General features: G+C 39.2%; 52 protein-coding genes and 3 pseudogenes (1 of these 55 only partly in view). 17 read left to right on the forward strand and 38 right to left on the reverse strand.

The annotated features are described in order from the left end of the window. Together J7E67_RS06705 and J7E67_RS06710 are read right to left on the reverse strand one after the other, a co-directional pair. On the reverse strand, positions 1–563 hold the 5' portion of the coding sequence (locus J7E67_RS06705) for a CheR family methyltransferase (protein ID WP_251026608.1). It extends 283 nt beyond the left edge of the window; only the first 563 of its 846 coding nucleotides appear in the window; the start codon lies at positions 561–563; its stop codon lies beyond the left edge, outside the window. A 5-nt stretch (positions 564–568) separates the two neighbouring features. Further along, a complete protein-coding gene (locus tag J7E67_RS06710) occupies positions 569–3,304 on the reverse strand; it encodes a hybrid sensor histidine kinase/response regulator (RefSeq protein WP_214713841.1) in 2,736 nt (911 codons plus the stop codon). A gap of 583 nt (positions 3,305–3,887) precedes the next feature. Between J7E67_RS06710 and J7E67_RS06715 the strand changes: the two genes are divergently transcribed. After that, positions 3,888–4,520 carry a thiamine pyrophosphate-binding protein gene (locus tag J7E67_RS06715; protein WP_308161364.1) on the forward strand — a complete coding sequence of 211 codons (633 nt, stop codon included), beginning with the start codon at positions 3,888–3,890 and terminating at the stop codon, positions 4,518–4,520. 156 nt (positions 4,521–4,676) lie between these two features. Here the strand turns inward: J7E67_RS06715 and menC are convergent. The 11 genes and pseudogenes from menC to J7E67_RS31780 form a co-directional block, all read right to left on the reverse strand. Further along, a pseudogene (gene menC, locus J7E67_RS06720) lies at positions 4,677–5,785 on the reverse strand (o-succinylbenzoate synthase). 21 nt (positions 5,786–5,806) lie between these two features. Then, positions 5,807–6,634, reverse strand: a complete 828-nt coding sequence (locus tag J7E67_RS06725) for a GNAT family N-acetyltransferase (RefSeq protein WP_214713836.1) — start codon at positions 6,632–6,634, stop codon at positions 5,807–5,809. A gap of 26 nt (positions 6,635–6,660) precedes the next feature. Further along, a pseudogene (locus J7E67_RS06730) lies at positions 6,661–7,384 on the reverse strand (amino acid ABC transporter ATP-binding protein). A 49-nt stretch (positions 7,385–7,433) separates the two neighbouring features. After that, on the reverse strand, positions 7,434–8,090 hold the full coding sequence (locus J7E67_RS06735; RefSeq protein WP_214713834.1) for an amino acid ABC transporter permease: 657 nt from the start codon (positions 8,088–8,090) through the stop codon (positions 7,434–7,436). Between the two features lie 12 nt (positions 8,091–8,102). Then, entirely contained in the window at positions 8,103–8,891 is a 789-nt protein-coding gene (locus tag J7E67_RS06740; protein WP_214713832.1) for a transporter substrate-binding domain-containing protein, read from the reverse strand. 12 nt (positions 8,892–8,903) lie between these two features. Then, positions 8,904–10,055 (reverse strand): amidohydrolase, encoded by a 1,152-nt coding sequence (locus J7E67_RS06745; RefSeq protein ID WP_214731282.1) that lies wholly within the window; start codon positions 10,053–10,055, stop codon positions 8,904–8,906. A gap of 23 nt (positions 10,056–10,078) precedes the next feature. Then, positions 10,079–10,930, reverse strand: a complete 852-nt coding sequence (locus J7E67_RS06750; protein WP_214713828.1) for a MurR/RpiR family transcriptional regulator — start codon at positions 10,928–10,930, stop codon at positions 10,079–10,081. A 223-nt stretch (positions 10,931–11,153) separates the two neighbouring features. Beyond that, positions 11,154–11,975, reverse strand: a complete 822-nt coding sequence (fdhD, locus tag J7E67_RS06755) for a formate dehydrogenase accessory sulfurtransferase FdhD (protein ID WP_214713826.1) — start codon at positions 11,973–11,975, stop codon at positions 11,154–11,156. A gap of 33 nt (positions 11,976–12,008) precedes the next feature. Further along, positions 12,009–14,366: an FdhF/YdeP family oxidoreductase gene (locus J7E67_RS06760; protein WP_214713824.1), complete on the reverse strand. Its 2,358-nt coding sequence runs from the start codon at positions 14,364–14,366 to the stop codon at positions 12,009–12,011. A gap of 168 nt (positions 14,367–14,534) precedes the next feature. Beyond that, positions 14,535–14,900, reverse strand: coding sequence for a Na-translocating system protein MpsC family protein (locus tag J7E67_RS06765; protein ID WP_214713822.1), 366 nt, complete (start codon positions 14,898–14,900; stop codon positions 14,535–14,537). Positions 14,901–15,405: 505 nt separating this feature from the next. Beyond that, the gene (locus tag J7E67_RS31780) at positions 15,406–15,588 is read right to left on the reverse strand and encodes a Fur-regulated basic protein FbpA (RefSeq protein WP_214713820.1); all 183 of its coding nucleotides are present in this window, start codon (positions 15,586–15,588) and stop codon (positions 15,406–15,408) included. A 293-nt stretch (positions 15,589–15,881) separates the two neighbouring features. Between J7E67_RS31780 and J7E67_RS06775 the strand changes: the two genes are divergently transcribed. Both J7E67_RS06775 and J7E67_RS06780 read left to right on the forward strand, forming a co-directional pair. Beyond that, entirely contained in the window at positions 15,882–16,397 is a 516-nt protein-coding gene (locus J7E67_RS06775) for a J domain-containing protein (protein WP_214713818.1), read from the forward strand. A 213-nt stretch (positions 16,398–16,610) separates the two neighbouring features. Then, positions 16,611–16,796, forward strand: a complete 186-nt coding sequence (locus tag J7E67_RS06780) for a hypothetical protein (protein ID WP_214713817.1) — start codon at positions 16,611–16,613, stop codon at positions 16,794–16,796. A 110-nt stretch (positions 16,797–16,906) separates the two neighbouring features. On the opposite strand, the gene J7E67_RS06785 is transcribed toward J7E67_RS06780, so the two are convergent. The 5 genes from J7E67_RS06785 to J7E67_RS06805 all read right to left on the reverse strand — a co-directional run bounded on the left by J7E67_RS06785 (position 16,907) and on the right by J7E67_RS06805 (position 21,494). After that, positions 16,907–17,569 carry an amino acid ABC transporter permease gene (locus tag J7E67_RS06785; protein WP_214713815.1) on the reverse strand — a complete coding sequence of 221 codons (663 nt, stop codon included), beginning with the start codon at positions 17,567–17,569 and terminating at the stop codon, positions 16,907–16,909. Between the two features lie 12 nt (positions 17,570–17,581). After that, the gene (locus J7E67_RS06790) at positions 17,582–18,220 is read right to left on the reverse strand and encodes an amino acid ABC transporter permease (RefSeq protein WP_214713813.1); all 639 of its coding nucleotides are present in this window, start codon (positions 18,218–18,220) and stop codon (positions 17,582–17,584) included. A 90-nt stretch (positions 18,221–18,310) separates the two neighbouring features. Continuing rightward, positions 18,311–19,117, reverse strand: coding sequence for a transporter substrate-binding domain-containing protein (locus J7E67_RS06795; RefSeq protein WP_214713811.1), 807 nt, complete (start codon positions 19,115–19,117; stop codon positions 18,311–18,313). Between the two features lie 15 nt (positions 19,118–19,132). Further along, positions 19,133–19,861, reverse strand: a complete 729-nt coding sequence (locus J7E67_RS06800) for an amino acid ABC transporter ATP-binding protein (protein WP_088088296.1) — start codon at positions 19,859–19,861, stop codon at positions 19,133–19,135. A 274-nt stretch (positions 19,862–20,135) separates the two neighbouring features. After that, positions 20,136–21,494: an amino acid permease gene (locus tag J7E67_RS06805; RefSeq protein ID WP_214713965.1), complete on the reverse strand. Its 1,359-nt coding sequence runs from the start codon at positions 21,492–21,494 to the stop codon at positions 20,136–20,138. Positions 21,495–21,807: 313 nt separating this feature from the next. On the opposite strand from J7E67_RS06805, the gene J7E67_RS06810 reads away from it, so the two are divergent. Further along, positions 21,808–22,485, forward strand: coding sequence for a cell wall hydrolase (locus J7E67_RS06810; protein WP_214713809.1), 678 nt, complete (start codon positions 21,808–21,810; stop codon positions 22,483–22,485). 75 nt (positions 22,486–22,560) lie between these two features. On the opposite strand, the gene ypfJ is transcribed toward J7E67_RS06810, so the two are convergent. Next, positions 22,561–23,400 carry a KPN_02809 family neutral zinc metallopeptidase gene (gene ypfJ / locus J7E67_RS06815; protein ID WP_214713807.1) on the reverse strand — a complete coding sequence of 280 codons (840 nt, stop codon included), beginning with the start codon at positions 23,398–23,400 and terminating at the stop codon, positions 22,561–22,563. 208 nt (positions 23,401–23,608) lie between these two features. On the opposite strand from ypfJ, the gene J7E67_RS06820 reads away from it, so the two are divergent. From J7E67_RS06820 to J7E67_RS06835, 4 genes are read left to right on the forward strand one after another with little or no spacing between them, the layout of a single operon-like run. Then, complete coding sequence (locus tag J7E67_RS06820; protein ID WP_214713805.1) at positions 23,609–24,649, forward strand: LacI family DNA-binding transcriptional regulator; 1,041 nt, start codon at positions 23,609–23,611, stop codon at positions 24,647–24,649. Between the two features lie 58 nt (positions 24,650–24,707). Continuing rightward, positions 24,708–25,868 (forward strand): Gfo/Idh/MocA family protein, encoded by a 1,161-nt coding sequence (locus J7E67_RS06825; protein ID WP_214713804.1) that lies wholly within the window; start codon positions 24,708–24,710, stop codon positions 25,866–25,868. Between the two features lie 30 nt (positions 25,869–25,898). After that, complete coding sequence (locus tag J7E67_RS06830; protein ID WP_214713802.1) at positions 25,899–26,633, forward strand: ThuA domain-containing protein; 735 nt, start codon at positions 25,899–25,901, stop codon at positions 26,631–26,633. 52 nt (positions 26,634–26,685) lie between these two features. Next, positions 26,686–27,783, forward strand: coding sequence for a Gfo/Idh/MocA family protein (locus tag J7E67_RS06835; RefSeq protein ID WP_214713800.1), 1,098 nt, complete (start codon positions 26,686–26,688; stop codon positions 27,781–27,783). A 236-nt stretch (positions 27,784–28,019) separates the two neighbouring features. Here the strand turns inward: J7E67_RS06835 and J7E67_RS06840 are convergent, their stop codons facing one another. From J7E67_RS06840 to J7E67_RS06860, 5 genes are all read right to left on the reverse strand, one after another. After that, positions 28,020–29,819 (reverse strand): S9 family peptidase, encoded by a 1,800-nt coding sequence (locus J7E67_RS06840; protein ID WP_214713798.1) that lies wholly within the window; start codon positions 29,817–29,819, stop codon positions 28,020–28,022. Positions 29,820–30,150: 331 nt separating this feature from the next. Continuing rightward, complete coding sequence (locus J7E67_RS06845; protein WP_214713796.1) at positions 30,151–31,728, reverse strand: SagB family peptide dehydrogenase; 1,578 nt, start codon at positions 31,726–31,728, stop codon at positions 30,151–30,153. A 24-nt stretch (positions 31,729–31,752) separates the two neighbouring features. Then, positions 31,753–33,699 carry a TOMM precursor leader peptide-binding protein gene (locus J7E67_RS06850; RefSeq protein ID WP_214713794.1) on the reverse strand — a complete coding sequence of 649 codons (1,947 nt, stop codon included), beginning with the start codon at positions 33,697–33,699 and terminating at the stop codon, positions 31,753–31,755. After that, positions 33,696–35,660 (reverse strand): putative thiazole-containing bacteriocin maturation protein, encoded by a 1,965-nt coding sequence (locus J7E67_RS06855; RefSeq protein WP_214713792.1) that lies wholly within the window; start codon positions 35,658–35,660, stop codon positions 33,696–33,698. Before J7E67_RS06855 ends, J7E67_RS06850 begins: the two co-directional genes overlap by 4 nt. 176 nt (positions 35,661–35,836) lie before the next feature. Next, complete coding sequence (locus J7E67_RS06860) at positions 35,837–36,148, reverse strand: heterocycloanthracin/sonorensin family bacteriocin (protein WP_308161360.1); 312 nt, start codon at positions 36,146–36,148, stop codon at positions 35,837–35,839. A gap of 354 nt (positions 36,149–36,502) precedes the next feature. Between J7E67_RS06860 and J7E67_RS06865 the strand changes: the two genes are divergently transcribed. Further along, positions 36,503–36,760 carry an HPr family phosphocarrier protein gene (locus tag J7E67_RS06865; protein ID WP_214713788.1) on the forward strand — a complete coding sequence of 86 codons (258 nt, stop codon included), beginning with the start codon at positions 36,503–36,505 and terminating at the stop codon, positions 36,758–36,760. Between the two features lie 82 nt (positions 36,761–36,842). Here the strand turns inward: J7E67_RS06865 and J7E67_RS06870 are convergent, their stop codons facing one another. From J7E67_RS06870 to J7E67_RS31785, 4 genes are all read right to left on the reverse strand, one after another. Next, complete coding sequence (locus J7E67_RS06870) at positions 36,843–37,538, reverse strand: YoaK family protein (protein ID WP_214713786.1); 696 nt, start codon at positions 37,536–37,538, stop codon at positions 36,843–36,845. 311 nt (positions 37,539–37,849) lie between these two features. Beyond that, complete coding sequence (locus J7E67_RS06875) at positions 37,850–38,026, reverse strand: hypothetical protein (protein WP_214713784.1); 177 nt, start codon at positions 38,024–38,026, stop codon at positions 37,850–37,852. A 237-nt stretch (positions 38,027–38,263) separates the two neighbouring features. Further along, positions 38,264–39,253 carry a Gfo/Idh/MocA family protein gene (locus J7E67_RS06880; RefSeq protein WP_214713782.1) on the reverse strand — a complete coding sequence of 330 codons (990 nt, stop codon included), beginning with the start codon at positions 39,251–39,253 and terminating at the stop codon, positions 38,264–38,266. A gap of 14 nt (positions 39,254–39,267) precedes the next feature. After that, positions 39,268–40,431 carry an SEC-C metal-binding domain-containing protein gene (locus tag J7E67_RS31785; RefSeq protein ID WP_285290523.1) on the reverse strand — a complete coding sequence of 388 codons (1,164 nt, stop codon included), beginning with the start codon at positions 40,429–40,431 and terminating at the stop codon, positions 39,268–39,270. Positions 40,432–40,686: 255 nt separating this feature from the next. Between J7E67_RS31785 and J7E67_RS06890 the strand changes: the two genes are divergently transcribed. After that, complete coding sequence (locus tag J7E67_RS06890; RefSeq protein ID WP_214713780.1) at positions 40,687–41,211, forward strand: YsnF/AvaK domain-containing protein; 525 nt, start codon at positions 40,687–40,689, stop codon at positions 41,209–41,211. A gap of 74 nt (positions 41,212–41,285) precedes the next feature. Continuing rightward, positions 41,286–41,690, forward strand: a complete 405-nt coding sequence (locus J7E67_RS06895; RefSeq protein ID WP_214713778.1) for a YsnF/AvaK domain-containing protein — start codon at positions 41,286–41,288, stop codon at positions 41,688–41,690. Positions 41,691–41,760: 70 nt separating this feature from the next. Here J7E67_RS06895 and J7E67_RS06900 read toward each other — a convergent pair whose 3' ends face one another. Beyond that, complete coding sequence (locus J7E67_RS06900) at positions 41,761–43,884, reverse strand: glycoside hydrolase family 3 protein (RefSeq protein WP_214713776.1); 2,124 nt, start codon at positions 43,882–43,884, stop codon at positions 41,761–41,763. A gap of 221 nt (positions 43,885–44,105) precedes the next feature. Continuing rightward, a complete protein-coding gene (locus J7E67_RS06905; protein ID WP_214713774.1) occupies positions 44,106–45,329 on the reverse strand; it encodes an AraC family transcriptional regulator in 1,224 nt (407 codons plus the stop codon). Between the two features lie 461 nt (positions 45,330–45,790). Here J7E67_RS06905 and J7E67_RS06910 point away from each other — a divergent pair, with 461 nt between their 5' ends. Beyond that, a complete protein-coding gene (locus tag J7E67_RS06910) occupies positions 45,791–46,102 on the forward strand; it encodes a winged helix-turn-helix transcriptional regulator (protein ID WP_214713772.1) in 312 nt (103 codons plus the stop codon). 158 nt (positions 46,103–46,260) lie between these two features. On the opposite strand, the gene fsa is transcribed toward J7E67_RS06910, so the two are convergent. From fsa to J7E67_RS06930, 4 genes and pseudogenes are all read right to left on the reverse strand, one after another. Beyond that, positions 46,261–46,923 carry a fructose-6-phosphate aldolase gene (gene fsa, locus J7E67_RS06915; protein WP_214713770.1) on the reverse strand — a complete coding sequence of 221 codons (663 nt, stop codon included), beginning with the start codon at positions 46,921–46,923 and terminating at the stop codon, positions 46,261–46,263. Between the two features lie 39 nt (positions 46,924–46,962). Beyond that, positions 46,963–47,088, reverse strand: a pseudogene (locus J7E67_RS06920) (phosphogluconate dehydrogenase (NAD(+)-dependent, decarboxylating)); the annotation flags it as partial. A 392-nt stretch (positions 47,089–47,480) separates the two neighbouring features. Further along, the gene (locus J7E67_RS06925; RefSeq protein ID WP_214713768.1) at positions 47,481–48,644 is read right to left on the reverse strand and encodes an iron-containing alcohol dehydrogenase; all 1,164 of its coding nucleotides are present in this window, start codon (positions 48,642–48,644) and stop codon (positions 47,481–47,483) included. A gap of 87 nt (positions 48,645–48,731) precedes the next feature. Further along, on the reverse strand, positions 48,732–49,322 hold the full coding sequence (locus tag J7E67_RS06930; RefSeq protein WP_214713766.1) for a class I SAM-dependent methyltransferase: 591 nt from the start codon (positions 49,320–49,322) through the stop codon (positions 48,732–48,734). Positions 49,323–49,554: 232 nt separating this feature from the next. Between J7E67_RS06930 and J7E67_RS06935 the strand changes: the two genes are divergently transcribed. From J7E67_RS06935 to J7E67_RS06950, 4 genes are all read left to right on the forward strand, one after another. Continuing rightward, the gene (locus J7E67_RS06935) at positions 49,555–49,746 is read left to right on the forward strand and encodes a hypothetical protein (protein WP_214713764.1); all 192 of its coding nucleotides are present in this window, start codon (positions 49,555–49,557) and stop codon (positions 49,744–49,746) included. 126 nt (positions 49,747–49,872) lie between these two features. After that, positions 49,873–50,154, forward strand: a complete 282-nt coding sequence (locus tag J7E67_RS06940) for a hypothetical protein (protein WP_088088321.1) — start codon at positions 49,873–49,875, stop codon at positions 50,152–50,154. A 182-nt stretch (positions 50,155–50,336) separates the two neighbouring features. Then, positions 50,337–51,017 (forward strand): zinc metallopeptidase, encoded by a 681-nt coding sequence (locus J7E67_RS06945; RefSeq protein ID WP_088088322.1) that lies wholly within the window; start codon positions 50,337–50,339, stop codon positions 51,015–51,017. Between the two features lie 400 nt (positions 51,018–51,417). Further along, positions 51,418–52,197 (forward strand): Cof-type HAD-IIB family hydrolase, encoded by a 780-nt coding sequence (locus J7E67_RS06950; protein ID WP_214713762.1) that lies wholly within the window; start codon positions 51,418–51,420, stop codon positions 52,195–52,197. Between the two features lie 569 nt (positions 52,198–52,766). Here J7E67_RS06950 and J7E67_RS06955 read toward each other — a convergent pair. The 4 genes from J7E67_RS06955 to J7E67_RS06970 form a co-directional block, all read right to left on the reverse strand. Further along, complete coding sequence (locus tag J7E67_RS06955) at positions 52,767–53,549, reverse strand: putative protein N(5)-glutamine methyltransferase (protein ID WP_214713961.1); 783 nt, start codon at positions 53,547–53,549, stop codon at positions 52,767–52,769. Positions 53,550–53,971: 422 nt separating this feature from the next. Next, on the reverse strand, positions 53,972–54,958 hold the full coding sequence (locus J7E67_RS06960; RefSeq protein WP_214713760.1) for an aldo/keto reductase: 987 nt from the start codon (positions 54,956–54,958) through the stop codon (positions 53,972–53,974). 290 nt (positions 54,959–55,248) lie between these two features. After that, the gene (locus tag J7E67_RS06965) at positions 55,249–56,376 is read right to left on the reverse strand and encodes a cysteine desulfurase family protein (RefSeq protein WP_308161361.1); all 1,128 of its coding nucleotides are present in this window, start codon (positions 56,374–56,376) and stop codon (positions 55,249–55,251) included. 24 nt (positions 56,377–56,400) lie between these two features. Further along, a complete protein-coding gene (locus tag J7E67_RS06970; RefSeq protein ID WP_214713758.1) occupies positions 56,401–57,129 on the reverse strand; it encodes a gamma-glutamyl-gamma-aminobutyrate hydrolase family protein in 729 nt (242 codons plus the stop codon). A 161-nt stretch (positions 57,130–57,290) separates the two neighbouring features. Between J7E67_RS06970 and J7E67_RS06975 the strand changes: the two genes are divergently transcribed. Then, positions 57,291–57,428, forward strand: a complete 138-nt coding sequence (locus J7E67_RS06975; RefSeq protein WP_214713756.1) for a hypothetical protein — start codon at positions 57,291–57,293, stop codon at positions 57,426–57,428. Positions 57,429–57,671 lie beyond the last annotated feature (243 nt).

Consider the following 57,671-nt stretch of genomic DNA (forward strand, 5'->3'; position numbering starts at 1 on the left):
TCATCGACTGCCTTATAATATTCTGAAAAGGCCCTTTTCCCGTCTGCCTCGATATAGTTTTTGGTGTAGAGCTGCATCCTATCTAATGGAAAGCAACCTTGCTTCGCCTTTTCTAGAACACTTTTGTTTATATCGGTGGCAAACATTCTTGTTTTTTCGTAAATCCCTTCTTCATGCAACAGAATAGACATGGAATAGACCTCTTCTCCTGAAGCACAGCCAACATGCCAAATTCGAATTTCAGGATAATCTTTTACTAAAGGGATGATCTTTGTTCGGAATGACTTAAAAAAAGAAGGATCCCGGAACATCTCTGTCACATTAATTGAGAAATCAGAAAGCAACTCACCCATGACTTCTGAATCGCGGAGTACCTTTTCCTGAAGAGCCGAGATACTTGTAAGATTGTCCTTACCAACACGGTGGCTAATTCTCCTTTGGATGAAAGGATAAGCATAGTTTCGAAAATCATAACCATAATAACGAAAAACAGCCTCAAGTAGTAATTCTATTTCAATTCTTTCTATCTCATCTGACTGTAGAATATTATGTTTTTTTGTCAAATTTTCTAGCCCTCCTTACTATACAGCCATACTTGCATTAAGGAAAATAACTGTTCTAAGTTAATCGGCTTACTTATATAATCCGTTGCTCCAGCCTCTAAACATTCTTCTCTACTGCGTTTCATTGCCTTGGCTGTAAGGGCGATGATTGGTACGGCTTGAAATTCTGCTATTTGGCGAATTTGTCGCATGGCTTCAAACCCATCCATCTCAGGCATCATAATGTCCATTAAAATGAGGTCTGTATCTGGGTTGTCCTTTAATACCTCAATCCCTTCACGACCATTTTCTGCTACTATAATATCCATTTCATATTTTTCAAGAGCAATTGTTAAGGCATAAACATTCCGTATATCATCATCTACAATGAGTATTTTCTTGTTTTTCAAAGAAGAAATCCCATATTGATTTATTCGATCTTCTACATCTTTAAGTGGATCATCCTCATAAAGACTTATGGCCACTTCGTCCAAAGCGGTATTTCCCACTATTTTGTTGATCGTTTGATAGTATGGCAAATATAAAGTGAAGATGCTACCTTTCCCTTTCATACTCGTTACCTCAATAAATCCACCTAATAATTGTGCCATTTCTCGACTAATGGAAAGTCCTAATCCAGTGCCGCCATATTGACGACTTGTCGTTCCATCTGCTTGTTTAAAGGCATCAAATATCGTATCTTGTTTGTCTTTATCAATGCCAATTCCCGTATCGATAACGGAGAAAGCAAGCATCGATTTCGCTTGAACTCCCTCAGATAGATTCCTGCTGACGTCTTTAACTTCCTTCCGGACAACTAATGACACACTGCCAGTCTCAGTAAACTTAAAAGCATTGGATAGGAGATTTTTTAAAATTTGCTGTAAACGTTGTTCATCCATATTGAAGGTCCCTGATAAACTTGCATCCATTTTTATAGTAAACTCTACATTTTTTTGAATCGCAATTGGAGAAAATTGACGTTCGATAAAATCTTGCACATCCTGTAGATCTACCTCTGTAGGGTTTACATCTAATTTACCTGACTCCACTTTCGCTAAGTCTAAAACATCGTTTATTAAATGAAGTAAATCATTCCCCGATGAGTAAATCGTCCGAATATACTCCTCCTGTTCAGCGGTAAGATTTCCATCCGCGTTTTCAGCGAGTATTTGCGCTAAAATTAGTAAACTATTTAGTGGTGTTCTTAACTCGTGGGACATATTCGCTAGAAACTCCGATTTATATTGAGAGCTAAGCTCCAGTTGTTGAGCCTTCTCTTCAAGCGCCTCCCTAACCTTTTCGATTTCCTCTTTCTTTTGTTCAGAGGCTATATACTGCTCCTCAAGTTTTTCATTCGTCGTCCTTAACTCCTCTTGTTGTAACTGCAGTTCTTCTGATTGAGCTTGAAGTTCTTCTGTCATGGCTTGTGATTCTTGCAATAATCTTTCTGCTTTCATATGGCTAACAATACTGTTTATTTTGATACCAATATTGTTAGTTACTGCTTCCAATAGCTTAACCTGAAGCGGACTAAAGGACTCAAATGATGCAATTTCAATGACAGCTTGTACATCATTTTCAAATTGAATCGGTAAAATAATAATATTTTTCGGTGAACCTACTCCTAGTCCTGATTTAATTTTTACGTAGTGATCTGGGACATTGGTTAGTAAGATGGATCGTTTTTCAAGTGCGCATTGTCCGATCAGACCTTCTCCAAAACGAAAACGCATATAATCTTTATTATCATTCAAAGAGGCATAGGCAGAAATCTTTTTTAGATACTTCTCTCGCTCTTCCACTTCCTTAACATAAAAAACTCCGTAACTTGCTCCTACCATCGGTACAAGTTTTGTAATTAACAATTCTGCTAACATAGAAACATTTTCAACCTCAGGATAAATGGTAGCAATTTCGGCAATTTTCCTATTCAGCCAGCTTTGCTCTTCTGCTACTTCTTTTAATTGTTTCTCTAGCTTACTTTGTTCCTCTAGTGCATGTGCCATTTTATTAAAGGAAACTGCGATTTCACCCAACTCACCCTTAGTGGAAAGCTCAATTCGGGGCAATGAACTAAAATCACTAGTGGTAGCACTTTTCATAACAGCTGTTATTTTGTTCAGGTTATTTGTCATACCTCTAATAATCCAAAACGTGAAACCAATGCCAATACATAAGGCAATGGCAAGATAAATGTAAATAATGGTGACAGCCATATTGTACGTATCTTTAGACCTTAAAAGTTCATTTTTCATCTTTTGTTCTTGCAATCCATAGAGAAGATCGGCAATTTGAATCATTCTTTGTCTTATAAGTTCAGAATCAGTCCAAAAGACAGCAGGAATTTCCATTTCCCCATTTAGTTTTTTTGCTGTCAAAGCTTGCTGCCCCATATTTTTATATGATTCTTGCAATATTTTAAACTTTGCAATTAGTTCTTTAGATTTCTCTTGCTTGTCCATTTTTTCTAGTGATTCAATCGCCGCTTGCAAATTGGTATGGGAATCTTCCCAAGAATTCGTCGCATTTAAATGGATATCATTTCCACGGTCAGTTAACATCGAAGTTAGCTCTAGACCTATTCTAGAGGTCTCATATTTAATATCGGAAGCCATTTCGATTCTCTCATTTAGATCATTAACAACAACGTTCATATTCACTGTCGATTGTTCGAGCATGTTCATTAAAATGATGGCGATAATAAAAAACAATAGCAGTAATGAACCGATGCTCGTATAGAGCTTTGTTTTAAATTTCATAAGACCTCCATATTTCCTATCGTTTATTAACAGTTTAATCTATTAAACTTAAATCATAGTTGTCACAAAAAATAGAATATTCAAAATAATAAAACTTCCCATTTATCAATTATCTTTCATATTTTTTTATTTTACTTTAAGTCAATATTATCGTCTACATAATATTTTATATAAATGAAGGAAAGTGGCTAATAAAAAGGATGCACATACTTCCACCCATAATTAGTAGATATTAAATGAATAGCCTGTAAAAATTGTCCAATTTTAGAGGATTTTGAAGAATTATAGTAAATGCGAAGGTTTCACTCTTTATCATTTTATTATTTCAATATAACAAACTTACGAGTTCACTACCATTTGACGATTAACCCCTGCTTCCATACAATCACCTTCACTATAATACTACTACAGTTACCGTTTTTTTTCTTCTCTGGGAATGGAGACAATCAAAAATTATAGGAAACATGATTTATTTCACATACAAATGAATCCAAATATTTTAGAATATTCTTTAAAAATAGAAATCAGGTGAGGGTATGACATTGTTAAAAGAATTTTCAGATGTAGAAATGTTTTTAAATTCATTAGTTCGCTAGGTGTGGACTGCTTCTTTGGCTGTGACGAACAAGAGTTAATGCTTTTGAAAGATAAAAATGTTCGTTATGTACGGATGCAGCATGAGCAAGCTGCGGTTCATGCTACAGATGGTTTCGCTCGTGCTACAGGCAAACCTGGTGTAGTCCTGCTAACTACTGCTTCAGGAATAACCAATAGCATTACTGGGATCGCAACGGCTTATAGTGACTCGGTGCCGTTAGTCATTATAGCAGGGCAAATACATGATGATCCACTCCATACCAATCATGAAGCGTTTCATGAATTAAACATTTCAGGACTTACAATGGCCATTACGAAGCACGCCTTAAAAATAAATAACATCGAAGGCATGGACCAAGCTCTTAAAAATACCCTAACGATTGCGACTAACGGGAGACCAGGACCTGTTTTGCTTGAGCTCACAACAGATACAACGATGAATGTTACCCAGAACCACCGTTTAGGTCAACCACAGGTTAAAAGGGGGAATAGGATAGAAAATTCCATTAAAATGGCAATGAGTTTAATTGAAACAACCATAACAACCATCAAACCATACTATCTCGATAAAAAAACGCCAAACCATTGTGGAATTCAAAGGTTTGGCGTTTTTTTTTAGGAAGGAATCGTCCAAGAGTATAAAAATGAGCGGATTTTCGATTCCAATAGGTGAGAATAGATTCTATCAGCGAATTTGCATGTTCTATCGGCGAATCTTTAAGTTCTATCGGCGAATCCAGGAAGGTTAGGTCTATATTTAATAAATATACATTAGTTATGAATGAAAAGTACGACTATACAGCGTGTACTTGTCAATACGCTCCCGGTTCGGTTCATACCCGATACCGGGTTGTTTTGGAATCGTAATCATCCCGTCTTCCACTGTTACCTCGGGATCAATAATATCTTCCTTCCAATACCGGGCGGAAGCAGCTGTATCACCTGGGAGAGTAAAATTAGATAGGCTTGTTATTGCAATATTATGCGCCCTGCCAACTCCAGCCTCAAGCATGCCGCCACACCAGACGGGAATCCCATTTGCGTCACATAAATCATGGATTTTTTTAGATTCTGTTAAGCCTCCAACACGCCCAATTTTAATATTAATAATTTTACAACTGCCAAGTTGAATAGCCTTTCGCACGTCATCCACACTATGGATACTTTCATCCAGACAAATCGGTGTCTCGATTTGCGCTTGAAGCTGCGCATGATCGATGATATCATCAAAGCCCAACGGCTGCTCAATCATCATTAAATTAAATTGATCCATCGCCTTAAGCGTTTCGATATCCTCTAAAGTATAAGCGGTATTTGCATCCGCCATTAATGGAATATCTGGGTAGTGTTTTCGAATCTCTGCTAAAATATTTAAATCCCATCCTGGTTGAATTTTCACCTTGATCCGTTTGTATCCTTCTTGTAGATGACCCTCAATCAAAGCTAATAATTCTTCGACCGTATCCTGGATCCCAATACTGACGCCGACCTCAATCTTTTCTAATGTTCCTCCAAGGGCACTCGATAGACAACTCCTTGCTTTTTAGCATAAGCATCCCAAATGGCCCCTTCAAGGGCAGCCTTTGCCATATAATTCCCACGGACATGATGAAAGCGCTCGGAGACCTCATCTGGATGAGAAATTGGCTCTTTCAGAAGAAGTGGAATCAGAAAATCCTCCATCATATGCCAATTGGTTTTGACTGTTTCTTCTTTATATGTGGCATCAATCGCAGCAACGGATTCAGCCCATCCCGTAATTCCATCCTTCGTTTTGACTTCGACCAAAATAAAATCTTTATCATTTTCGGTCCCTACAGCAGTCGTGAAGGGGTGTAATAGATCCATTTTCATATGTCTTAATACAATTCGCTGTATTTCCATCCTTATTTATACCTCACTCCGTTAAGTATGTTTCTTGGTTAATACATAATGATGAAGGTAAGGCTGATCACTTTTCCGTAATGCCGTAACCGTCCACCCTTTACTCATATAATGGGTAAAAACCTTGCGCGTTTTCATTCTCCATTCTAATGCAGCATTTAAATTATTCGATTTAACCGTTTGGAATTGATTTGGAACCGGAACATAGAGGAGATTGGCCCAGGCATCCCTCTCGCTATCTAGAAAAATATCCTTCGGTACCGGCAACCCCTCGGCATCCTCTTCCACTTGAATCAAGAGGGGCACTTCATGGTTATCAACGAAATCTTCCATCCGCTGAGACGTTTCCTCAGCTATGTTCCATTCCACTAAGAAGCGGTCAGATGGCAACCCTGCGTTAAGAATATCAGGCATTTCACCATAACAATTCTCAATATACTGTGTACACACTCCGCCTAATTTGCTTAAATTAAGGTATCCATTGACAGTTTCCAGTGGGTCATACGTCCACGTGATGAGTTGATAGCCCATCCTTCGTGCTTCTTCACGCTGCTTTAATTTTAATTTTTCTCCGATTCCCATTTTTCGAAAATCTGGATGAATCCCCATACTATGCGAACATAGATAGACCTTTGTCCCATCAAATCCTGGAAAGCTATACTGAAAGCCAATTAATCGAGTTCCAGAAAAAGCGCCTATCACCATACCGCCATTTTTAACGACGGCAATGCTATGGTTAACGGGTACTGGATCCTCATCAGCCCAAACAAGACTTTCTAAATCTCTCACAGCAGTCAATTCTTCTGCCGTATGTAACATGCGTATCGTAATCAGTTTTTGTAAGTCCATATTGTAACTATCCTCCTGCCACTTGATTAGATGACATTTTTAAGAAAGCTTTTTAAACGATCACTAGTAGGATTGGTGAACAGTTGTGCTGGAGCTCCTTGTTCTTCGATGACCCCGTCACACATATAAATAACGCGATCGGCCACTTCTCTAGCAAACTTCATTTCGTGAGTCACGATCAGCATGGTCATTCCTTCTTTCGCCCAATCCCTTCATAACATTAAGAACTTCACTAACAAGTTCTGGGTCTAAAGCGGAGGTCGGTTCATCAAACAGCATAATTTTTGGATTCATCGCCATCGCCCGTGCAATCGCCACCCGCTGCTGCTGACCTCCAGAAAGTTTCCTTGGGTATACATCTTTTTTATCTTCAAGGCCGACCCTTTCTAGTAAAACTAATGCCTTTTCAACGGCTTCTGCTTTCGACTTCTTTAACGCCTGAATCGGCGCTTCAATAATATTTTGTAAAACGGTCAGGTGAGGAAATAAGTTGAATTGTTGAAATACCATCCCCACTTCCCGTCTAATTTGTTGAATACTCCGCGGCAAATAGTTCAATACCGTGCTATCAATTGAAATTCGGCCAGATGAAAGAGTCTCGAGCCCGTTCAGACAGCGAAGGAGTGTACTTTTCCCCGATCCGCTGGAACCAATCATGGCAACCACTTCGCCAGGGTACACCTGTAAATTAATCCCTTTTAAAACTTCCAGCTGATTAAAGCTTTTATGGACATTTTCAATTTCAATAATAGGGTGAAGATGATCTTTCACTTTATTTGACACGGTAGGTCCTCCCTTACTAACGTTCGCTAACCGACAACTTAAATTCTACCTTTCTTAAGAAAAACGAGAATATCGTTGTCATTACTAAATAAAGAACGGCTGCAGTAATATAGAACTCGATAAACGCATAGTTCGTTGATGCAAATCTTTGTGAAGTCATCATTAATTCTGAAACGGTAACAAGAGAAGCGAGCGATGAATCTTTTAGTAGTGTAATAGACTCATTGCCAATCGCAGGTATGCTTACTCTTAACGCCTGCGGGAGAATAATTCTCCGCATGATCGTTGGATAACTCAGACCTAGTGATTGTGCTGCTTCCATCTGTCCTTTAGGGATTGACAAGATCCCCCCTCTTAAAATTTCGGCAATATAGGCTCCAGCATTTATTCCTAAAGCAAGAACAGAGGCGGTAAAGGGATTCAACTCAATCCCTATTTGCGGAAGACCAAAGTAGACAAGAAATAGTTGAACCAAAAGGGGGGTACCTCTAAGGACCCAAATATAAAAGTCTGCGAACAAAGACAAAATCTTAAACTTTGAAATCTTCATGATCACGATAATGATTCCCATAATTAACCCTAGTACTAAGGAAACAATGGAGATTTCAAGTGTCATTAGAGATGCCTCGAGTAGAAATGGAATGTACTGAGTAACAAGAGAAAAATCTAACATGTCTTTAGCTCCTTATCGGATGTCTTTTCCAAACCATTTTTTACTAATTTCTTCATATTTCCCGTCTTTTTGCATTTCGGCAATAATCTTATTGATCTCTTTACGGAGATCATTATCTTCTTTTCGAATGGTCATTCCTGCTAGCTCTGTGTTCAATAGACCATCAATTGCTACTAAACTATAATTTTGATCGAGAATAATTTTTGCACCGACACCTTGGTCAGTTGATACACCTTCTAGACGGCCATTTACTAAGTCCTCAAAAGCAAGAAAATCATTCTTATACAGTTTCACATCGGCCCCAAGCTTTGTTACCTCTTCTGCAGCAGTGGTTGAGATCGTTACACCAATTTTTTTCCCCTTCATGTCTTTTGGTGCTTTGATAGAAGAATCTTTTGGAACAAATAACTGATTGCCTGTTGTAAAATAAGGGTCACTAAAAGATACTTTCTTCTTTCTTTCGTCTGTAATCGCCATATCGGAAATAATAATATCAAACTTTTTGCCTGTTAATGCAGGAATCATACTATCCCATGGGTTAGACAATAGAACCGCTTTTACACCAAGTCTTTTCGCCACTTCTTGGGCAATGTCCACGTCAAATCCTTCTAATTTATTACTTTTATTAATGAAGTTATAGGGAGGATACGCCCCTTCCATGGCAATCTCAATTTCTCCCTTATCTTTAATTGATTTAAGCGTATCACTTTTTTCTGAACCGCTAGTTTCTTTGCTTCCACCGCAGGCTGCCATGATCAGGACTAGACTTGCTATACACAAACCAACCATATACTTTTTCATAATGATCCCCCATTAATGTTTATTTTCATTATTTTTTGAAGCGGCATTATAAAGTAGACTTGTTAATATTTTCGTTCCATATAGCAGTGCCTTTTCATTAAATTGCATGTCCGGGTGGTGGAGACCAGGATGCAAGTCACAGCCTAATCCAATCATGGTTGCCTTTACTTCCGGATTTTGCAGGGTATAGAAGTGAAAATCTTCTCCTCCTTGTGAAATACAATTGTCTACTACATTTTCTTCTCCCAAGACAGAGGCAGCGGCAGCCTTTGCTAGTTTTATAGCTTCCATATTTAATCTTGCAGCAGGAACAAATTCTTTCACGGTTCCGTTTATACTTGTCCCAGTCAAAGTACCGACCTTCTCTAGCAAATCCACTGCTCTGGACTGCAGTTCATCCATTGCATCATTTGTCCTTGCACGTAAGTCCAAAATAAAATTAGCGGTTTCCGGAATGACATTGGAGGAATCTCCTCCAGCATGTAAACCTGTCATTTTAATAGAAAAGGAGTCCGGGCTATTTAAACGCATGTTTTGCAAGGCCTGAATTAAGAAGGAAGCGGCTTCGATCGGATTGATGCCGTCCTGAGGCCGCGATGCATGTGCTTGCTTGCCCTTAATTACTCCGTAAAGGGTTGCACAGGAACTATGAACAATGGCAGGAGCCACTTTCCCCATTGGAACTTCCATCCATGGACGAAGATGAACACCAAATAAGTATTGAACACCTTCCAAAGCACCCTCTTGCATCATTCGCAGCGCCCCCTCCCCCTTCTCCTCTGCTGGTTGAAAAATAAACCGGATAGGCTTAGAGTGAAAAGATTTATTAGCAGCTATGGCTAAGGCAGTATGTAATACCATGGTGCTGTGGGCGTCGTGCCCGCAGGAATGATTGGGTTGAATCTTCCCTTTCACTTCTTGTAATAGGGCATCCATATCGGCGCGTAAGGCAACGATCTCGTTGCCTTCTCCTGGAATATTGGCAACAATACCAAAATGCCCTTCGTATGTTTTAAATGAGATCCCTGCTTTCGCTAATTCTTCCTGAATACATTGTGAAGTTTTCTGTTCCTGCCAGCTTGGCTCCGCCAATTGGTTCAGATCAGCATAAGTCTTTAGAATCGCTTGTTCCTGCTCGTTCATAAAATTGAAAAGCTGGCTCATAATGGAACTCCTTTCCTAATTTGTCATTCAACAAACACACCATAGTTCGAGTAAAGTTCTTCTAATTTCTGCTGTCGAACTTGGATTTGATCCGAATTTTCCACCTTCATCCCAGCAATGATAAAATCCAACAAAATGATTGCAGGTGTGATGGAATGGGCGGCCGATTCGGAATCTTCTTCTGTTGTCAGCGTATAATCGGCGATTCGACCAATCGGAGACAATAAACGATCGGTAACGCAAATGATTGGAACCCCTTGTTTTTTGGCACATTCTGCAATATGAAGGGTTTCCTTCGAATAACGAGGAAACGAGATAATAAATAGAACAGAGCGATCACTTAAATCGGTTAACCGCTCATAGATTTCTCCTGTTGACGGACAAAGTGTGACTTGATCCCGCAGTGTATGAAGCTGAAAGGAAAACCAGTGAGCCGGTGCATAGGATGCACCCATTCCCAAAATGAAGATCCGATCTGCTTTGATTAAAACATCAACGACCTTCCAAAGTTCGGTTTCATTGAGCTGGTGATTGGTTTGTCGCTGGGAAAGAATTTCCTTTTCCAAGATTTCCGTAAAAAGAGAAGTGTGCTCCTCCTCTTTATTTTCGATTTTGGATTTTGTACTGAATGGATGCAAACTTTTGTTTACAATCTGCTGTTGAATGTAATGGAGCATTTCGCTAAATCCATTGAATCCCAACGCATAGGAGAGTCGGATGACGGTGGTTTCACTAACATCTACCTTTCGTCCAATCATAGTGGCCGTGTCAAAAGCTGATTCATCTAGTTTTTCGATCAGATGTTTGGCTACTTTTTTTTGTCCAGGAGACAACGTTTCATATTTTTCCTTAATAATCGTTTCAAAGCTTTTCATATGTCCTCCAATTCGTGCAGTAAATGCTTCATAATTAATAAATGTTGCAGTAACTTCTTTATTGTTTTTTATTATACCCTATTTGTTGAATATTTAGAAATCTTTTTTTATAAAAAGTTTACTGTTTTTTAAGAGTTTCCTAGATAACAAAAAAATGTCAGGCACCATCCCGTAATTGGGTGGTGCCTGACACCTAGCATTTCTTCCTCTTTCATAATAGTTTTTATAAAACCGATGATGATGGACGATTATATTCTATTCCTTGAATGCGCTCCTGATGGGTGTATACATTAAATCCGTTTCCACGGATAAAACCAACCGCCGTAATTCCAAGTTCCTCTGCTAAATCAAGGGCAAGATTGGTAGGTGCAGATTTAGATAGAATAATCCCAACTCCAATCTTGGCTGCTTTTAGTAACACCTCGGATGAAATACGGCCACTGAAAGCTATGATTTTATCCTTAAGTGGTATTCGGTTAATAATGCAATAGCCAAATAGTTTATCAAGGGCATTATGTCTACCGATATCCGTTCTTGCTACCACAATTCCATCCTTCGTACATAGTGCAGCATTATGAACCCCGCCCGTTTGTTGAAAATGTGAAGAGCTTTCCTGCATCTGGATCATTAACTCACGGCATTGTTCCGGTGTAACCGTCAATTCTGTCATAACCGTTTTAGCTGTCTTTACATCATTATGAAAGTAAAATTGTCGACCTTTTCCACAACAAGAACCAATAAATCTCTTAGAGTGGAAATCTTTTTGTATCGAATGTTTATTAACAAGATCGACATAAGCAAAACCCTTTTCTTCATCGATATGAATCGAGTGAATATCTTTGTAGACTCGAATCACACCTTCAGAAGCTAAGAATCCAACAACCAATTCTTTCAGTTCAGAAGGGGTACATACCATGGTGGCAAACTCAGTTCCATCTAATATAATCGTTAGGGCAGATTCGACTGCAATGTCATCCTCTTCCTCCATAAAGTTATGTCCATTATACTTGACAATGTTTTGAGAAATAGTGATTTCCTTTAACAAATTCGCAGCCCCTTTCCATGGATATTCTTGCCCTTAACCAACTTCGGTTTCAAGATCAGCAATCGGCTTTTCTACATATTGGGTATCTTTACGGGCATTATATCGTTCAGCTTTTTCAACATTTACTGAGATGTTGTAATCCGGAATGCCGGCAAATTTCTCATAACGACCGCGCGGGAGCAAGTAGTTACCCTCTGGGAAATGAACTTCTAAATTTCCTTGCGCAATGTCAACAAACTTAGCAGTACCTTGGAAGACGCCAAATCCGTTATAAACAACAATTCCTTCGCCTTCAGCTATGCTTAATTTATGTCCATCAATAGGACTCATTAACACGTCATAACGACCTGCACCGTTTAACGGATCAACTTCTTTATATACCATCGAGTTAAACTGCTTACCACGGCGAGATGTAATAATAAATTGTTCTGGCTTTTTATTTAAATCCGGAATATCAACCGGAATTAAGGTACCTCTGCCATCTGGAGTTGGACAAATTCCATCTTCACATAACCAAGCGCCGCCCCACTGGAAAACGTCTCCTTGCTTTTTCAAATGCTGGATACCGTCGTAATCAGGATTTGCTTTGGCAATTTCCTCACGAATAGCTTGACCGTCAGCAAAATCAACCAAATGAGCCGTTTCTGGTTTCACACGCTTAGCAAGGTCCAGATAAATCTTCCATTCTCCACGTGCTTCTTCAATTATGTTTTTGTTCCCATTAATTTCAGGAGAGAAGTAAACCATCCGTTCTGTTGATGTACTCGTACCGCCTCCTTCTTGCTCATAACGAGTTTTCGCCGGTAACACGATGACTGCTTCTTTAGCATCGACTAAAGTCGATGTGTTTAAAATAATATCTTGATGCACGCGAATTTCCAGTTCAGATAAGGCTTGTTCAATAAAATCAGGGTCAGGCATCGTTTCTAAGAAATTACCACCTGATAGGTAATATAATTTCACTTTCCGCTCATGATCTTTAGGAAGAACAATGTTTTCTAGTGTGACACCAACGATATCCCCCTGCCACTGTGGAAGGTCAAATCCCCAAAGCTTTTCGATTCGCTCTACATTGTTCACATCCCAACCTCCACCAGGTAAAACAAACGGGTCGGCACCCATTTCTCCGCTGCCTTGAACACTTGAGTGTCCACGGAATGGCATAAGACCAGCGTGCTTTCGTCCTAAGTGTCCTCGAAGTAGTGCCAGGTTTGCTACTTGAGAGATATTGTCTGTTGCAAAGGAGTGCATCGTCAGGCCAAGCGCCCAAGCATAGACCGCATTTTTGCTGTTTGCTAAAAGTTCAGCTAATTCAATGATTCGTTCTTTAGGAACACCTGAAGATTCGATGATATCTTCCCACGATTGATCTTGTAGTTTTTTCTTTAATTCTTCGTAACCGTTAACATGTTCCTCTACGAACTCATGGTTAATCGCTGAACCATATGCTTTTTCTTCCATATCAAACCAATGCTTCATGATTCCATGCATAAATGCAATATCTCCACCGATGTTGACTTGATAGAAATCATCAGCAATTTTTGTTCCGAATAATGCGGACTCAGGGTTTGAAGGAATCCAATACTTATCCATCGCTGGTTCGCGGTATGGGTTAACAACGATGATTTTAGTTCCTTTTTTCTTTGCTTCAAGCATATATTTTGAAGATACAGGTGATGAGTTCGAAGCGACACTTCCCCAAAACAGTAAGACATCTGTTCCAATCCAATCTAGATAATTGGATGTAGATGCTCCCACACCAATGGAACGTTTTAAAGCTGTTTTACTTGGAGCGTGGCAAATACGGGATGCGTTATCAATGTGATTGGTCCCGAGAAAACGTGCGACTTTCGCTGCAACATAATAGCTTTCGTTTGTAATCCCTCGAGCGGTTAAATAAAATGCATATTGTTTCGGATCCAATTTTTTCATTTTATCTGCAATTAGATCCATTGCGTGATCCCATGTTATCCGTGAAAATTTGCGCTCCCCTTTGCGACGAATCATTGGATATGGAATCCGACCTAACTTACGAAGTTCAGTACTATCATATTTCCTTAGTTCATCAATATCGGCATGAAGAATTTCGGTCTTAATCGCAGGCATTGTATTTAGCCGGAGCACATTCAAACGTGTGGTGCAAACGTGTGGTCCATCCAATGTTTGGTCATATAACCCTGATACACCGAGTGCGCAACCGTCACAAACCCCTTTTGTAATAATACGTGTGGCATAGCCGATGTTATCTTTATTATCCCAAGCGATTTTCATCGTATCGCGAATATGTTGTGGCTTAATCTTTCCTAGTCCAAAAGGAATTGGACTTACCCAGTATTTAGGAGCTGGTAACTTTGCCTTTTTTTGTGGTCCTGGATGTTGGGTTTCTCCCATTTTCATTTCCTCCTCTATCGTGCCAATTGCAAATTACCCAATAAAAAACCACCTAGGATTTTATTCATCCATTAAAATGGACAAATATTTCTAGGTGGTTAGTCTTTAACAGGTACGCTGTCAAGTGCCAACATTATGTAGTTGAAAGAGTTTTAATCGGGTTTAAATTTAAATCTTTAAGTTAAACTTTTCCTCAATATCTTGATCAAAAACGAAGATCGACATCCCCATGTCGTTTTCAATATCAATATCCACAAAGACACGAATGAATTTTGCATTCAGAAGTTCTTCCATTTCCTGAGGATAGTTTTTTTTATAAATATCCTTTACCATTTCAGTACGAGCAGATCGTAACATTTGTTTCCCATCTTCCGCTGTAGCAATAAATTTTTCTATAGGAGATAAATTACCTTCTAATTCACAAATTGCCCAGTTCTTGCAAAAAGTTGTTCGAACTTGACTAGGGCCTTTACCCATATAACGTTTTCTATACGCGCGAACAATGTTACTAAATTCTGCTTCATATTTATTCACATGACTCAACTCACTTGTTTTTACTCAATGTTTTCACTGTATTAATGATGTTTTTCTATTATTATACTATAAAACCAACAATTATCCTACCCATAAATAACCATATAATTGCATACCTCTGGCAGGAAAAAGAAGGTCATAAGTCTAGGGACTCTCCCTAATGAAATTGGTTTTGTTAACATCATATGCAAACAAATATAAAAACCATTGTAATTGATTCTTTATAGGTTCCATAAAAAGTTGGAATCCCAATTGAATCATTACAACGGTTCGCCTAAAACAGGTTCGCTGTTACGCACCAACAGTTATAATATTTTTTCTTGTAATATGAGTTTAATAACCTCTTAACCGATAAACAGGTTCGCTGTTTCGTATTAAAAAAGACTCATATTTAATAATAAATCGTACATTTTTCACAAATTGTTCACATTTAACATCTTTATAATAACATGGTGCCGAAATCAATACAATAGAAGATTATTTCAGTTGAAGATTGCTTTTTTCCCTACTGGTTTTTAAAACTTGACTCCAAACCATTCGTATCAATATATTGGTACTCAGTTTCTAATTCACCCATAGTCCATTCATACAGATGTTTATTATTTTTTTTAAATATTCCCGATCTAATTAGTTCATTTATTAGAAATTGCCTTTTTTGTTGGACAGCTTTTGGTTGGTTATTTTTCATTAAGAAGAGTTCCAACTCCTTTCCATAAAGGTAATTATAGTTGAGATTTTTTAAGAATTTGTCGATTGAACGTGTATTTAATGACTTTTAAAGGAATTGTTAACCTTCCTTAACAAAAGAAAATGTCTTTCTAAAAATTTAATCTAAAAGATAATTTTGAAAATAATTCTTAATCAAATGTAATATTATCGTAAACCTGAAAAAGCTTTATCTGTGATACATTAAATTTAATTTTAAAAACAAAAAGTACATAGAAATGTGAAAAAAATTAGTAAACAAGAATGAGTGATTACATGTTAAATGTAAAAGAGGTTACTGAACAGCTAAGGGATGAAGGGATAACAGATAATGAACAAGTCGTCATACGGTGGATTCTCGAAGGGAAAATAAAAGCGAAAAGGACGAAACATCTTAATATTGACTTCTTGATCAAACCAAAAGATCTAGTAGCCTTCATATTAGAAAAGAAGATTGAGTACAAAATGAAACAATTTGGTATTGATTATCTGGATTGGGAAAAAACGTTTCAAGAGAACCAGAGATTAAAAGAGGAAATCGAAGAGGTAAAAACTAATATTCGGATCGAACAAGCAAAAGTTAGTGGTTTGAAAAAAATGTTAAAAGCAGAATATGCGCTTTCCGATCATCCCCCACTTAACTTTTACACACTATTTGGTTTGGATGCGGGTTCTGACCAAGCAATGCTAAAGAAAGAGTTTAAAAAACTACTGAAAGCCCTTCATCCCGATCGCGCTGGAGACGAAAGACTTTTTAAAGTGTTTTATGAACATTACAAAAAGACCATTTAACTTTAATATTTTTCTACAAACGGTAGGAGTATCCGATGATTTACCGTCTTAATTTGTCCGATTAAGGAGTAATTTAACTATTCCTTATTAAATATGGAGATTAATGTAGATAAGTTTTATAACGTGTTAGCAGGAAAAAATCATCTCGTTACAAAAATAGTAAAGAAGACGTAACAGATGTCTAACGAATACGTTGAAAGGTGGTCATTTTCCTTGAGTACGGATTTATCCCTACAACAAATCGTCGAAGGTCTACCGAAGTCGTTATTAAATGCATCTGATAGAGATTTGGAAGGATTCCAAAAAATTATCGAAGAAACAATAAAATTAAGAGAAGGCCATAGAAACTTGCAAAAAATGGTTAAAAACTTCTCAACCACTACGATTCAGCGAGCCTAAAAAGTGAAATTACTATAAAGTTTTTGGAAGGTGAAATTCACCTTCCTTTCTTTTCGCTCAGTTGCTATAACCAAATAAAAAAATCCGGCCCAATTGATGAGCCGGATTTCTTACGTCTGCTTAATTTCTAACCTTCGTGCAACCAATGACAAGGCATAATTAACGATAAAGTACATCAAAGCCACCATTACAAAAACAGGTATCACATACGAGCCCTTTTGTGCATAAACAATTTGTCCGTTGTGCAATAAATCCGGTAAGGCGATGACGACAGCTAATGATGTATCTTTAAGCAGAGAAATAAATTGACTCACAATCGGAGGAACCATTCTTCTCAGCGCTTGGGGCATGATGATATAGCGTAATGTCTGGATGTAGGTCAGGCCAGACGCACGTCCTGCTTCCACCTGTCCTTTTTCGATAGAGTTTAAACCGCTTCGGATAATTTCCGATATCATCGCCGATTCAAAAACCGTTAATGCTGCAATAGCCGCTGATGTTATTTCCATTTCAATCCCGATTTCGGGCAATGCAAAATACGTGAAGAAAATGATCAGCAGCAATGGAAGGTTTCGAATCGTCTCAACAATCACGGCAAGTAATTTAGAAACAACGGGAATCCTCGCATATCTGAGCGTTCCTGTGAGACCGCCAATAATGAAGCTAAGCACTATTGAAATGGCAGCGACCTTAAGAGTGACCCCAAACCCTTCCAGTAAAAATTTAATATTGTCAAGTGTATACACTTCAATGAACGGTGCTAGAAAATCCATCTACACAGCTCCTTAATTACTTCTAGCCATGCGTTTTTCTAAAAATCCTACGCCAAGACTTAAAGGTATTGTTAAAATTAAATAAAATAAGGCCACAAAAATATAGGTATCAAAAGTTATGTATGTCTTTGCCGAAATTAAATCCCCCTGATACATTAAATCCCCACCTGCGACTACGGCTAACAATGATGAATTTTTAACTAAATTGATAAATTGGTTGCCAAGAGGAGGGATTACGATCTTAATAGCCTGAGGGAGTATAACCATTCTCATTGCCTGGCCGTAACTCAATCCTGTCGAGCGGGCAGCTTCCATTTGCCCTTTTGGAACAGACATAATTCCGGCACGGATTGCTTCAGCAATGAAAGCGGCTGTATAGATGGTCAATCCGATGGTTCCAGCAGTCATCCCGCCAAAATTTCCAGCTAAATAAGTGAAAAACACGATAACCAGTACCGGTATATTACGGATAAATTCAACATATGCCGAACCAAGAAAGTTAAGAGGTTTAAATGGGGCGATTCGCATGACTGCAATAAGTGTTCCCAAAATAAAACTGCATATTAATGCTATTAAACTGGCAATAATCGTTATTTTTAATCCTTCCAAAAATGAATCGATATTATTTGTTAGTATCGAGAAATCCAGCAAACGATCTCCTCCTAATTCATCAGAATGAGCAGGTCCGCAAACTTGCCTGCGGACTGCTGCCCAACCTGACGAGAAACCCGATATAAATAATTAATGTTTAATCCATTTATCCTTAATTTCATCGTACTTACCTGAATCCTTCAGGCTTTTTAAAGCTTTATTCAACTCATCGACAAGCTCTTTATTTCCTTTTTTAACGGCTATTCCATAAGGCTCTTCTGTGAACGTTCCTCCGACCAATTCAAATGACGGATCTTCTTCTGCCATACCATAAAGGATTGCATCATCTGTGGTCAGGGCATCACCCTTACCTGACTTTAAGGCTGTAAATGCTTCAGCATAGTTTTCAAATTCAAGTACGGTTGTTTCAGGAGCTTTCTCACGAATATTTACGGATGAGGTCGAGCCTTTAACAGCAAGCACCTTTGTTCCTTTTTTCAAGTCTTCAATGCCTTTAACCTTGCTTCCTTTTTTCACTAGCAATGATTGCCCGGCATCAAAATATACATCCGTAAAATCGACTTCTTTTTTACGTTCTTCATTGATGGTCATAGTGGCGACAACCGCATCAACCTTACCATTATTTAAGAGTCCTACCCTCGTTTTCGAAGTAACCTCGACATACTCAGGCTTAACCTCTTTGCCAAACATTTCTTCGGCAAGTGCTTTAGAAAGATCAATGTCAAACCCTTCCACCTCACCTGTCGAAGGATTTTTCAATCCAAACAAACGAGTATCATGTTTTACACCAAATACAATTTTTTTCTCTTCTTTAATCTGAGCAAGTACATCTTTGCTGCTTTCTTTTGAAGCCTTGTCCCCGCCGCAACCCGCAAGTAGTATAGCGGCCATAGTTGACACTACCGCCATTTTTACGAAATTTTTAGTTTTGAACATTCCATTTCCTCCCTATTAATGATTTAAAATACGGCTGAGAAATAAGCGAGCCCGTTCTTCACGCGGATTCTCATAAAATTCAGCCGGAACTGCTTCTTCTAATATTCGCCCCTCATCCATAAAAACGATTCGGTCAGCAACCTCCTTGGCAAAGCCCATTTCGTGGGTTACGACCACCATTGTCATACCTTCTTTGGCCAAGGCTTTCATTACATCCAGTACCTCGCCGATCATTTCAGGATCAAGTGCTGAGGTTGGTTCATCGAAAAGCATGATCTCCGGGTTCATTGCAAGGCCACGGGCGATGGCTACACGCTGCTGCTGACCTCCGGAAAGCTGTGAAGGATAAGATTCAGCCTTATCTAATATGCCTACCTTGGTAAGATAATGGCGTGCTGTTTCCTTAGCTTCTTTTTCGGATTGGCCCAATACTTTCATCGGAGCAAGAGTAATATTTTCAAGCACTGTTTTGTGCGGATATAAATAGAAGTGCTGAAAAACCATACCAATATTACGCCTTAGCTTATTGATATCTGTTTTTTTATCCCCTACTGATATCCCATTTACGGTGAGTGTCCCGTCAGAGATGGTTTCCAGATGATTGATACAGCGCAACAAGGTACTTTTCCCTGATCCAGACGGACCGATTACTACAACCACTTCACCTTGATTGATTGTAAGATTAATATCTTTTAAGACATGAAAATCCCCATAAAATTTATGTACCTGATTAAATACAATCATTCTTGACCTCCTGATTTAAAACCTATTACATGTGAAAATTCCATTATTAGTAATTTTCAGAATAACTTAAATTATATTTATATTTTGTCGAATTGTCAATTCATGACAATTTACCTAGAATTTTCCGTTATTTAACACTTTCTTGGGTTTTAGATGCTTAAAGCAAAAAGGTGTCAGGCACCATCCATAAAATTGGATGGTGCCTGACACCTATTAATGTAGGATTGTCGGCTTACATTTATCTTACTTTTTCTTAGTCAATCGAGCTCTCTGATTATTCCTTCTTTTTCAATTTATATCCTATATAAAGGACCATAAACCATATAGGTGCTACAACTAATGCTCCTCGCATTCCCTCAATAAAGGCCATTAAGACCACGACAAGTGCTAAAAAAGCAAGGGCTAAGTAGCTTGAAACTGGATATAGCGGCATTTTAAATGCTAGTTTTTTTACTTCTTCTGTCGTTTTTGATTGTCTGAACTTTATTTGTGTAATCAGAATTATGGTCCAGCTAGTAATAACCGCAACCGTTGCGACAGAGGAAATATAGATAAATACTTTTTCAGGAACAATATAATTTAAAAATACTGCCACTAATAAAAATGATGACGAAAATAGGATTCCACGTCGTGGTGTAGAATGCTTGTTGAGCTTTCCAAAATATTTCGGACCATTATTTTGTAGAGATAAATTGTATAGCATTCTTCCAGTACTGAATAAACCACTATTAAAAGCAGACAATGCTGCTGTTAACACGACAAAGTTAATAATATGGGCGGCCCCAGGAATTCCGATTTTATCAAAAATTAACACAAACGGGCTGCCATTCGTCCCTACTTCATTCCAAGGATATAAACTCATCATGATGCCTAGTGCAGCAATATAAAAAATTAAAATCCTCCAGACCACATTGTTGATTGCAGATGGAATTGACTTTCGAGGATTTTTAGCCTCCCCTGCGGTAATACCGACGAGTTCTACCCCGCCAAATGAAAACATCACTAGAACCAATGACATGAAAATACCGTTTATCCCATTTGGCATAAATCCTCCATGAGTCCAAAGATTGTTAAATCCGATGGGCTGGCCTTCGTTGCCGATACCTAAGAGGATCATTCCTAATCCAACAACAATCATTCCAATAATCGCAACCACTTTAATCATCGCGAACCAGAATTCAAACTCTCCAAATGCTTTAACACTTGTAAGGTTCACCATTGTGATTACAACAAGTGTAGCAAGTGCTGTCAGCCATTGTGGAATTTCTGGAAACCAGTAGTTTACATAGACGCCAACAACTGTAATTTCCGCCATCCCAACGACAACCCACATAAACCAATAGGTCCAACCGGTTAAGTAACCCGCAAACGGCCCTAAATAACGATTTGCGTACGAACTAAATGAGCCGGAAACCGGCTCATCTACAGCCATTTCCCCTAATGCTCTCATAATGGTAAAAATAACTAAGCCTCCGACTAAGTATGAGAGCAAAATTGACGGACCAGCCATTTGAATCGTTGCACTTGAACCATAGAACAGACCTACTCCAATCGCACCCCCAAGTGCAATTAGCTGGATGTGCCTGTTGTCTAGACCTCGTTGTAGTTGCTCACTTTCGTGATTTTTGCCCAACACTAATATTCCACCCTTCTTAATTATTCTTTTACAATAACTAAGATCGATATTCCTTTCCACATGAAAGAAAATTCAATAAATTCACTCTTCAACGAATACTTCCATTACATTAAAAGAAATTCCAAGTAAAATATTCCTCTATTTCGTATTATTGGGTTGAATATGTCATTTATATAGGAAAATTGTCATAAATCTATTTTACCTGTAATGTTGTTCATCAAATTAAAAAGAAATGTAACAGTAGCGTTCTGTATATCGTGTACTAGCACATGATAAAGTAGTACCATACGAATTTACAGGAGGTAGCCACATGAAAAACAATTACATGAAAAAATTAGTTGTAGCTTGTGTAGCTACATTTGCATTTATAGGTTTACAAAATAATACGGCCGAGGCTATTACCCAATCTCCAGTAGTAAATGGAGATAGCCCTTGGGAACTAGGACAACAATATGGATTAGACACTGATCATATAGAACAAGTTAGTAATCAACCGAACGATTGGGTTGATATAAAAGAAATGTTGCAAAATCCTGATCAACCGAAAGTAGAAGCAATAAAATCATCAAAACCTGAAATGGAAACGCCAGAAAAAAAACAAGAGGAACCAGCAGTGTCAATAACAAATGAAGAGAAAGACTTATTTGCCAGATTAGTAGATGCCGAAGCAAAAGGTGAATCTTATGAAGGAAAAGTTGCTGTTGCGACTGTTGTATTAAATCGAGTTGAATCTCCTCATTTCCCAAATACAGTGACCGCTGTAATTAAACAAGTAGTAGGCAATAGCTATGCCTTTTCTCCGGTTCAAAATGGTGAAATTAAAAAACCAGCATCAGATGAGTCGAAACGAGCAGTCGAAGAAGCACTAACGAGAAATGATCGCTTAAATGATTGTATTTATTTTTATAACCCAGAAATTGCAACGGATGATTGGATTCGTACTCGTGAAGTAGTAAAGACGATTGGTGATCATGTATTTGCAAAATAATGAATCAAGAGCCGTTGATGACGGCTCTTTTTGCTTGAAAAAAACGTTCTTATTCATCTTTACGACGGAAACCATTTAAAGGTTTGCTGCTTTAAAGGTATTTCCTCCCTCTATGGTGCCGTTTTTGAATCCTTTATTAAACCATCTTTTTCTCTGCTCGGAAGTTCCGTGAGTAAAGCTTTCAGGAACCACATAGCCTTGTGCTTTTTTCTGGATATTATCATCACCTACAGCATTTGCTGCATTCTGTGCCTCTTCCAGGTCGCCTTTTTCTAGGTACCCCTTCCCTTGCGCGTAGTGGGCCCAAACACCCGCCAAGTAGTCAGCCTGCAATTCAAATCTGACCGAGTAGTCATTGGTACTTTTTGGGGCTTGTGATGCTTGGTCTCCGCTATGTAAAAGGGTCTGGACGTGGTGTCCTACCTCATGGGCAATGACATACGCCATCGCAAAGTCACCAGGTGCTTGGAATCTTTGTTTCAATTCCTCATAAAAACTTAAGTCAATGTAAAGCTTGTGGTCACCCGGACAATAAAAAGGTCCTACAGCCGAACTAGCCGACCCACAGGCAGACTGAACACTGTCCCGGTACAATACGAGCCTAGGATTTTCGTATTGCAGCCCTTTCTTCTTGAATTCGTCTGACCATACGTCCTCTGTATCAGCAAGGACAACAGAAACAAAGTCGGCTAATTCCTTCTCTTGAGCAGATTCTTGATAAGGAGGAGTTTGTGAATCCAAATCATTAGTCGATGTGTTATTGCCAAGTAAATCTCCTGGGTTCCCTCCGAGCAGTGTAAAGAGGAGAACAATAATAATACTGCCTATACCGCCTCCAATCACTGTTTTGCCACCCATCCCCATTCCTCTTCGGTCTTCAACGTTTGCGCTTTGCCGTCTTCCCTTCCATTTCATTGTTATGCCTCCTCCAAAATATGGATAAAGAATAATTAACCAATTCACTATTACCATAATGTTATACCCACAATACAGATAATTAATATTGTATATCTTCTGGAAATTATCAAATTTAACAATAAATAATAACAAATTTTAATATTGACAATTATCAGATAATAAGAGAGAATGAACGCGTGTACATTATAAGTTTAGAGGTGATATCTTGGCAAACCGGAAAGATGTTGCAAAATTAGCCGGCGTTTCTGAAGCCACCGTTTCACGAGTATTTAATAATATCGGTCCCTTACGTGAAGAAACAAAACAAAAGGTTTTGCAAGCCGCCCAACATCTGAACTACCACCCTAATGCCATTGCCCAAAGCTTTGCACGTGGGAAAAGTAACAACATTGGGGTCATTGTTCCTTATTTTCAAAGAGTAAACTTGATGACTACCCATTATTTTTCGGAACTTTTAAGTGGAATTGGTGCAAAGCTTGGTGAGTTTGGATATGGTTTGCTACTTTTATTTCAATCCCCTGATGAGCCGAAAGATTATGTGAAGCTTTTTCATACTCAGAAGGTAGATGGATGCATCATCCTAGGTTCCAAGGATGTTCCTGGTGAAGTGGAAGCACTTGAAAATTTACACCATTTGCAACTCCCCTATTGTCTTGTGAATCAAACTTTTTCGGGCTATCCCTTTCATTCCATTGACGCAGAACATTTTGATGGTAGTTTACAAGCCGTATCCTCTCTGCTAATGAATGGGAATGAACAAATTATCTTTTTAAATGGACCAAATGAATTTTCAAATAGTATCGAAAGGTTACACGGTTATAAAACTGCCCTTTTGAATGTGAGTATTCCCTACAATCCTCAGTTACTTTTCCAAGGGAATTATAGCCGTAAAAGTGGTTTTCAAGCGGCTGCCGGTATAGCTTCTTTACTGCCAGAGATCCATGCTATTTTTGCCGGGAATGATCGAATGGCTATTGGTCTTATGCAGGGTTTAGGTGAACAAGGCTACCAGGCAGGTCGTGATTATGCTCTCATTGGGTATGATAACTCTGAAATTTCAAGGATGACTTCCCCGCCACTTAGCACCGTTCATGTACCGCTTTTTGATATGGGGCAATTGGCAGCTGAAAAAGTTCTCCAATTGATCACTCAAGGTACCATGTCAGAAATTAATGAACGATTGCCAGTTACCTTTATAGAACGGGCATCTTCACAACTTAAGACAACTTACACCAAACAATCTTAATAAAAATCTATTAATATTTTATTCTTTTTAATTCTTAAATAAGAAAAGGTGATTCGTTATGGAAACCGTAAAAATTGGAATGATTGGCTACAAATTTATGGGCAAAGCCCACAGTCATGCCTATCGAGATCTTCCGCTGTTTTTCCCTAAGATCATTCATCCTGAAATGAAGGTGATTTGTGGTCGTGACCATAACGCTGTCGAGGCTGCAGCTAAGCAATTCGGTTGGGAGGAACATACAACCGACTGGAAAACTCTTTTACAAAGAGAAGATATTGACCTTATCGATATCAATGCACCGAGTGATGTACATAAAGAAATAACAATTGCAGCAGCAAAAGCAGGCAAGCATGTTTTTTGCGAAAAACCGTTAGCGCTTACACTTGAGGATTCTAGAGAAATGCTTGAAGTCGTTGAATCTGCTGGGGTTAAACATATGGTCGGCTTTAACTATCGCTTTGCCCCTGCTGTGATGCTGGCTAAAAAGCTTCTCGACGAAGGTAAGCTAGGAGAAATCTATCATTTCCGCGCCTGGTTTTTACAGGATTGGCTCGTAGATCCGAACTTCCCGCTAGCCTGGAGACTGCAAAAAGAGATTGCTGGTTCAGGGTCTCATGGAGATCTGGGAGCCCATCTTGTCGATTTGGCTCATTATCTAATCGGTGATATTACTGAGGTTATTGGAATGAATGAAACCTTTATTAAAGAAAGACCAATTCCTTCTCAAATGACTGGTTTATCTGCTAAAGGCAGCGATAGTGATGAAAAAGGCGAAGTAACGGTTGATGATGCTACCCTATTTTTAGCCCGTTTTGCTAACGGAGCTTTAGGAAGCTTTGAGGCTACACGATTTGCTACAGGGCATCGTTGTAAGAATTCTTTTGAAATCAACGGCAGTAAAGGAAGCGTCATCTTTGACTTTGAACGCATGAATGAACTTCAGGTTTATTTTGCTGATGATAGAGATGATGTCCAAGGCTTCCGCCGCGTCTTAGCGACTGACCCTTCCCACGCTTTTGCGGAAGCATGGTGGCCGCCAGGACATACGATTGGATATGAACATACGTTTATTCACGAAGTAGTTGAACTTATGGAGTCATTCCGTGAAGATCGCCAGCCCGTTCCAAACTTCCGTGATGGCGTAAAGTGCCAAGAAGTTTTGGAGGCGGTTGATTTATCGATAGAAAAACGTCAATGGATTCGTATATCTGAAGTATAAAAAAATAAAAATTAAAGGAGTGCTCTAATTATGAAAAAAAAGGCATTAATCGTCTGGGGCGGATGGGATGGCCATCAACCAGATCAGATAGCAGAAATCTTTAGAGGGATACTTGAGGAAGAAAACTTTCAAGTTGAGATTTCCAATACACTTGACGCTTATGCAGACACGGAAAAGCTGAAATCCTTAGATCTAATTATTCCCCACTGGACAATGGGTAAGATTGAAAATAAATATGCCTTAAATATTTCCGAAGCGGTTATGGCTGGGGTTGGTTTAGCAGGATGCCACGGTGGAATTTGTGACTCCTTCCGCAACAATGTGGATTGGCAATTCATGACAGGCGGAAACTGGGTAGCACATCCTGGAAATGATGGTGTGGAATATATGGTAAACATCAAGCATTCTACAAGTCCGTTATTAGAGGGCATTTCCGATTTTAAAGTTGTCAGTGAGCAGTATTACCTTCATTTTGATCCAGCCGTTGAAGTGTTAGCGACCACTCGCTTCCCAGTTGTTCACGGTCCTCATGCTGCCAATAAAGCTGTTGATATGCCTGTTGTTTGGACAAAACGCTGGGGTCTTGGAAATGTTTTTTATAGTTCATTAGGACACCAAGCTAATGTCATTACAATGCCAGAAGTAACGCTTATTATGCGCCGCGGATTTTTATGGGCTGCGGAAGGAAAGAAACGGGCCGAAGGTGTGGACTTAGCCGCTCTTTATGGAAATGGCCGTGTTTATACTGGTATGGGAGACAGTTAATAATAATTAGATTTTTACAATGACCAAGAATATTAATCCGGAGGAACCAATAATGAGAAGGCTTAAAATCGGTATCATTGGATGCGGAAATATTAGTTCTATTTATATGGAAAATTGTCAGAAATTCTCACACCTTGAGCTTGTTGCCTGTGCGGATTTAGATTTACAGCGTGCACAGGCTCAGGCTGAGAAATTCGGGATTCCAAAAGCTTGTTCTGTCGTGGAACTGCTTTCAGACCCTGAAATTGAACTAGTCATTAATTTAACGATTCCAAAAGCTCATGCCCTTGTTTGTATTCAAGCACTCGAAGCAGGAAAACATGTTTATACGGAAAAACCGCTTGCTGTTACACGTGAGGAAGGTAAACAAATTCTAGAGACAGCCAAGAAGCATCATCTTTTAGTTGGGAGTGCACCTGACACCTTCTTAGGTGCTGGTATTCAAACAGCAATCCAATTAATTGAACAAGAAGAAATTGGTGTCCCTGTTGGTGCTTCGGCCTTCATGATTTGCCGTGGACATGAGCATTGGCACCCAGACCCTGCCTTTTATTATGAGACCGGCGGCGGACCAATGTTTGATATGGGTCCTTATTATTTAACAGCATTAATAGCACTGTTAGGACCTATTAACCGAATTACTGGATCCGCTCGTATTAGTTATCCAAAACGAACCGTGATTAGTAAACCTAAAGCAGGAACAGAGATTCAAGTCTCTACCCCTACCCATCTTTCCGGTGTGATTGATTTTAATTCAGGTGTCATCGGGACCATTACAACCAGCTTTGACGCCTTTGGCGGAACATCGCTGCCACCTATTGAAATCTATGGAAGTCAAGGTACGATACTCGTTCCAGATCCAAATACATTTGGCGGTCCTGTTCGGGTAAGAAAACGTGACGAAAATGCATTTGTGGAGGTCCCGCTGACTTCTGGGTACGATCAAAACTGCAGAGGACTGGGTGTCGCAGATATGGCCAAGGCGATCCTCGAAGGAGGTAACTATCGAGCCAATGGTGAATTAGCATACCATGTTCTAGAAGCAATGCACGGACTCCATGAGTCATCAGAAAATGGAAAACACTATATCATGGAAAGTACCTGTGACAAACCTGAATCTGTGTCTGAAGAACTACAGTTTTCTAAGTAATATAGATTACATTCTTTCATAGATAAATTAGAGTCTCCCTTTGTTTGGGGAGACTCTTTCCTATTTTCTGTGATAAGGTAATTAAATCCTCTCAATTTCCTTAAGTAAATTAGTTCCATTGTTGCGTGTTTAACTGGTTAATTCTCATCCATTCAATAAGTTCTGCGATGGCAACTTCAAAATCAACAACTGCCGTGCCGCTACTCTTGGGCTTATCTCCATATCCCTCACCCGAGTTAGGATCGATTACCGATATATCGATCGAGAAAATTTACCATTGCCTTATAAGCAGTAATTTTATTTTTTTGTTTGTCAATGGAATGGCCTTCATCTTCAAAGCGAATAAAGTCAACTGCGTGTTGCCGTTCTTTTAGTTTGTTGACCATTTGCTCAGATTCACTTATGTGGACACGCGGATCACCCTTCCCGTGAATTACTAATAATGGGGTGGTTATTCGATCTGAATAATTCAATGGATCAATTCTATCAAAAAATTCTCCGTCTCTTTTTATTGTTCCGTATTCACTCTCCCTGTGCTTCTTACGCCATGGACTTGTTGTTTGAAGGAATGTTCTAAGGCTGGACATTCCCACAATATCAATAGCAGCAGACCAAAGCTGTGGATAGTGACTGATGGCAGCAAGAACCATAAACCCTCCATAGCTCCCGCCCATGATCCCGATTTTTTTAGGATCTACGTTCCCATTCGCCTTTAGCCATTCCACTAAATAAATGAGATCCTTTAAAGCGTCCATTCTTTTTCGGACATCATCCAAATGTGTAAATGTTTTTCCGTAACCTGTACTTCCTCGAATGTTTGGTGTACACACGGCATAACCTTGGTTTAGTAAATACTGCTGAATTGGGTTGTATACCACACGTGCTTGACTCTCAGGCCCGCCATGAATGTATATAACAACAGGATGTTTTTCAGTGGAATCTCTCGGCTTCGCATAAAAGGCAGGAATTTCCAGGTTATCAAAAGAGCGAAAGGATATAAGCTCCGGCTCAACTAATTTATGTTCCAGGACTGGTGAACGTGAAACATAAGTAAGCCTCTCTGCCTGAATGGTGTATAGGTCAAGTTCCCATATATCAGAGGGATATGTCGGTCCCTTAAACACATACGCTAGTTTTTGGCTATCAGGGGAAAATTTCAGATTTGATATGACTCCGATTGGAGTTTTCCACGTATAAATGTAACTTCGATTTATGTCTAAAAGTACCCCCTTGGAAATTCCCCCCTCATTTATCGAATAAGCTAACAAATTTTTATCGCTATTCATTGCCAAATCCTCAAAATCCCACTTTCCCAGCTCTAGCCACTCGAGATGTTTGGTTTTTAAATTTATAAGAGCAAGCCCATAGAATTCTTTGTCTTTATTCGATAATAAATATATATGGTCCGCATCCTTATTAAAATGGGCATCTTTAAAACTTGCTTCCCCTGTATGTTCTGTTAACCAGTTCATAGCCCCTGTTGAAAGGTCGATTATGCCCAAATCATTATCTAGAGGGGAATTTATTTTCTGGACCAAAATGGATTTACCGTCAGGAGACCATTTAACCGCTGAAAATATTCCATCACCAGAATTCAAAAGACGAATATCCAATGATTCCAGATTTTGAATATAGATATCAAAAAAGGCTGGATTACGGCGATTACTCGACCAAGCAATCCATTTTCCATCTGGCGAGCTTCCGCCATAACGGTGTATATGGTCTGGTGAGTTTGTCAACTCAATTAGTTTTCCTTCTTGCTTAAGTAAGTACAATTGCTGATTTTCATTTCCGCCAACATCCATACCAATAATCAAATTAGATTTGCCATTTAGATAGTTAATAAAGGTGATTCTTTCTTTTGTAAAGGAAGTTTGGACTGGCCATCCTTCACACCCTTCCCCTAGATTAAGTTCCCAAACCTGTGGCAAACCAGTATAATCTGCGATAAAGCTTAACTTGTGGCCAATTGGATCGTATACTGGATTTTTGGCAAAACGAACATGCAAATACGGTTCTATACCAATGGCAGCCATAAACATCCCCCCATCCAATTAAGGCATTTTTTGAATCAATCAGGAGAATACGAAAAAGTGTCATTAAGAAGGATTCATGAACATCTTTTATCAGAATCATAAAGATAAGACAGAGCTTTATCCTTCTTGATAGAAATGTTCAAATCCACTCGAAGCAATTGGGAAAGCCTTCACCCATTCATTGGAAGTGAAGGCATCTTAATATTAATCCTCATGAATACTTGCCTATTTCGCTTCTGGACTAAACTCGTTTTTTGAAACCATAGGATTAACTGGAACATCATGAAGTTCTTCCTGCAATAACCTTAGAACTAAAGTAAACCTATTAATCCTAACAATGCAAACTTCCCTTCAACCAAGGACGCTGTCGATAGGGACCAATTGGAATTTGGATTAGACTGGTTTTTCCTAGTGGTTCCATCTTGTAAATCTCATCACTCAAGTTTGCATCAAAACCGAGGAGTGGATGCCCCCCCATTCCGAGGGCTGACGCCGCTAACAGTAATCGTTGTACTAGCATGCCTGCTTCCATTTGTTGGATCCGGTATCCTCTGTAACCCAGTGCCGTTCTGAATGATTCCCTGTCCCCTGCCACATGTAAGCAGAGAGGTATTTGGAGCAAATTCACATTATCTAGAGACATTCCGGATTGCAATTGGAGTCGATAATCACCGAGATCCACCAATCGTAACGCATGAGCAGCACTGTCATAATGATAGGCACCATTTGGAATACCTTCAACATTATATAAACAGCCATACAGTGAAACACGAGGCACGTTCTTCCGAAGTGGTCCATCCAAATCATTCCGATACGAGAAGGATGCGGTCGCCTCCTGCATTAGTGTTGCCAGTTGAGGTTGACTTACCTTTCCCAAAACAAAATCCATATCTGGCGAGAATCGCTTACGACAGACCGACGCTAGATCATATGACAACCGGTTCACGTGAGGCAGCTCTTCCGCATGACCGTTACCATTCAAACTCTCTTTCGCCTCGATCAGCCGAAACGCTTGCGTTGAATCAAGCATGGACGCTTCATTCAACATTGTTAACATTGGATACTCTTTAACCCTCCGTGACCGGATGTAATGATGGGGCTGAATCGCTGTTAACTCTCGGCACAATTCGGCGGCAGAGACAAAACCTTCTTTTTCACTCCCGTTAGTAGACCAAATGGTAGGTTCTACTGAAAGCGGGATAACCGCATAAACACTCTCGTCCTGTTCGGAAAGCCCAACAAGATGGTTCATGGCCCGATCTAGAAACTGAAAATAAACCCCTGATGCAAAGCCAAAACGTTTTGCTACTTCCAGTAACTGCCCAATTACCACTCCGGCATCCAACCCTTGCAGACGGTAAGAAAAGTTATTGTATTTAAAGAAATTTTTCCAAAACATGGTTGACACAAACACAGTTCCAAAGCAGGCAGATATATCACAGCGGTTACCAAGAGCACGGGCGATATATGAATCGAAATTTCCTTCTCGCAACAATACCAAGCGGTGATGGGCCACATCATAATGGTACATCCCAACAGGCGAATCCTCTACCTTAAGATAAACGTATAATTCGTTTGGATACAATGCCCCGCCGGAAGGAGCGAATCGCCGATATGACTGTATTAGATTCGCCGTTTTATCTTTGGAATCCAAGGGAAAGACTGACTGGCTAACTTGAGTAAGGCCGTATACATACCAGAGGAAATGACCGACTTTACGAAGATCAGGCTTTGCGGGCTGTTCTTGTCCTTCAAGTGTCAGCGGTACTTCTAGAGAAAATGGTACCACAGGTAAGCCACTGTAGAGCTTATAAGAAAGTGGCGCATCTTCCCAATCCACTTCCCAGTTAGGCACACTTGCCTTATCAATGTCAAAATGCAGATTGTGCAAAAACTCCTCTAGACTCATCCTCCTTGCCTCCTAGGTCGCCTCTTATGGAAACGGATGCGGATGTGGGTTTAATTGTTCAAGTGTCAGCGGTTGTTTTGAATAACCGAGTTCCATCGGTACCCTGAGCACACGCTCCAGCCCAGTTACACGGGTAAGATGTTGTCCGAATGTCATCGGCAGCATCCCCGGAATCAGCACTTTCACGCAATACAATCCGTTTCGTTTCAATTCTGGTGCCGTCTGGTCCACCACAATCACATCAAGATTTAATGGGCGAAAAACTTGAATTATGTCCAGGAGATCATCTGTAAGGTCCGTATGCCTCGATTTCCACTTGAATTCCTCGGCAAATGTTCGCAACGGACGATTATCTTCAAGTAAAAAATCCAGGCGATCTTCCGCTTGCGGCAAACCGTACAGCATACCATGATCATCCATCTGTTGGACCAGTGATGAATCTTGCAGCATTCGGCTATACTCTTCCTGGTTAGACTCCAATTTCTCATCAAGAGACAGCATCATGCCAGCCAACTCATGAACCGCACTTTTTACCGCCCTTACAGGGTCGAGATGTGCACCAGCGGCACAGATGAGATTCACTCCCTTTTGCTTCCTGTTTTTTGCAATCGCACAAATACTTGGAATTCCGTGCTCCATCGTAGAGTTATACAAATAAAGATCATATCCCGCGACCGACCGCATACGTTCGATCATTAACTGCAATTCTTGGTCATCAGCTGAGGAAGGGTCAAGACGCGGCAGGTTCAGCTGCGCGTACCAAGTCATTAGAAATGAATCACGCTCCACCACTTCCATAATTCCGTAAAAAATAGACTCCTCCAAACTTCCGCCTAATGCACATCCGTTGGAAGTTTCATAGACAAATCCACGCTGGCCGCAGCCCAAGCTGTAATAGGCAAGCAACTCTGGCACAAGAATTGGACGCTCTTCCAAAAACGAATAACCCCATACCCAATTCATTGGTCGTTCAGGATTAAACGGTTGAAAAGGAAAACCATGCTGCTCATACTGTTCCTTTGCATGCACACCTACTTTCATAGGATTGAGTGCATTATTTTTCAAATTGCGGAAACTATCAAAGACGACTGTACGTTTCCCGCGTGGCTCCAGACCGCAGTACCGCTCGAGTCCTTCTAAAATGGCAGTCAACTCACTTACCTCATATGAATTTGTCCTGCCTGCTGTTCCCTCATCCCCTTCGAACAAAGGCAGATTCACACTGACATCGGCAAATGGCGGCACGAGGTCAACCATTTTACCATTCAAAAGGCCCGTTCGATGATCTAAGTAGTCTTTAACTAAAACTTTATTCAGATCATCCAACGAACGGCAGCGGTAACTGTCCAGGCTGATCTTCGGACTTGGCTGCAATGAGATTTGAGCAGCGTCCTCCGAATCGTCTGGTAAATGGCTACAAACCGGACACAGCGGGTCAGGGAGAAAGGAATGCCATGAACTATTTAATGTTTTCAAATTAATTAAACATACCTGTTCTTCCGAAAGTGCTTGTTCACCCTCCAAAATTCGCTGTACCTCTGCCCTGATCTGGTATGACAGCTGCAAGAGTCCTGTGAAGGATGCCCAGCCTTCAGGCTGCATACCTCTGTATTCCTTCAGCCTCTGCTTCATCTCCCACATCTCTTTACGGTCGCGTCCAGCCATGAGACGTCTCATATCCGCACACTGAGAACACCCGGGCGTACCTGGTCGAATTAGTGGCCCCACTACACCCTCTCCAAATGAAACGAAGCCTCGCAGCCAGGGTGTGCCTGTTAGCCGAAATATCTCTTCTGCCTTTTGATGAACAGAAGGATTCCAGGCATCCTGAAGCACCAGAGCCAAATCAGTTTTTTTCGGTACAACCGCCTCGAATTCGGTCTGGCGAACTACATGGTAATGAGCGAACAGTTCTTCGCATACACTGTCCGCCACCACCCCTTCTCCAACAACCAACACGACAGCGCTCACCTAGATTCCTCCTCTCGAAGCAACACACCAAACACCCCTGCCAATCCTTCTTTCAAAAATGGTTCTATTTCTTGTTCGAACACCGAAAGCCGCTTATGATTTCGTGCCAAGACTTCCATAGCGGACTGCAAGTTCTCGGATTTTATCCTCTCTTCACAAGCAGGGATTACTAGGCTTAGCGGCACCATTTCTTCCAGAAGCAAGGATGAAACATCAAACGCTTGCTCGGTGAGACAAGTATTTGGGTTTTGAACTTTGATTAGTGCTTGTTGTAACGCCTTCCGTAACGCCAATGTTATATTCAAATCTACACTACGATACCATCCCTGACTCGTACCGAGCCATACCACAGGGAAACCGGACACTTCCTCACCTAAACCGATAACTGGTGCCCCCTGCATTGTAGTCAGCGCCTGCAAATAAAACCGGCAACGTTCATCTTCTACAGCACTCAACTGCACCCGAGAGACAGATATCTTCTGATTACGCTGTTGAATGTTCAGTTCTTCGGCCAAACACTTTTGCAACCCGCGGCAAACTCCTTCCGCAAACGTTTCCCCAGTCCCAACCCCAACAAATTCCTGCAATTCTAGCATTCTACCCTCTACTTCCTGATGTGGAAGTAGCCTCGTAGCGAGCAAATCGACCATTCGTGACGCATAGGCTTCAATCCCTGCAAGACCGGCTTCCCTTCGAGCCTCCTCATGTGTCAGTCCTGAACAGACAATGTCTCCTAACAGCTTAGCCGGTCCGTCAGATAAAGGGTCGACAGCCTGAACACGACACTGAGCTAACGGAAGTTGCTTTAAATTTCCCTCCTCCCAAATATGGAAAATCCCTGACTCTTTTGATGTCAATTGGTGGAAAAAAAGTAGCAATTCACTCGGCTCACCACTGCTTAATCCCTGTTCAATCCGCCTATCGAAATCTTCTACCCATTCAGTCGATATTCGTCCGGTCACCAGTGGATGGGGAATAAACGAGTGCCAGTGTCCTTCCAACGTATCAAGATCAAGCAAATAGAATTGATTCTTTTGTTCCAGTTCTGTTACTCCTGTAACCTCCTTAAACAATTCAAATACGATTACATTGGCCAACATTGCGCCGGCAGTGGAAGAGAAAGCAGTAATTTGCTGGTCTTTGAATAGCACAGATTGGTGCAAGCGGCGCCAAGCAGACTCCCAGCTCGCCTCAGATTCTGGATTCACTAACGGACCAGCTATTCCCACCTGCTGTAAGCAAATAGCAGGGAGGAATGCCTTTTTCTCTTCCCCACATACCGTATGAAGAAGCCGCAACTCCTCTAAATTTCCTTCCTGTGACACATACAAAATTGAATCAAACGGTTGCACACTCTCCCGCCAAAAATTTACCCCATCGTCCTTCAGGTTGACCTCCTCTACCTCCACCTCAGGGTCTGTCTTACGGGCATGTGCCACGAGTTCCGTTAACCGCCGTCTATTAGTCGGTACCGTGTCAGTGATTAGTAATTTGAACTTGGGCAATCCGGATTCAATTAACGAAGAAACCAACGAAACAAAAAAAGGACCTGAGCCAACTGCCAACACTTTGGCCTGACGATAGGTTTGAAAACGGTATGCTCCCGAATCGACAAAACTGTCGACAAATTCAATTTGAAAAGCATGTCTTTTAAGAACCTGATCCTCCAATTGATGCGGATGGTCTTGACTTACATCACGGACAAACCCATTTCGATACAGCACTTCTGCAATTTCATACACTCGATCTCGGTATGGGCCCGGCAATCCCTCTGTTAAATTCCCCAAAGTATACTCCCCATTGAACATCGGTATCAGCTTTTCAACCCACTGATCGATCGTACTGCCTTCCATACGGAACGAGCTAATGTTGTTCCGAAAATACACACCGTTGATTGAATCGGGGAGAAAAAACGTGTCCCTTTTCACTTTCAGACGCATAGAAGGGTTCAAACTTGTCATTTCGCTCCTCCTTAGCCGTAGCTTTACTCCATTCTGTAACAACACTTCACTATAATTCTATGTACCGCAATTTGTCCCTTATGTCTAAGCTAAAAGAGAAGAGGCTCTGCAAAAACTCACGCAGTGACGGCCTCTTCTCCTTAACCAACCAGTTTTACATTAGAAAAATTGAACTATTAACCTCCGCAGCGATGACCTCCACCGCAATTATGGCCGCCGCAGCGATGGCCCCCGCCACAATTAGAGCAATGCGAACAATTAAAGCAACGGAAACAACTAAAGCAATTAAAGCAGTTAAAACAGCTAAAGCAGCTAAAACAACTAAAACAACGGCCAAAACCACCTAAACCACCAAAACCGCCCATAACACCGAATTGTCGAGACTGATCCATATAGTATTGGTTTGGGTCTATAGGAACTGCCTGGCTCGCTTGGAAATCGCCAACATTCAACATTTGTAGTTCATTTTGGAAAGGATTCATTTTCATACCTCCGTCTATTTTAAATCAACCTTTTGTGCCATTACATGAAAAGGGGAACAGAACAAATCAGAAAAATAGTGTGTTACAGGTGAATTCACCGATGCTTCAAGTACTCTCTCCATCAAAATATGAAAAATGGGTGGGTATTGCCACTGATTCAAAAGCCTATTTTTATGGGACATCCATTCAAATTATTAGATTTAAACTAAAGTACTAGGGAACTCAATAGGCAGCGCAGAAGGACTACCACACAAAATGGCCCATATTGAGTCAATGGTGCATTTTTAGTGACGTAGTTTCATACATAAGAAAAGTGCATTATTTACAGATGCTATAACATCGTAGCCAAGGAGGAAAATCATGATACAACAAACAGTAACAATCAACAGGAATGCAGGTTTATATGCTCAGCCGGTCAATCAATTAGTTCAAAATGCTTCTCGATTTAATGCTGATATCTTTCTTACTTATAAAGGACGGAAGGTTAATGTAAAATCGGTACTCGGTGTTTTATCGTTAGCGATCCCTAAACAGGCAGAAATTATATTAGAAGTTTCCGGGGACGATGAAATAGAAGCACTAAAAGAGGTAATTCATACGTTGGAAATGGTTGAGTAGGAATATTTCAACAGGAAGACAGGAAGAGGCTGGTTCTCCTTTGTTCCAGCCTCTTCTACATAAGTACCAGACACCTAACATACTATCTTAACGTTAAGGACTTGCTTATATAACCTCGATCCCGGTGATACAAAATAAGTGCGATCACTAAAATCCCAGAAGCAATCCAAATAGAGGTGTTCCCTATGTAGGTGGTGGAAAATGTCCCGGTCAACGCGCCAAATAAAAAAGAAAGAATGATCACAAAAAATTCCTTGAATTGTTTTTTGGCTTCATCATTATCTTCTTTTAATGCCAAATAGGCTGCTTGGGTTGCCGTCCGAAGATTTCCTGTTGTCATGGTTGAATTGTAAGCCCACTTGTCGATTTTATTAAAAGTAGAAATTTGTAAAGAGGATACAAATGCGATACATACAGTTACTACGATGTTCGGCACACTTCGTGGTAATAGACCTACAATAATTAATACAAGGCATTCTAAGATAAGAATTGACCTTCTATAGCTGTGTAGAACTTGTCTTACACGAGGAATTTTAGCCATTTCTGATACCAAAACACCTAAGATAAATGCTAAAATGGGCGGGATATAAAGCAGCGAGCCATGCCAATCCCTGTTCGCTGCTTTTACAGCGAGCAGGACCATATTTCCTGTTTGGGCATTGGCAAATACGCCGTCTCTGCTGATAAAAGTATAGGCATCTAAAAAACCTCCAACGACCGCTAACAAAATACCCAAATAAAATGAGTTGGACGATAATGAGGGGATTTTATCTTTCACTATGCGATCTCCTTGTTTCAATTTACTAACCTCAATAGTATTTCCTAGATGGTATAAGAAAACAATATAATGTTAAAGGCAATATTAAATCCTGATTTTCTTAAATATCATGAATTATAATGAAAAGTTCCCTCATTTTTGACAATAAAAGTGAAATTTTTATTATTTTCCTAAAAAATTCAGGCATTTTTGCAGCTTTAGATTTTATGAGCGGATTTTTGCATCTTATGAGCAAGTTTTTATAGTTAATGGGCGAATTTTTGCATTTTATGAGCGAATTTTCGCATTCAATGGGCGAATCGCGAAATCTATCAAAGTTCTGCGATAGCATCTTCAAATTCATGATAAAAAAAGAAAAACGCCATAAGGCGCTTAATAATTGCACTTTGGACAAGGTTGAAAGCGGTGTTTCCCATGTCCGCATTGTCTGCACTTGTCTGAGTATTGTTTACTATTTTTAAACTTCCATTGTTCATACGTGATCCCATAAGAACCTTCATCGTTTAAGTATTTGATATAATCATTCCCATAAGGATAAATCAACAACATCACCTCCAGCGTTCACTATAAATGTATGCGCTTACATCAACTAAAAACACTGAAATAAATAAAAAAATAGTGTCAGGCACCAACTATTTTCTGAAAGGGCCAAACACTTTCGCTGGCTTAAGATGACGGACCTAAAAAATTAGGACCAACCGTGTTAGGTTGATCCTAGTCCCATACTACTGATAATAATTCTTCACCATTTCTCCCATGACCCAGTTCGTTCGGGCTCCTGTCACTCCACTGCTAGGACACTGACCGCTACCACTTGTTATGTCAGCTACAATCGTTTCGACAAGTGGTTGATGGACGTGCTCTGGTCGCTCGAAACTCCATTGCTCCGTTCCGCTCGCTGTCGTTAAAACGATGGGCTCGTTTCTGAAAGTGGAAAAGGTGATTTTCCCAAGGCTCCCCACGATTTCATTCACATCGACATCTTCAAAAGCAGTAAAACACCAATTTCCGACACCATGGACGCCAGATTCAAACTGATATGTACCTGTTACGATATCTTCGGCACGATAATAGCCTGCTTGATTGGAAGCAAATCCTTGCACAGACGTAATCGGTCCAAGTAAAAAATCTAATAGATCAAGCGTATGGCTGGCTAAATCAAAAAATAGTCCCCCGCCTGCCAATTCCGGTTGAACTCGCCATGGAAGATGTTGTGAGTCTAACACATCTTCCGTAGCTTTTTGATATTGTGTTGATGTTACAAACCGTACCTCACCAACTGCCCCATTCTCCAACAGCTCTTTTATTTTTAAAAATCGCTGTTGTGCCCTCCGGTAGTAAGCCACATATAATGGGACTCCTGCCTCTTCACAAGCAGCAATCATTTCCTGGCATTCATCGAAATTGCGGGCCATTGGCTTTTCTACATAAACAGGTTTCCCTGCCTTTGCTGCCTTGATTGTATATTCCTTATGCGAACCAGGCGGTGTTGCAATATAGATAGCATCTACCTCAGAATCGTTTATGAGTTCATCTGCATTATCATACCATTTTGGTACATTGTGCCGGTTTGCATAATCTTTGGCAAGTTCCCCCGTTCTTCTCATAACGGCAACCAACTCAGAATTATTAATTTTTTGGAAGGCTGGTCCGCTTTTCACTTCTGTTACATCACCGCATCCAATGATCCCCCAACGAACTTTATCAAACTTCATCGCACTTAATCTCCTTATTTGCCACAGCACTTTTTATATTTTTTGCCGCTTCCACACGGGCAAGGATCATTTCGCCCTACTTTATTTTCCGTTAAAATTGGACCGTTTTGGGAAATTTCACCCTGCTTGCTTTTATTTCTAAATTCTATTTCTCTTCCAAGTGCTGCTAGCTTCCAATCCATTAGTTCCGGATGTGGCTCGCCTAAAATGGAATAATAACTATAAACAGTCTGTTCAATATCTACGAGGCTTGAGAAGTATTCCTTTTTCATATGATTGCTAATTTCAAGAAGCGCATCTTTAGAAAGATGATGACAGAGCGCTTCGATCAGGATATCCTGGTCTTCAAGTTCAGCTGAATTATGATAAGCCTCTCTTAAAACCTGAACAGCCTGATCTGATTTAATATTTTCGATAACGGAACTAGCAAAAATAATCGAATCCGATTGGTTTAAATAAGGACTAACCGCTTCGACCACCTCATCGGATTGAAAACGAATTAACGCCGATGCAACTTCTTCTAACAAGATATCTTCATCACGGTTTAACAAACTGGCTAGAAATGGGATATGCTTCTCAAGTTTCAGTAATCCAATCATATACACCGTCAAGATTCCATTAAATGAAAACCATTGTTCCTTTAATTCCTCTTGAAGAATCACTTCTACTTCATCTTTAGTGATCCAGCCATTTTGAACGATGCATGCAGCCAGTTTTTTAGCTTGTATGTAAAGTGGATGTTGATAAGAATCGGCTTGGTCAAGAGTATTTATTGTTTTTGCATATTTATTCCAAACTTCTTCTTCCGTACCGTTTACGATTAGCTCATATAATGACCAACGATCCTCACCAATGTATCTTTGCAGTTGCTCTCTATATTTTAGAGCGAGCTTTGGATCAATACGCTCTAACAAATTCACCGCTAAGTGGATCTTGGTCTTGTCCATCTTAGGAATATTTTCTAGTAAAACTTTGACAGCGTCTTCATTGATTTTCATGTTTTCTATGTAGATTAAAATAGAGGATTGCTTGTCCTGGTTTTTAAAGGCTTCCTTCAATAATTCGATTGTCCATTCTTCTGGGACGTTTGGATAATCGTGTAATCCATGAAGCACCGTTTCTTGAATTAATATATCATTGCTAATCAAGTGCGGTTTAATTTTTTCTAAAAATGTCAAAAATGTAATCCCCTCCACAATACAATTGCTCAATCTCAATTTAATTATATTCTTTTTTGTCACCAGCACCAAACAAGATTGCTTCTAATTAAACAAAAATTATGCCATGAAAATATTTCATACAAAGTGAATCTTACATCAGCTCGAATATCATCTTTTCATACCTTTTATTCTAATGATTTTAAAGAATAAAGAACCCTCATGAGTACATTATAAAAAAGGCATGACCATATACAACTTACAAGGGGGATTTTTATGAGCGACTTTTTAGGATTATTCGGTGATGATAAATCACAAACCACTGAAAGTGAAAATAGCCAAACCAATATGAGTAATCAAGGGAACGATCCCAGTACAAGTACCCAGGGTACTCAAACCGACGGCTCTCTCCAGCTTCATAAAGAAGAGTTAGACATTATAAAGAATAATGTCGATGCTGGACAAGTAGTTATTTCTAAAGATGTCGTTGAGGAACAAAGAACTGTCGACGTTCCTGTGATGCACGAGGAAGTTGTCATAAAAAGAACACCCTTGAATAACGAACGTAGCGATAGATCCTCTATATCTCAAGAAACCATTACTATTCCTGTTACCCAGGAGCAAGTTGAGGTAAACAAGTATACGGTTGCGACCGAGGAGATTTCTGCTTCGAAACGTCAAATTGAGGATACTCAGAAAGTCCAAGAGACACTCAGACACGAAGAGGCTCATGTTGATACAACCGGAAGTGTCGATATCGTTTCCGACGGGTCAAGCTTTAACGATATAAATAATAGCTAAAAACAAAAACACCTTTTCATTGCTGGGCAATGGAAGGGTGTTTTCACTACTTTCCAATGGAGGGAGAGATTAAGTTGCCTGAAAAGAAGAATGGCCATCGAGAAGATAAAACGCTCCAACTACATAAGGAAGAATTGCAGGTTAACAAGAAGTGGGTTGAGACGGCTGATGTTAGAGTATATAAGAAAACGTATACCGTGGAGAAACAAATTGTCGTCCCTATATTCCGTGAAGAGCTAATTATTGAGAAAAAGATATTAAATCCAGAAAGTGGAACAACTACACAAATTGAAACCACTCATATTCCTCTAAGCGAAGATCGTATTGAGGTCATATTAAACCCAACTATCCTTAATGATGTAGAAATTTTTAGGAATGAGTTTGAAGAGATTATTCAGATTAACGAAAATGTGAAAGAAGAAAAAGTCCAAATAGATACAATTGGGGATGTAAAAGTAGTGGTTGATGATAAATTGTAGAAAGCTATAATAATGTAAAAACTCGCCACGATAATATTGGCGAGTTTTTACATTATGACTCTTAGCTAAATTAAAATGTTAATCCATGACCAAGTTTATAAATATTCCCGTCGCTATCTTTATAAGCATAGTTAAATCCTTCAGGCATATATTCGTCCTTGACATAACCCGGTACATCATTTCTCGACACGCACTCACCATTTTCATCAACCGCAATGACCGCTTCACTCGCTGGCAATGTCAACGGTAACACACCTACTGGTGAGCTATTGCCCGCCATAACCTCATACTGTGCCTTATAGTAGGTATCATATCCAGCGATCAATGCATCTGCCAATGGTTCAACATTTCCAAGGATCCATGGCAGAATGACATTAACACTCATGATTACTTTTCCACCACGAATATGGATACTGTCGGCCACTTCCTTTAAATGGTTCATCCCACTCAAAGTCGTTTCTTGGTAGGAAGTACCATCCAAAGCAGCTACCGTTTTATCTTCGCATATTTCAAGTTCTAATAGTCCTGGTGTCGCATTGAAATAAGCTCCAGATTTGGGACTTAAAAACAATATAGCTACATCAGCTTCTTCATAGTTATCGGTCAAAGTAAATTGACCAAGCTCTTGACATTCCTGTCTAGCTTTTTCAGTATAAGAAGTTGCTCGTTCGGTCTCCTTTTGGAAAACTTCCACATAAACCTTCTTACCCTCCAGCTTTTCAGCTGTTAAAGGTAAGGTCTGCTTCTGATTCTTAAGCACAGTTACCGATTTTTTATGCGCTTCATAAGCAGCTTCCCAGTTTGCTGGATTTTCCACCACTTCAGCAGCATGGTCGGGTGAAACATACGTACGGTCATCAAATAGTCCTAAAGCAAACATTTCTGTAAGCAGTCGTACATTGGCTTCATTAATCCGCTTCTCACTGATCCATCCCTTTTCGATCGCTTTTTTTAGGTTTTCAATATCATTAGTGTCAGAAATAAGATCTGTCCCCGCATTAATCGCTTTAGCAAAACGTTCCGCCTCGCTTAATGTTTCAACGCCCCAGCTCATTTTACTTGTGACGCCGCTGTCGCTATTTATATAACCTTTGAACCCTAGTTTTTCTCTAAGGATCGTATTTAAGAAATAATGATTAAATGTAAAACCAACCTCTTCGAAAGGAATGTCTTCCCCTTCGAATTCTTGAACCACACTTTTCTTGATACTAGGAATCGAATAATATGGCATCATGGATGAAGTCCCATGTTCTACCGCTGCCCGAAACGGAGGCAGGTGATACTTTTCTAGGCTTCCTGGAGTTGGATACAGGTTCCATTTACCCTCTTCATAATGTGGATCAAATCCATTTTCCCTTGGTCCACCGCCAGGAAAATGCTTGGTCGTCATAGCAATACTATGATTTCCGAGGGTCTTCCCTTGAAAGCCGTCAATGATGCGGCCGATAACATCAGAAATAAATTCTGGGTCTTCACCGAATGTACCATATATCCGCTGCCATCTCGGGTCCGTAACAGTATCCGCCATATACATATATCCTTTTCTTAATCCAACCGCATCCCACTCATCATGTGCGATTTGGGCGAATTGGCTAATAAGTGAGGCATCACCGCCATTTTTCATATCTCCTTTTGCCGCTGCAGCAAGTCCTAACGTTCCAGGCCAAGTGGAAAAAATCCCAGCTGCATCATTCATACCAAAAATGAATTCAGTATTTTCGTTTCTTGAATTCGATGCGATTAAACATGGAATACCAAGACGTGACCCCTCACATACTTCATTCATGGTATTCACCCATTCTGCCATTTCGGATGGGCTCCAATTGTCTCTTAGAATAAAGTGGCGCAAATGCATGTTTTCAATCGTATGCGTGGTACCATATACTTTTGCTAAAGCAAAAATAGTTTCGCCCTTTTCAACAATTCCTTCATCTAACACGCCATCATGGCTTGTCTTACTCTTATCTTTTTGAGAAAGCCCCATCTGACGAGAATTAATAAGCATCATACCGACCTTTTCATCGGTATTCATCAATGAGACTAGGTTGTCCGCACGTTCTTTCGGACTCAAACGCCAATCCTTATATGGTTCTAATTTCCCGCTGTTATTCAGATCTTTAAATTTTAATCCATCAACTTCAATAATGTTCTTGACTCTTACTTCTAAATTCGGTTGTTTATGGTTAACTTCCATGTGAATGCCTCCTTAACTTGTTCATCCCCATCTTTCGGGAAAGTTGGGACAAGTGATAGATTCATGTTAGCAATTTGAGTTCGTTTCCACATCCATTATTGTTAACTTTTATATAAAATTGCACACTATTTTAAAATATTTTTTATAAATAAAATTTATTTAGAGTGAATTTGAATCAAATTTATAAAATTACAAAGATAACGTTAGAAGAGGCAATGATTTTAATCATGCTCCTTTTTTTCTAATGGTTTGCTCCCTTTATACTCTGTAGCTGTCATTCCATTTATTTCTTTAAATACTTTACAAAAATAATTATAGCTGCTAAAACCCACTTGAATACCAATATCTGTAATAGATAAATGCCCCTGTTCCATAAGAAAAATTGCCTCTTCGATCCGCTTTTTATGAATATAATCAATGACACTTATATTCAATTCTTTTTTAAATTTCTTCGCAAGATATGCTCGATTAAATCCAATTTCAGCTGCTACAGATTGCACATTTATAGTTTCCTTAAAGTGGATATTTATATACATTAATGCTTTCCTTACAACAGGACTATATCCATTAACAGCAAAATTCTTAACCGCATCACAATATTCTTCAATCATACTGAAATTTATCGCATCTAAATCGGACATCGCTACCGCTGCCTCAATCTTAAGTGCGAATTTTTCCGAAATAGCATGTAAATATTGAGGTTCAACCCCTCCCTTAGCAGCAGCCAATCTATTCATAGTATTACTTGAAAAGCTAAGATTTTTTTTCGCCCGCAAAGGATTCCCTGGAACTCTATAGGAAAAATCACCTGTGAATTCAATCAAAGCTTTCATTGCATTTTCTTTATCCCCAGTTTCGATAAAATGTAAAAATTTCTTTTCTGCCTCATACCTTAGCTTAACTTCCAAACCATCTTGGCCATAATCCTGCGGCTGTACATCCGGTTGATATTGCTCACTATGCTTTTTTGTCGTACTGAAATGGGAGTCAACTCGTGGATTCGCTAATAGATTCACTAACAAATCGCCAATTGCTATGTATGATTGTCCCAAATAGGGTAAGGATTTATAAAAATTCTCAATTGGTTTTACCCAATTATTTTCAAGATGATTTTCCCTCATCGCATTCCAAATAAAATGGTCAGTGACCCGCTCATTCAAGAAAGGCCCAACCAAAACCATTCCTTGAAACAGTTCTTCCTCGTTTATAGGCATCGCCATATACGATAGTTGGAATGAATCTGTATGAATACAAAAACTGTTCTTATTTGCCTTTTCTAAAGCTTTTTTAAGATCCAAATAGATTTTCTTTCGAGCTTCTGCAAAAATTAGGGGTTCACTATCATCAGATATGTGCAGAATCGTTTGAAATTGATGATCGACCGCTTGTACATCAATATTAAAAGCATTTTTAATTAGCCAACATTTACTTAGCAGTTCATCCACTAATATCACCCTTCAGAATCCTTTAAAACTATGTAATAAAATCAAAGAAAGAATGTAATCCACTGAAAATCCAGCAAAATTTTAATACTATAAACTCATTGCTTGGACTAACTATCTCTCCGAAAACCGCGAAACTATCTTGATTTCAGAGAATTTACTTTTTGTTTTATTATAGAAGTTTATGCGAAATTATCAAACTTCCAATGGATTTGGAAACCATGAAGATACTCCAATCAATGAAATTTTCCAAGTATGGTTGGATTTAAAAATTCTTTTTTCTCATCAACATATATAACCGATTTTAGTCGACATATATTTTTGTCAAATTCGTGAACATATAAGCACAGATACTGTTCGCAAGAAATTTTGTTCCAGTAAACACTTTATTTTAATAACTAATTTTGCTAATATTAACATATAGTTATTAAAAATAACCAAGGAACTATTTGAGGTGTTTATATATGGAGACAGAAAATAAATTATGCAGCAAAGTTGAAGCGTGCTATCATATTATGGGAAAAAAATGGATGGGTTTGATCATCCATACATTAATGGAGGAACCAAAAAGATTTAGTGAAATCCATACCTTTATACCAGATTTAAGTAAAAGAGTATTAAATGAACGTATGAAAGAGCTTGAGGATCTAGGAATTGTGTTAAGAAATGTTATTGCAGACCGTCCTGTACGGACCGAATATTCGTTAACCAAAAAAGGAACGGAACTTGGACGATCTCTTAAAGGTCTTGAGGAATGGGCAGATAAATGGTTATAGATAAAAATACCTCTCCATAATTTATTATGGAGAGGTATTTTTACTGTTTCTTAATGCTGAATGCACTTCAATATAAAAAAAAAAAACACCTTTATCATTTTACTAAGATAAAGGTGCTTAAATAACTCTATTTAGAAATACGTATTAATAATCTGTTTTTAAACAGTCGTTTTCCAGTCTGCAGCAAATTTTTCAATCCCTTGATCTGTTAATGGATGTTTTGATAATTGCTCAATTACCTTGAATGGAATCGTTGCAATATGAGCTCCAGCCATCGCTACACGGGTTACATGATCTGGATGACGAACAGATGCAGCAATGATTTGTGAATTCAAGTTTTGAATCTGGAACATCTTAGCAATTTTTGCGACTAATTCTACACCATCTTCGTTAATATCATCCAACCGGCCTAAGAATGGTGAAACATAAGTTGCACCTGCTCGTGCAGCGAGCAATGCTTGGTTCACACTAAAAATCAAGGTAACGTTGGTTTTTACACCTTTTTTCGTTAGATAACGGCAAGCCTCTAATCCATCTAACGTCATTGGAAGTTTAATGGTGATATTTTTATCGCCACCGTTAATTTTAATAAGTTCGTTTGCTTCTGTAATCATTTGATCAGCAGTCAAAGCATTAGGCGTTACCTCGGCAGATACAGACTCAACCTCAGGTACAGCATTAAGGATTTCAGCAATACGGTCTTCGAATTTTACTCCCTCTTTTGCCACTAAAGAAGGGTTGGTTGTTACTCCTGATAACACACCAATTTTATAGGCTTTTTTGATTTCCTCTAGGTTTGCAGTATCAATAAAAAATTTCATAATCTTTTTCCTCCAATTTTAATAAAATAAATGCTTTTTTTAATTCTTTTCGACAGCATGTCCACCAAACTCATTTCTTAATGCTGCTACAACTTTACCTGTAAAGGTGACCTTCTCCAAGGAACGATATCACATGAATAAAGACTTGGCAATAACTGGCGTAGCAATTAAATCAAAAGACCTTTATTATTTTTCCCTCAAATAGCCCCAATATTTTGTCAGATTTTGTTAAACCATACTTCTTAAGTGATTAGACAAAAGTCATTGAATCCATTTTTATTCCCACATGTTCGTCCTTTCTACCCACGAACTTTTGAGATTATGTTTTTATGACTATCCAAGGTAGGTTTTATCTCCCTTCAACTAAAGCTGGATTCCTCATTATTAATTTGTCCAACTTTCATTGGTTACTTTATGTAACAAGAATATATCTATCCGACAAAAATCGTCAAGTAAAATATCTTGAATTAATGATATTTATTTCATCAGTTAAATTTTCTACAAATAAAATTAACAAAACGAAACCTCGCTACAATGTTGTGAGCGAGGTTTTTTTCTTACTTAGCCAAATGTAAAATCTGTACAACATCAGCTTCATGTAACTTAACAAAATTGCCTAGTGGTCCTCTTTCTGTTCCCTTTTTAGCCATTTCCTCCAAGTGCTCTTCACCAATACCAGCTTCTTTCAATGTTACCGGCATACCGATGGAGCTAAAGAATTGTTCTATTTTCTTGATTCCTGCTAAAGCGGTTTTTTCTAAATTGTTTAAGTCAATTTCTACATCCCAGACTCGATTAGCAAATTGAACAAATCTATTTACATCATGTTTATACACATGTTTCATCCAGGCTGGGAATACAATCGCCAAACCTGCTCCATGTGCAATATCATAAATGCCGCTGATCTCATGTTCAATATCGTGGCTTCCCCAATCACCAACTCTTCCTGTCCCTAACAAATCATTATGCGCAATTGTGCCTGACCACATGATCTCAGCTCTTGCATCGTAATTGGTTGGGTCCTCGATGACTGTATGTGCATTATTTATAATGGCACGTAATGCCCCTTCACACAATCGATCTGTTAATTCTACATTCTTTTCATTGGTGAAATATCTTTCTAAGATATGCGCCATCATATCTGTGATCCCACATGCTGTTTGATAAGATGGTAAGGTGTATGTAAGTACAGGGTTTAGAATGGAAAACTTAGGACGCATGGTCGAATGACCCGTCGATCGCTTATACCATCCATCTTCGTTCGTAATAACCGTGCCCGAGCTAGATTCACTTCCCGCTGCAGGTATGGTTAACACAACTCCGATTGGCAAACAGTCTTGAACAGTAGATTTCCCTTCAAAGAAATCCCAAACATCCCCATCATATTTCGCACCAGCAGCGATCGCTTTGGCCGAATCAATTACACTTCCTCCACCTACAGCAAGAATAAGGTCAATGTTATGTTCCTTACAAAGGGCAACTCCTTCTCTAACAAGGCTGACTCGAGGGTTCGGCTTTACTCCGCCCAATTCAATTATTTCTATGCCCTGTTCAAGCAATGACTGCAGAATCCTATCATATAGTCCGTTAGTCTTGATACTACCTCCGCCATAATGCAAGAGAAGTTTTTTTCCATAAACAACGGCCTCTTGACCTACTAATTGCTCCTGATCTTTACCAAATATTAACTTTGTACTATTTTGAAAAACAAAATCTATCATGTTTATCCCTCCCACACAATATAGTAAACTTTTAAGAGATTAAAAACAATCGCTTTCATTCCTATTATTATCAATGGTGCCTGACACTTAAAGAATGCTCTTATGGTTTCTGACACTTTTTTGTTTCTGACAAAAAATCGTCTGTCGTCCCTCATGTTCATTTTCCTCATAAAAAAGAACTTTCCAATCACTAAACTCAGCCAATAATTCTCCAGGTAGCAGTTTATATTGATCGGATACTCCCTGACTCTCTTTTTTTGGAGACTTATAAAAGGTTTCCATAAAGAAATATCCATTGTCTTTAACGATTGATTTAACCAGCGGAAATAGTGATCGATCAAGATAATACGTGATGACAATCAAACTAAAAGAACTATTATTCAAATTAAGGTGGGTCATTTCCGTCAGATCGCACAAACGAGGAAAAATAGCGAGCTTTTGCTTTCCTGCTATTTCCTCGAGATAGTTGACAGCTACATCTGATATATCAATCGCTTGTACTTGAAAATTTAATCGTGCCAGAAACAGACTGTTTCCACCAAGCCCACATGCAAGATCGAGCGCAGACCCGCCGGTTAAATAAGGTGACAGGATTGCTAATCTCTCATTCGGCATTGGTGCTTCCAATTGATTTATACGTTCTTTATATTTGCTATTCCATTTATTTTTCGGATTCATTTGGAACTCCTTAACTGTGACTGGATAATAATTCGAGATAGTAGTAATCAATAAGTCAAAAGTGGATGGTCAAATTTTTTGTTAATTGGATGGTTATTTTCTATATCATAAACTTTAATATAAGAATCATACATTGAAACTTTAATGAAAAGTCCATAATTTTGGCAAAAAATTATTTATTATTAAATAATTCAGTTTCTTTTGATTATTAATCTTAGTGAGGATGAAACATATGAAGTTTGGTATGGCTCTTATTATTATCGTTTTAGTAGCTGCCCTGATTGGTACACTTGCGCTTACAGGAAAACCTGATGAGGACTATAAAGGTTCAACAAAACAAAACACAGTACGGTTGACGGCTATTTATGTGATTGTCATCTTAGGTGCAATCGGAGGATTGGCTTGGTATATTACGATGAACTAAACATTTATGAGTATCCCCATAGCTGAAGCTAGGGGTTTTACGCTGCTTTTTGATAACTTTTCCTTTAATAGTGATTAATAAATCTATGGCATTTGCACATATTAACCAAAAAAGGTGTGATTGCCGATGGATTTTCCCACTATTAAAACGAATTTTTGGGATGCAATATTTGCTATTCCAATCATTATACTGTTAACTCAACTAATTAAGGTTTTTTTCAAAATACCGAAATGGTTTGTACCTACGATTGCACTTATTTTTGGGCTGGGAATCTCAATTTTTATTAGTCACAAGCACAACACCCTTGGCGGAATATTTATGGGTTGGTTTTATGGATATGCAGCGATCGGAACATATGCTTCATTAAAAACAAATATTATTGCTTTCAGAAATAAACAAAGGAAATAGTATAAATCGCATATCTCTCCATTAAAAAAGCACTTTAGTCTTCTCCCACTTCAATTATTATCTTTCTCCATATCTCATGACATCTTTAGGCCTTAATGAAACAAGCACATTAATACTAAAAAAGTGCACTATAAAGTATAATAATGTATGTAAATTAGACATCTAAAGAAGGAGCATCTTTCATGGGTTTTATTGTTTATTTTGTTCTAATTATGATCATTCCACTATTAGTGCAAATGTACTTGAGAAATACCTATTCTAAATTTTTAAAAGTAGGAGCTTCCTCGGGTTTAACTGGAGCCCAGGCAGCTAGAAGAATCTTGGATCAAAATGGTTTGTATGATGTGTCGGTCGAACAAGTGTCTGGTCATTTATCCGATCACTATGATCCAAAAAGTAGAAGTGTTAGACTTTCCTCCACTAATTACAATGGTACTTCGATTGCATCGATTTCCGTTGCGATCCACGAGGTGGGTCATTGTTTACAGCAAAGGGACCGATATGTACCTTTACGCGTGAGACATGCATTAGTGCCTGTGGCTAATATCGGCTCTAATTTTTCATTTATCTTAATTTTAATAGGGTTACTTCTTTCTTCAGCCAACCTTTTATTACTAGGAATCATAGCAATGGCCGCGGCCGTGCTATTTCAGGTTGTTACATTACCGGTGGAATTCAATGCAAGTTCAAGAGCACTGAATGTAATGATTGGTTCTGGTTTGATTAGAAATGAAGAAGAGTATCGGGCGAGGAAAGTACTAAATGCTGCGGCATTAACATATGTGGCTGCGACTGTAGTAGCTGTAGCTGAATTACTTCGTTTTGTTCTAATGTTTACAGGAATGCGGAATGATGAGGACTAATAAGATAATTGATGTTGTGAATAGTCCTAGTAAATTTTAATCAAGCTTATAGTATCGCTTGTCCTATCTCTTGCATACTATATACTAAGACGATAGGAAGCACCTTTCGTCACCTTAGATTGACTATTTTTAGTCAGTCTTTTTTTAGGTCTACAACCCCAAAACAATAAATGATGTTTTTTCTAAGCCTAATAAGAGTTAGTTTACATAATATTATTACAGTAATAATGAATTGAATATTTCTAGCCAACACAATTTTCATATATATACCCATCTGATAATATTACCAATTGCATTTTAAAATGTATAAGCGTTGCTTTTTTAGGTTTTTTATTCAATATGTTATACTGTGCAGTATACCTGCGTAACAAAGAAAGATTGCATTGTAGGAGTGTGTTATATGAATTACAAGGTTGTCATCTTAGATATTGACGGAACGATCGTCCCGCATGGAAAAACGCTAAGTCCTGCCACAAAGGATGCGATTCAGCGGTTACGAGAGAAAAAAATAAACGTGGTTATAGCAACGGGGAGAGCTCCCTATTTTTCAGAGTCCATCCTTTCGGAAACTGGGGTCGACTCGATGGTCTTTTTTAATGGATCGTATGCCTATCATGAAGGAAAAGAAATATACAAGAATGCGATTGAAAAACATGTTTTAGAGAGAGTACATCTTTTGTCCAATGATTATCAACATCCACTGACTTTTTTGGGAGGTACGAGCTTTAAAGCTACCGATCTAAGCCATCCATTCGTCGTGGAAGCGTACCAACATGATCCGTGGAAGCCCGAACTTGCCCCGCCTCAATTTTGGACCGAACAGGATATTTATCAAATGTTCCTTCATTGTGACGTGGAGGAAGAGGCTTCTTATCAAACAAAGATTCCGGAATTAGATTTCAGAAGATGGAGTTCAGGAGCAAGAACCTGTGACGTGAATTTGTCCAATTCCAATAAAGCAGTTGGTTTGACTAAATTGTTGGAAAGGTTCGGCATTGCACCTGATGAAGCTGTTGCCTTTGGCGATGGTTTAAATGATATGGAAATGCTGTCATTGGTCGGAATGGGAGTAGCCATGGGAAATGCCCGCGATGAATTGAAACAAGTAGCCGATATGGTCACACTCTCCGCCGAAGAAGACGGAGTTCGCTACGGATTAAAGCGCCTCGGTTTAATTTAATCGTCGCGCCCTTTTATTTCCAAGTAGAGCTTAGAAGAAATACATACGGCTAATAGGGACCAAGGAGTGAAAAAATGAATTTGGCCATGAAGTGATCCCAGAAGAAAAAATTGAGTATTGTAGAGATTTATGTAATGAACTCATGACCTATCAAAAATCAAAAGCATACATAACACCGGAATTGTTTGACAGCATGAATTTTGACACACGAATGATTCCTTCTATAAAAAGCGCCTTACACAATTACATTGTGGTAGTGAAAGATGATGAGAAAATCGTCGGTTATGTCTATTCTGTTAGTCATGAGATTTTGGATGGTTTTATTACTGTTTTACGAAGTAAAGAATATAATGAAACTTCCCTATTTTGGAAGATTCTCTGTAACGTATTTTGCATCAAATTTTGTATTTAAAAAATGGCTCAGTTCACTGTTCTGAGCCATTCCTTATTTTAATCTTTTAAAGCTTAATGAACTAAAGCACTTGCACTCTTATGTTGAAGAAGGATTTTTCATTGTGTATCGTACCAAGCAATGATCATATTAGGTTAAGTCTAGTTGTCTATTTACTTTAGATGCCAGTTTTAGTACCGATGATTACCGTGGCGTCCAATTCATCATTTCTGGCTACTTTCGGGATAAGCCCCATACTAGAAAAAATTTCAAAGGTTTGGTATGCTTGCTGTTCGCTCGTTTCTAACAAAAGGTGCCCTCCCGGAGCTAACCAGAGAGGTGCCTCTTTCGCTACCATACGCTGTAGCTCAAGTCCGTCCTTCCCTCCGTCAAGGGCCAGTATTGGTTCATACAGGCGAGCCTCCCGGGGAAGCAGCTTGATCGCCTCGGTAGGTACGTAAGGAGCATTAGCAACTACGATGTTCACACGGCCTTGAAGGGACTGGGGTAGGGCTGTATACAAGTCCCCTTGAAAAACGTGGCCACCAAAAGCTGTTATGTTGCCTCCAGCACAGCTTACTGCAGCGGGGTCGAGGTCAACAGAGTACAAGGCTACCCGTCCTAAAGTTGCTGCAAGAGCTGCACCTACAGCTCCTGACCCGCAACACATATCAACAACGATATCCCCTAAACAAGTTAGGGTTTCTGCCTGACGGACAAGAAACTCTGTTCGTTTGCGAGGCACGAAGACCTCAGAGTCTATCTTTATCCTCAGACCACAGAACTCTGTGTACCCAATGACGTGTTCAAGAGGTATCCCCTCGGTTCGCATTTCGACCATTTTCATAAGGTCATCCAATGTCGGTGCTTCAGATATAAGTAGCAGTGCCTCTTCGTCTGCAAAAACACTACCAGAAGTCCGAAGCTTATGGATGATAATTTCTTCAGTTTGGTCATCCATATAAAATTTAATTTGCTTTACTATTGATACCACCCAATCTTTCCTTATAAGTTGGCTTTTATTTATTCCTTTAAATTCGCAAGAATCTGGAAAATCTGTCCTCTATGGTAGATAACCCACTCAGTTTCTGGTTCAAAATCTGGTAAAGGTAATACCAATAAATTTTTTCTCTTATCTTTTTTCTCCTCTCTTTTAATTCATATATTCTCTGTGAAAGTTAATGTTCCTTCTTAAACTAACGAACCAAAGCTTAAGTAAAAACTTTCACAATCTATTAATAAAAAATGACCATCAATTTAACTTACAATTTGATGGTCATTTTACATTACATTTTTAATGTTTTGCGAGAGTTAACTGAACCTGTTATGGATTTACACCTCTCTTTTCACCTATGCTGCTCCCAAATATCTACCTTCTTCTTATTACAAATTAACACCTTTCATGCCAGCTTCATGGTAACGTTCTCCAGCTGCAACACCCCGAGGAGCAACTTCGTTTATACGTGCTAAGTCAGTTTCTGTTAACGATACATCAAGAGCCCCGACATTTTCCTCTAAGTATTGGACCCTCTTCGTGCCTGGGATTGGAACAATGTCATTTCCTTGACCTAGCAGCCAGGCAAGGGCAAGCTGGGAAGGCAGGCAGGCTTTTTCCCGTGCTATTTCGATAATTTTATTGACCAGTTCCAAATTTTTCTGGAAGTTTTCTCCTTGGAATCGAGGAGAAAAGCGGCGATAATCATCGGCTGCTAAGTCTTCAAATTTCTGAATCTGCCCTGTTAGAAATCCTCTTCCTAATGGACTGTAAGGGACAAAACCGATTCCCAGTTCCCGGCAAGTGGGCAGAATATCATCTTCGACGTCACGGCTCCAAAGGGAATACTCGGTCTGAACAGCGGTAATCGGATGAATAGCAAAAGCACGTCTAATAGTTTGGGAGGCTGCTTCTGACATACCTAGAAAGCGCACTTTCCCTTCCCTAACTAAATCCGACATTGCGCCGATTGTTTCTTCAATTGGTGTGTTTGGGTCGACTCGATGTTGGTAGTATAGATCGATATGATCCACACCTAAGCGGCGAAGGCTAGCTTCACAGGCTTCTTTGACATATTCAGGGCGGCCATTTATTCCCAGAAAAGCTCCATCTTCAGATCTTACATTTCCAAATTTAGTGGCAACAACCACTTGATTCCGACGACCTTTAATTGCCCGTCCGAGTAATTCTTCATTTTTACCTACGCCATACATATCAGCTGTGTCGAGAAGCGTAATCCCCATTTCAATGGCACAATGGATTGTTTTAATAGACTCGTCGTCATCTCTCCCACTGTAAAAATCCGACATCCCCATACAGCCTAGTCCAAGCGCCGATACTTCCAGCCCAGTTTTACCTAATATTCTTTTTTGCATTCCAACACACCTTTCTCCATGTCGTTCCGTATTAAGAACATTATAATACGCTAATTACATTGAGTAAATGAGTTAAAGATACTAGTGAATATAGAAAAGGGGCTCTATTTTACCTATACCCGATAAACTAACTGACTTCGGTATGATAAAGCACCTATTTCTAACCCTAACCCAATAAATTATCTGACATCAGTAAGATAGAGCGATTCTTAATGCTTATGCAAAGATAGGAACCTTTAATCACAGAGAAAAAAGACTAACCGCGAATAGTTAGTCCCTGACCGAAGAAATTACAATATTCCTTTTAACGATTCCATTACTTGATCAATCTCATCTATCGTCGTAAACCTGCCTAAGCTAAAGCGGATCGCACCCATCCCCACCTCTTCAGGAACATCCATCTCTTTTAATACCGGTGATAATTCAATGCTGCCGGCATGACAGGCTGATCCAGTTGAAGCCGCTAAATATGGGATGGCTGACAACAAGTCTTGACCGATTTTTCTTACAAAACTTACATTTAAAGTATTGGGCAGACGTTCCTCAGGGTGTCCATTCAATACTACCTGGTCTCCAAACGCATCCTGTAATTGCTGCCAAAAATAGTCGGTCAAATCTTTTATGCTACGATTTCCTACCTGTTGTTTAGCAATTTCACTAGCCATTCCTAATCCCACTGCTAGTAAAGTATTTTCCGTGCCGGCACGCAGGCCAAACTCATGCCCAGCCCCATGTATGAGTGGTTCCAATTCGATTCCCTCTCGTATATAGAATGCTCCAATTCCTTTCGGAGCATAGAGTTTATGGCCGGCAATCGTGAGCATATCTACCTTCAAATCATCCACATTAACCGGGACTTTTCCAACCGATTGAGAAGCATCCGTATGAAAAGCTATCCCATACTCTTTAGCTATATCCCCGATCGCTTTGATTGGCTGTAAGGTACCTGTTTCATTATTGGAATGCATAATCGAAATCAGGATCGTTTCCTTAGTGATCGCCTTTTCTATTTCTTCTAGTGTAACTTTCCCAGTCCGATCCACGTCTACATATGTGACCTTTGCCCCAATTTGTTCGAGGAATTTGCATGGATTCATGATCGCAGGATGTTCAATTTTAGAAGTAATGATATGGTTCCCTTTATGCCGATTTTTAAAATAAAAACCTTTTAATGCAAGGTTATTGGCTTCGCTGCCCCCACTTGTGAAAATAAGCTCACTAGAGGAACAACCAATTAACTCAGCAACCTGTTTTCGGGCACTATGTAATAATTCTTTTACTGGTCTCCCCGCCCAATGTAAGGCGGATGGATTCCCATAAAAATCATCTAGCAACGGTTTCATGGACTCTACTACTTCAGGAGCCATAGGTGTGCTGGCATTGTAATCAAGATAAATTTTTTCCATCGATTGATTCATTCCCTTCCACTTCTAAACCGATGATTAAACCATGACCTTCGCACTGTTTTTAATAAATTCTAAGAACAAATTATTCATCTCAGCGTTTGTACTTGCCATGGATTCAGGATGCCACTGAACACCCACAGTAAATGTGGTTGGATGGCTATATTCTACTGCTTCAACGATTCCATCGGATGATTGTGCAACGATACGAAGATCGCTGGCTACCTCACCGATTGCTTGATGATGAAGACTATTCACTCGGATACGATCAGATCCTACTATTTCAAACAATCTACTATTTTTGGAGATGGTCACCCAATGGGTATCTTGACTTCTATCAATCTTCTGAGAGTGTTGGATTGGTTCAATGACTTGACTCGGGATATCCTGAATTAATGTTCCTCCCAAAGCGACATTCAAAATTTGCACACCTCTACAAATCGCAAGAAGGGGAATATCGTTCTCAAGCGCATATTTAACAATCGCTATCTCTGCCAAGTCCCGCTCTGGTGTAGTTGGACCTAAGTGGTGATGTGGATCCTGATTAAAAAGTTTAGGATCGACGTCCTCTCCCCCGCTTAGGATAATTCCATCACATAAACCAAGCGTTTCTAAAGAAATTTCGGGGTTAATATATGGAAGGATAATAGGAATCCCACCATTGGCGACAACACTTTTATGGTAATCATGGTGCACATAAACACCTTCCATATAGTCGTTATGTTTAACATAGGCACCCGTTATGCCGATAATTGGTTTTCTGTTCATCTTTCTTCCCCCTATGACTTTGACACTAATATTGCTATCTTAACACAATAACTTTTCAATACAGCAGTGAAAAAATTTACATAATCTTAAAATGAACTTCATATATTAATCTGTATTGCAAATATACAATAATATTAACATGATCAAAGGATGGAGATACTATGGAGCATGTTCTTTACAATGGAAAGAAATATATTATCCTTTACACGTACGATACTGGATACTGCGAGATTAAAGAAATAGAAAGTGTTCATAATGTACAATTGGTTCATTTATCAGAATTAAAAAATCTAACTTAAAAGATAAAGCTGGAAAAGGAAAAACTCCTTAACCAGCTTTTTTAATGCGTAGATGTGTTAAACTAGGCTGTTGATTTCCGCTCCAATCAACTTGGCTATAAAATCAACAATGACCTTAAACACAGCCTAATGCTTAAAAAGTTGTATGATTTTTTTAATTGATTAAATTATTTAAATATTTTATTAAAAATTATTTCGAAATCCGAAAAAGATGTTAAAATCTATTTATTAAATTGAAATAGA

It is taken from the genome of Bacillus sp. ISL-46 (assembly GCF_018613205.1).

Bases quoted from the DNA above. Each gene is read 5' to 3' on its own strand.
- J7E67_RS06795 (WP_214713811.1), bottom strand. From the start codon at position 19,117: ATGTTCAAAACTAAAAATTTCGTAAAAATGGCGGTAGTGTCAACTATG.
- J7E67_RS06955 (WP_214713961.1), bottom strand. From the start codon at position 53,549: ATGGATGACCAAACTGAAGAAATTATCATCCATAAGCTTCGGACTTCT.
- J7E67_RS06935 (WP_214713764.1), top strand. From the start codon at position 49,555: ATGAAGTTTGGTATGGCTCTTATTATTATCGTTTTAGTAGCTGCCCTG.
- J7E67_RS06875 (WP_214713784.1), bottom strand. From the start codon at position 38,026: ATGGGATCACGTATGAACAATGGAAGTTTAAAAATAGTAAACAATACT.
- J7E67_RS06845 (WP_214713796.1), bottom strand. From the start codon at position 31,728: ATGAGTCTAGAGGAGTTTTTGCACAATCTGCATTTTGACATTGATAAG.
- J7E67_RS06785 (WP_214713815.1), bottom strand. From the start codon at position 17,569: ATGGATTTTCTAGCACCGTTCATTGAAGTGTATACACTTGACAATATT.
- J7E67_RS06740 (WP_214713832.1), bottom strand. From the start codon at position 8,891: ATGAAAAAGTATATGGTTGGTTTGTGTATAGCAAGTCTAGTCCTGATC.
- J7E67_RS06950 (WP_214713762.1), top strand. From the start codon at position 51,418: ATGAATTACAAGGTTGTCATCTTAGATATTGACGGAACGATCGTCCCG.
- J7E67_RS06825 (WP_214713804.1), top strand. From the start codon at position 24,708: ATGGAAACCGTAAAAATTGGAATGATTGGCTACAAATTTATGGGCAAA.
- J7E67_RS06860 (WP_308161360.1), bottom strand. From the start codon at position 36,148: ATGAAAATGAATCCTTTCCAAAATGAACTACAAATGTTGAATGTTGGC.
- J7E67_RS06840 (WP_214713798.1), bottom strand. From the start codon at position 29,819: ATGGCTGCCATTGGTATAGAACCGTATTTGCATGTTCGTTTTGCCAAA.
- J7E67_RS06930 (WP_214713766.1), bottom strand. From the start codon at position 49,322: ATGAATCCGAAAAATAAATGGAATAGCAAATATAAAGAACGTATAAAT.
- J7E67_RS06910 (WP_214713772.1), top strand. From the start codon at position 45,791: ATGGAGACAGAAAATAAATTATGCAGCAAAGTTGAAGCGTGCTATCAT.
- J7E67_RS06940 (WP_088088321.1), top strand. From the start codon at position 49,873: ATGGATTTTCCCACTATTAAAACGAATTTTTGGGATGCAATATTTGCT.
- J7E67_RS06810 (WP_214713809.1), top strand. From the start codon at position 21,808: ATGAAAAACAATTACATGAAAAAATTAGTTGTAGCTTGTGTAGCTACA.
- J7E67_RS06735 (WP_214713834.1), bottom strand. From the start codon at position 8,090: ATGTTAGATTTTTCTCTTGTTACTCAGTACATTCCATTTCTACTCGAG.
- J7E67_RS06760 (WP_214713824.1), bottom strand. From the start codon at position 14,366: ATGGGAGAAACCCAACATCCAGGACCACAAAAAAAGGCAAAGTTACCA.
- J7E67_RS06830 (WP_214713802.1), top strand. From the start codon at position 25,899: ATGAAAAAAAAGGCATTAATCGTCTGGGGCGGATGGGATGGCCATCAA.
- fsa (WP_214713770.1), bottom strand. From the start codon at position 46,923: ATGAAATTTTTTATTGATACTGCAAACCTAGAGGAAATCAAAAAAGCC.
- J7E67_RS06960 (WP_214713760.1), bottom strand. From the start codon at position 54,958: ATGCAAAAAAGAATATTAGGTAAAACTGGGCTGGAAGTATCGGCGCTT.
- J7E67_RS06900 (WP_214713776.1), bottom strand. From the start codon at position 43,884: ATGGAAGTTAACCATAAACAACCGAATTTAGAAGTAAGAGTCAAGAAC.
- J7E67_RS31780 (WP_214713820.1), bottom strand. From the start codon at position 15,588: ATGAAAAATAACCAACCAAAAGCTGTCCAACAAAAAAGGCAATTTCTA.
- J7E67_RS06750 (WP_214713828.1), bottom strand. From the start codon at position 10,930: ATGAAAAGCTTTGAAACGATTATTAAGGAAAAATATGAAACGTTGTCT.
- J7E67_RS06775 (WP_214713818.1), top strand. From the start codon at position 15,882: ATGTTAAATGTAAAAGAGGTTACTGAACAGCTAAGGGATGAAGGGATA.
- J7E67_RS06800 (WP_088088296.1), bottom strand. From the start codon at position 19,861: ATGATTGTATTTAATCAGGTACATAAATTTTATGGGGATTTTCATGTC.
- J7E67_RS06745 (WP_214731282.1), bottom strand. From the start codon at position 10,055: ATGAGCCAGCTTTTCAATTTTATGAACGAGCAGGAACAAGCGATTCTA.
- J7E67_RS06835 (WP_214713800.1), top strand. From the start codon at position 26,686: ATGAGAAGGCTTAAAATCGGTATCATTGGATGCGGAAATATTAGTTCT.
- J7E67_RS06725 (WP_214713836.1), bottom strand. From the start codon at position 6,634: ATGGACTTACAAAAACTGATTACGATACGCATGTTACATACGGCAGAA.
- J7E67_RS06945 (WP_088088322.1), top strand. From the start codon at position 50,337: ATGGGTTTTATTGTTTATTTTGTTCTAATTATGATCATTCCACTATTA.
- J7E67_RS06970 (WP_214713758.1), bottom strand. From the start codon at position 57,129: ATGAACAGAAAACCAATTATCGGCATAACGGGTGCCTATGTTAAACAT.
- J7E67_RS06865 (WP_214713788.1), top strand. From the start codon at position 36,503: ATGATACAACAAACAGTAACAATCAACAGGAATGCAGGTTTATATGCT.
- J7E67_RS06890 (WP_214713780.1), top strand. From the start codon at position 40,687: ATGAGCGACTTTTTAGGATTATTCGGTGATGATAAATCACAAACCACT.
- J7E67_RS06710 (WP_214713841.1), bottom strand. From the start codon at position 3,304: ATGAAATTTAAAACAAAGCTCTATACGAGCATCGGTTCATTACTGCTA.
- J7E67_RS06975 (WP_214713756.1), top strand. From the start codon at position 57,291: ATGGAGCATGTTCTTTACAATGGAAAGAAATATATTATCCTTTACACG.
- J7E67_RS06965 (WP_308161361.1), bottom strand. From the start codon at position 56,376: ATGAATCAATCGATGGAAAAAATTTATCTTGATTACAATGCCAGCACA.
- J7E67_RS06855 (WP_214713792.1), bottom strand. From the start codon at position 35,660: ATGACAAGTTTGAACCCTTCTATGCGTCTGAAAGTGAAAAGGGACACG.
- J7E67_RS06925 (WP_214713768.1), bottom strand. From the start codon at position 48,644: ATGATAGATTTTGTTTTTCAAAATAGTACAAAGTTAATATTTGGTAAA.
- ypfJ (WP_214713807.1), bottom strand. From the start codon at position 23,400: ATGAAATGGAAGGGAAGACGGCAAAGCGCAAACGTTGAAGACCGAAGA.
- J7E67_RS06880 (WP_214713782.1), bottom strand. From the start codon at position 39,253: ATGAAGTTTGATAAAGTTCGTTGGGGGATCATTGGATGCGGTGATGTA.